The sequence below is a fragment of the Novosphingobium pokkalii genome, from assembly GCF_014652855.1.
GTDB lineage: Bacteria > Pseudomonadota > Alphaproteobacteria > Sphingomonadales > Sphingomonadaceae > Novosphingobium > Novosphingobium pokkalii.
Map to the genome: position 1 here is coordinate 1 of NZ_BMZP01000027.1, position 43943 is coordinate 43943.

The window sequence follows — 43943 nt, forward strand, 5'->3', positions numbered from 1 at the left end:
CGGAGACACCCCAAGAATCCTATTCAATCAGCAGCGCAAGCCCATATGCGATTCCCCTGCCCGCCTCGGGGAGGAAAGGGTTGCATCGCCATTTGTTCTTGTTATGTTCGCACGATGCAACCGATCAAGGGCCGAGGTGCGCAGTCAGGCGCGGTGCCCACGCGCTTTGGCCTGGCTGTGCGCGAGGCCGATGGCGATTGGCGCGATGCAGCCGAGGCCATCGACGGGGAGCCGCCCCGGCTGCGCACAACGGTAACGCGGGAATTTCCCAAGAGCGTCCTCACGTTCAACACCTCGCCCGACATTCCGTTCGACCGCTCGGTCAACGCCTATCGCGGCTGCGAGCATGGCTGCATCTATTGCTATGCGCGGCCGACCCACGCCTATCACGATCTCTCGCCCGGCCTGGATTTCGAGACGAAGCTTTTCGCCAAGCCGCAGGCGGCGAAGCTGCTGCGCGCCGCGTTTGCCAAGCGTGGGTACAGTCCCAGGCCTCTGGCCATGGGTACCAACACCGATCCCTATCAGCCGATCGAGCGGGATTTCCGCATCACCCGCCAGGTTCTGGAACTGTGCCTGGAGGTGGGCCATCCGGTCACGATCACCACCAAGTCCGCGCGCGTGCTCGATGATCTCGACCTGCTGCGGCAACTGGCCGCACGCCGCCTCGTGGCAGTGGGCCTGTCGATCACCAGCCTCGATCCGCGCCTCTCCACCCTGCTTGAGCCGCGCGCCAGCAGTCCGGCCAAGCGCATGGCTGCGCTGGGCAAGCTGGTGGATGCCGGCATTCCCGCGCACGTGGGCATTTCGCCGATCATCCCGGCTATCACCGATCACTTCCTGGAAGAAATCCTGATGCAGGCCGGGGCCATGGGCGTGCGCTCGGCCAGTTGGATCATGCTGCGCCTGCCCCATGAAGTCGCCGCGCTGTTTCGCGAATGGCTCGACGTGCATTTCCCCGATCGCGCCGCCAAAGTGATGCACACCGTGCAATCCATGCGCGGTGGCAAGGATTACGACGCCAGCTTTCACACCCGGATGAAGCCGCAAGGCGTCTGGGCAGACCTGATCCGCACCCGCTTCCGCCTCGCCCTGCGCCGCGCAGGCATCGCGCAGGAACGGCTGGACCTCGATTGCACCCAGTTCCGCGCCCCCTCGCGCGATGGGCAGATGGATCTGTTTTGAAAGGTTGGCTCAGGTTTCGCACCACCCCCAACCCCCTCCTCTAAAGAGGAGGGGGCTCAGGCCGAGATGCTCCCCCTCCTCTTTAGAGGAGGGGGTCGGGGGGTGGTGGACACCAAGCACAATCTACCCCATCAATCCGCCACGGGTTCATACTTGCGCGCACCGGTGACCGGATCGTACCACACTTCCACCACCGCGCCGGTCTCCACGTCCACTTCACATTCACCGGTGCGTTGCCAGGGGACGTGCCCTTCGGGCTGGCGTGCGCGGTAGCGGCGTTCGAACACCGTGGCGAGCGCGATGACCGCGCCCAGGCCGATCAGGCCCCAGCCGTTGCCGGTGACCAGATGGAGTACGATCCCGCCCACCGCAGCGAGGCCCGCAGTCACCAAGGCGGCGAGGCGCGCGCCGCCGGTCATGCCGCAGTCACGCCGGAGCGCGCCAGCTTCACCGCCGTGCCATAGGCAACCACTTCGTTCATGGTCTGGCCGATCGAGCCGGAATCGAAACGCATCATCACCACGGCATCGGCGCCCATCAGCCGCGCGTTCATCACCAAGCGGTCGATCGCGTGGCGGCGGGTGTCTTCCACCAGCGCGGAATATTCCTTGATCTCGCCGCCGATGATCGTGCGCAAGCCGGCCACGATATTGCCGGCAAGGCCCCGGCTGCGCACCACCACGCCAAACACCTGGCCCAGGCTTTCGACCACTTCCTGACCGGCAATGTTCTCGGTGGTCGTCACGATCATGGCATTCTCTCCCATGCGGCCTTGGCTGGCCGCGTCGGCGCCGAGATTATCCCTGATTCCAGGAAAATCCATGGAATTGTGCGCGCAGGTCCTTCTTGGAAATCTTGCCGGTGCCGGTGTGCGGCAGGCTTTCGACAAAGACCACCGCATCGGGCAGCCACCATTTGGCCACGCGCGTGGCCAGGTAATCCAGCATGTCCTGCGCGCTCGCCTGCATGCCGGGGCGCAGCACCACGGCCAGCAAGGGCCGCTCGTCCCAACGCGGATGGGCAATGCCAATCGCGGCGGCTTCGGCCACGGCGGGGTGGCCCACGGCGGCGTTTTCCAGCTCTACCGAGCTGATCCATTCCCCGCCCGACTTGATCACGTCCTTGGTGCGGTCGGTGATCTGCAAGGTGCCGTCGGGGTGGAGGATCGCCACGTCGCCCGTATCGAACCAGCCATCGCCGTCCACCGCATCGGCCTCGGCCTTGAAATAGCGCTGGATCACCCAGGGACCACGCACCTGCAAGGCCCCTGCGGTCTGGCCATCGCGCGGCAGCACCTGCGCCGGATCACCCAGATCGACGCAGCGCATCTCAACCCCGAACGGCGGGCGGCCCTGCTTGGCCTTGAGCGTCACCTGCGCCTGGAAATCGAGGCTGTCCCAGTTCCACGGTTCGCCCCCGGCCGTGCCGATGGGCGAGGTTTCGGTCATGCCCCAAGCGTGGCTGACGCGCAGCCCCTGCCCCATGAACCGCTCGATCAGCGCGCGCGGCAGGGCCGATCCGCCGCACAGCACGTCTTTCAGCGCGGGCGGAAAGGCGCCGCCGGCCACCGCGTCGGCATGCTGCGCCAGCCCCAGCCACACCGTCGGCACACCGGCCATGGCCGTCACCGCATGGCGCTGCATCAGGTCGAACAGCACCGCCGGCTCGGCCACGGCGGATAGCACCACTTTGGCGCCCACGCTGGCCGATGCCCAGGGCAGGCCCCAGCAGGCGGCATGAAACATCGGCACCACCGGCAGGGCCACGCTGCGGCTTTCCATGCCGAACACTTCGGGTTGCAACACGGCCAGCGCATGGAGCACGGTGGAGCGGTGCGAATAGAGCACGCCCTTGGGATTGCCCGTCGTGCCGCTGGTATAGCTGAGCATGCAGGCCTCGCGCTCGTCGCCCTCCACCCACTCGGCCGTGTCCGTGCCGATCCACCCGGCGAAACCGGGAGCCGGCTCCGCACTGTCGAAGCAGACATAGTGTTCGATCGTCGGCCACCGCGGCTTCATCTGCTCCACCAGCGGGGCAAACACCGCATCGAACAGCAGCACGCGATCTTCCGCGTGGTTGACGATGAATTCGAGCTGGTCGTGAAACAGGCGCGGGTTCAGCGTGTGGAGGATCGCGCCGGCGCCGGGAATGCCATACCACGCGGCCAGGTGATGCGCGTGGTTCATCGCCAGCGTGGCCACGCGATCTCCCGGCTGCACCCCGATCCGCCGCAGCGTTGCCGCCAGCCGCGCGGCGTCGTGGCGCACCCCGGCCCAGGTCGTTGCGGTTTCGCGTCCATCGGCCCAGCGGCTGACGATGGCGCGGTGGCCGTGCTCGCGCGCGGCGTGGTCGATCAGCCGGCCCACGCGCAGCGGCCAGTCCTGCATTCCGCTCAGCATCCTCCAGCCATCCTTTCTGCCGGGTCTTGATCGCCCGGCTGTGTCTTATTGCACCAGTCGCAGATCGGCCTTGGCGGTCAGCGCCATGTTGGCCAGCCCCTCGATCGGCATCAGCCGCTCGATCAGGTCGCTGTCCAGCTTGAAATTGCGGCCCAGCCGCACGCGCGGCTCGGCCCCGCTCGTGGTGCGCAGCCGGGCGATCACTTCGCCCTTGGCATCGGGCGCGCGCGGCAGCAGCAGCGCCAGTTCGCGAATGGCGTCTTCGCGCAGCACGTCGAGCGTCAGGTGCATGCGCGCCGCGCTGGTCACGCTGGCCAGCGGCCGCGCCCCGCGCACGGTCACGCGCGGGGGCTCGTCGGGGTTGGGCCGGTCGAGTTCGACGTTGAGCAAAACGCAGGTGCCCTCGCGCGCCCAGGTGACGAAATCGTCGACCAGGCTTTCCTCGAAGCACGAGGCCGAAAACAGCCCGCTGCTGTCGGAGAAATCGGCCATCACGAAGTCCTTGCCGCGCTTGGTCTTGCGCTTCTGGACGTTTTCCACCAGCGCCGCCATGACCGCGCCCGATCGTGCCGCCCCGCCCCCGTCGCCCGAGCCGGCCATCAGGCTGCCATAGGTGCGCGCACCATTGGCGCTGGCCACCGCGCGATATTCCTCCACCGGGTGGGCGGCGAAATAGAAGCCGAAGTTCTCGCGCTCAGCCGCCATCTGGTCGGCCCGACTCCATGGCTTGGTTTCGGCAAGGCGCGTGGCGGGCTGATCATGCCCGTCGCCGCCAAACAGGCCGCCCTGTCCCGAAGTGCGGCTGCGCACCGCCTCGTCGGCCACGGCCATCAGCAGTTCGGCATTGGCGATGATCTTGGCGCGGTTCGGCTCCAGGCCATCGAGTGCGCCGGCTGCGGCCAGCGCTTCCAACTGGCGCCGGTTCATCGAGCCAGCCGGAATGCGCTTGAACAGATCGTCGAGCGTGGCGAACGGCCCATTGGCCTCCCGCTCGGCCACGATCGCGTCCATCGCCTTTTCTCCCACGTTGCGCAGGCCCGCCAAGGCATAGCGCACGGCATGTCCTTCAGCGGTGCGCTCCACGGTGAATTCGGCTTCGGAATGGTTGATGTCCGGCCCGGCCAAGGCCACGCCGTTGCGGCGCATGTCATCCACGAAGATGTTGAGCTTTTCCGACTGGTGCATGTCGAAGCACATCGAGGCGGCATAGAATTCGTGGGGATAGTGCGCCTTGAACCAGGCGGTGTGATAGGCAAGCAGCGCATAGGCCGCCGCGTGGCTCTTGTTGAAGCCATAGCCGGCGAATTTGTCGATCAAGTCGAACAGTTCGTTGGCCTTGTTCGCCTCGATCTGCGAAACTTCCTTGCAGCCGGCCACGAAGCGCAGGCGCTGCTGATCCATTTCCGCCTGGATCTTCTTGCCCATGGCGCGGCGCAGCAGGTCGGCATCGCCCAGCGAATAGCCCGCCAGGATCTGCGCGGCCTGCATCACCTGTTCCTGATAGACGAAGATGCCATAGGTTTCGGCCAGAATCCCCGAAAGCTTTTCGTGCGGGTATTCAATGACTTCCAGCCCGTTCTTGCGACGCCCGAACAAGGGGATGTTGTCCATCGGGCCGGGTCGGTAGAGCGAGACGAGCGCGATGATGTCGCCGAAATTGGTGGGCTTCACCGCCGCCAGGGTGCGGCGCATGCCTTCCGATTCCAACTGGAACACCCCCACCGTGTCGCCAACCTGGAGCAGGCGATAGACGCCCTCATCATCGAGCGGCAGCAGCGATAGATCGATGGTGATCGAACGCTTGGCCAGCAGGTCCACTGCCTTGCGCAAGACCGACAGCGTCTTGAGGCCGAGGAAGTCGAACTTGACGAGCCCCGCATCCTCGACATGCTTCATGTCGAACTGGGTCACCGGCATGTCCGACCGGGGATCGCGATAGAGCGGCACCAATTGCGCCAGCGGCCGGTCGCCGATCACCACGCCCGCCGCGTGGGTGGACGAGTTGCGCGGCAGGCCTTCGAGCTGGCGCGCCAGGTCGATCAGGCGTTTGACCTCGGGATCGCGGTCATATTCGCGCTTGAGCTCGGCCACGCCGTTGAGCGCGCGCTCCAGCGTCCAGGGATCGGTGGGATGGTTGGGCACCATCTTGCACAGCCGGTCGGTCTGGCCATAGCTCATTTGCAGGATGCGCCCCGTATCGCGCAGCACGGCGCGGGCCTTGAGCTTGCCGAACGTGATGATCTGCGCCACGTGATCGGCACCATACTTGGCCTGGACATAGCGGATCACTTCGCCACGACGGGTTTCGCAGAAGTCGATGTCGAAGTCCGGCATCGACACGCGCTCGGGATTGAGGAAGCGTTCGAACAGCAGGCCCAGCTTGATCGGATCGAGATCGGTGATGGTCAGCGCCCAGGCGACGAGCGACCCGGCGCCCGAACCGCGCCCCGGCCCCACCGGAATATCGTGATCCTTGGCCCACTTGATGAAATCGGCCACGATCAGGAAGTAGCCGCCAAAGCCCATGCGATTGATGATCGCGATCTCGAATTCCAGGCGCTTGCGATAGTCGAGCACCTCGTCCCAGGCGCCGGCCGCGACCAGTTCGGGATAGTCCTCGGCCTGCGGCTGCGCCTCGGGCTCCAGGCACAGGACGTGGGCCAGCTCGCCATGGCAGGCTTCTGGGTAATAGGGCCGCATCCGCGCGACCAGGCCGGTGCGGCTGTCGCGCGCGCAGGCCAGGGCTTCGCCTTCCTTGTCGCCGGCCAGGCTGGGCAGGATCGGCTTGCGCTTGGGCGGAATGCAGGCGGTGCGCTGCGCCACAACGAGCGTGTTCGCCAGCGCTTCGGGCACGTCGGCAAACAGTTCCTGCATCGCCTCGATCGGCTTGATCCACCATTGCTGCGACGAGCGCGGACGATCCGGGCTGTCCACGTGGGTGGAGCTGGCAATGCACAGCATGGCATCGTGCGCATCATAGAACCCGGCATCGGCAAAGCAGGCCGGGTTGGTTGCCACCAGCGGCAGATCGCGGGCATAGGCCAGGGCGATCAGGGCCTCTTCGGCGGCTTCTTCTCCAGCATCGTTGCGGCGCGCCAGCTCGATATAGAGCCGGTCGGGAAACAGCTCCTCCAGCCTGGTGCAATAGGCCTCCGCCGCGCTTTGCTGCTCGCCGGCCAGCAGCCGCACCAACGCGCCCTCGCCCGCCGCAGTCAGGCAGATCAAGCTGTCGGTATGGCCTTCCAGATCGGCAAGCTGCACATGCGGCGCATGTTCGAGCGGGCGATCGAGATGCGCGCGGCTGACGAGGTGGCAGATATTGTCATAGCCGCGCGAATCCTGCGCATAGAGCGCGAGCCAGTCGATCGTCGGCGCCTGGGGGCCGAAGCCAGGGCTGGAAGCCCCTTCCCGCTCCGGCCGGGCGACGGCCAGCATCGTGCCGACGATCGGCTGCACCCCGGCGTCCTTGCAGGCCTTGGCAAAGGCAGCGCTGCCGTAAAGGCCATTGCGATCGGTGATGGCAATGGCCGGGAACCCGCGCTTTTCTGCGGTCTTGGCAATCGCCTTGGGGTCGATCGCCCCGTCCAGCATGGTGTACGACGAGAAGACGCGCAGCGGAACGAAGGGAGCAAAGGCCATGCCAACAAGATAGCATGGCCTTTGCCGCATTTTGAGAGGGTGCTCGCCCTCATCAACAGATTACGGATGCACCTTGGCGCGCTGTTCGGCGATCCAGGCGTCCACCCGCCCTTCCAGCACCGCCAGCGGCACCGAGCCGGCGCTGACCACCAGATCGTTGTAGCCCCGCAAGTCAAAGCCGGCGCCCAGCGCGGCCTGGGCCTTTTCGCGCAGGGCAACGATTCGCAGCATGCCGACCTTGTAGCCGGTCGCCTGCCCCGGCAGCGTGATATAGCGGCGCACTTCAGAACGGGCCTGCTGCGCGGGCAGGTGCGCGGTATCGATCAGGTATTGCACCGCCTGGTCTTCCGACCAGTTCTTGGCGTGCAATCCGGTGTCCACCACCAAGCGCGCGGCACGGAACAGTTCGGCATCGAGCCGTTCCAGATCGGCAGCGGCATCGGGGAACGCGCCCATTTCGCTGCACAGCCGCTCGGCATAGAGCGCCCACCCTTCGTTGAACGCGACATAGGTATAGGCCTTGCGGAACTGCGGGGTGCCGGTCTGGCGCACCTGGATATCGCCCTGCATCAGGTGGCCGGGAATGCCTTCGTGGCACATCAGCGTGTAGAGCGTGGCGTCCGGATCCTTTTCGCCCAGCATATGCAGCCAGACGCGGCCCGGCCGCTTGCCATCGGCGCTGGCATAGGCGGCGTGGGCCGCGCCCCCGGCCACTTCACTGAACGCCGGCTCGCGCACCACTTCGGTGCCATAGGCGGGCAGCACGGTGAACACCTTGGGCAACAGGGCGCGATTGGAGTTGACGATGGCGTTGGACTTGGCGAGGCGCGCCGCGCGCAATTCGTCGGTCCACGGACGCGGCGGATCCTTGGCGATCAGATCGGCGCGCAGCGCGGCGGCATCGGCAAAGCCGGCCTGACGCGCCAGTGCATCCTCGGCGGCGTTGATGCGCTTCACTTCGGCCAGGCCGGTCTGGTGAATCTGCTCGGGCGTCAGGTCGGTCGTGGTGTTGAGCCGCAGCGCCGCAGCATACCACGCAGCCCCGCCCGGCAGCGTGCCGACACCCACCACCCCGCTCTTGGCATGGGGCAGTTGCGCCTGCGCCCAGGCGATGACCCGCTGGTAGGCCGGCTTGAGCGCCAGGATCGCATCCTTGGCCTGCGCGGTCAGCGTGGCAGCCTCGCCATCGGTGATCGCCTTGGCTGCCAGCAACTTGGCGATCTTGCCCTGGGCATCGGCCCAGAGTGCCGACGGTGCACCGGCATCATAGGGCGCCCCGGTGATCAGCCCTTGGCTGCCGGCAATCACCCGCTCAAGCTGGAACCGTGGCGGCACGATGCCTTGGGCTGCCGACAGCGTGCTTTGCGCAATCGCGGTGTCGAGCGCGGCCGGCGTCGCCTTCACCCGCGCGATATACGCTGCCATGTCGCTGGCGTCCTGCACCTGGTGGGTGTTGATCAGGAAATTGGGCACTTCCGCATGGGCGGAATAGAGGAACGAATAGAATGGCGGCTGATAGCGGCGGAAGCGGTATTGCAGTTCGGCCCGCTCCAGCTCCAGCGCCCAGATGTCGTAGTTGATGCGGCCTTCGGGAGAGAGGCGATCGCGCGCGAAGGCCGCCTTCATCCGCGCCACGCTGCCCCGGCGCCATTCCAGCCGGCGCAGGATGCCCGCATCGCTGTTGTCGTCCAGCCGGTCCATGCCTTCCTTGCGCCCCAGCCGCGTGGCAAGCTGTGGGCGCAGGGCCAGTTCGGCCGTGAATTCGCCATCGAGAAAAGCAGCCAGCCGCGCATCTTCGGCGGCCGGATCGGCCTTTTTTGCCGCCGGGATCGCGGTGTCGCGCGCGAGTGCGGGCATGGCCGGCAGGCACAGCGCAAGCGCGCTGGCGGCCAACATGGCGTGGATCGGCTTGGTCATCAATGTCCCCTGCTTCGGATCGTATACCGGCAGGTTTTTACAAAACCGCCAACCGTTTACAACCGAAACCAGAGGGCGCGCCGATCACAGCAGGGCGACGATATCGGCTTCAAGCGATTCAGGCTTGTCGGTGGGCGCATAACGACGGACGACATGACCCTCGCGATCGATCAGGAACTTTGTGAAATTCCACTTGATCGCCTTGGTGCCCAGCACGCCCGGCGCTTCGGCCTTGAGCCAGTCAAACAGCGGCTCGGCGCTGTCTCCGTTCACATCGACTTTGCCCATCAACGGAAAGCTGAGGCCGAAGTTGACCTGGCAGAAACTGGCAATCTCGTGGGCGGTGCCGGGTTCCTGGCCACCAAACTGGTTGCAGGGGAAAGCCAGCACTTCAAATCCGGCATCGCGGTGCTTGCGCCACAGCGCTTCCAGGCCTTCATACTGCGGGGTGAAACCGCACTTCGACGCGGTGTTCACCACCAGCAGCACCTTACCCAGGCGATCGGCCAGGCTGATGCGCTCTCCATTCGGCAGGCACGCATCAAAATCGGCGATCGTCTTGGGGCTTGCTTCGGTCTCGGTCATCGCATCGCTCCGGGGCGGTCCGTCCAATTACGCATTTTCACGTAATGGCACCCGAAATCAATGCAATACGCAGGCAGGGATCAGAGCGGGAAATCGTCGCGCTTGAACAGAGCAACCGCTTCAGCCGGGCCGTAATTGCGATCGCCCGACTTCTCGATGATCAGTTCGGCGCGGTCTGCCTCGGGCATGCGGCCCATCAGACGCACCATCTCCGCGAAAGTCCCGGAATGGAGGACGGCAAAGCCATGGAGCACACTGCCAGCCGCGTCGCGCGGGACGATCGTGGCGTGATCGTTCCAGAAGTCATGGGCGCTGTCGCGAGATTCGGCACGAATTGTGGTATTCATCTTACAAAACCCTCCTTGGGTTCCCCCGAAACGCTTATGCGCCCTTCGGGTTTCCGCAGGAAAGCAAGTCGCGTCTGAACCGGAGCTTATTCAAGCACCCCGTCGCGCAGGCGCATGACGCGATCCATGCGCAGCGCCAGGCGCTCGTTGTGCGTGGCGACCAGCGCAGCGCTGCCTTCGCCGCGCACCAGCTTGAGAAATTCGTCGAGCACGCGGTCGGCGGTGACTTCGTCGAGATTGCCGGTCGGCTCGTCCGCCAAAACGAGCGCTGGCCGGTTCGCCAGGGCACGAGCCACGGCCACGCGCTGCTGCTCCCCGCCCGAAAGCTGGCTGGGCCGGTGATCGAGCCGATGGCCCAGGCCCAGCGCGGTGAGCAGTTCGGTCGCCCGCTGGCGCGCGGCTGCCTCGGTCCTGCCCGAAACGAGCTGGGGCAGAACCACGTTTTCGGTGGCGTTGAAATCGGGCAGCAAGTGGTGGAACTGATAGACGAACCCCAGGTGATCGCGACGCAGCACGGTGCGCGCGTCACCGTTCAATCGCGCGGCATCGGTTCCGGCAATCTCGATCATGCCTTCAAAGCCACCTTCGAGCAGGCCGACCGCCTGGAGCATCGTCGATTTGCCCGAGCCCGATGGCCCGAGCAGCGCGACGATCTCGCCGGGGCGAATATCGAGATTGACCCCGCGCAGCACGTCGATACGCACCCCGCCCTGTTCAAAGCTGCGGCGCAGGTTGCGCAGGCGGACGACTGGCTCACTCATAACGAAGCACCTGCACCGGGTCCGTACTGGCCGCCTTCAAGGCGGGATAAAGCGTGGCAAGGAAACTGAGCACCAGCGCCATCAGCGCGATCACGGTGATTTCCACCGGATCGCTGCGGCTGGGCAGTTCGGTGAGAAAGCGGATCGAAGGGTCCCACAGGTTCTGCCCGGTGACGATTTCCACCAGATGGACGATCGGCTGGCGGAAATAGAGGAACACGAAGCCCAGCAGCAGCCCCACCGCCGTGCCCAACGCGCCAATGACAAAGCCGATCGCCATGAAGATCTTCAGCAGGCTGCGCCGCGACGCGCCCATCGTGCGGAGGATCGCGATGTCGCGCGTCTTGGCGCGCACCAGCATGATCAGCGAGGAAAGGATGTTGAACACCGCAACCAGCACGATGATCGACAGCACCACGAACATCGCCACCCGCTCTACCGCCAGCGCTTCGAACAGGCTGGCGTTGATCGTCTTCCAGTCGGTCACCTGCGCGCGCCCTTCAAGCTGCTTCTTGAGCGGGCCAAGCGTGGTCATCACCGTGTCGGGATCGGTCGTGGTCACTTCGATCATGCCGATCGAGTCGCCAGTCAGCAGCAGGGTCTGGGCATCGGGAATGGGCATGACCACGAAAGCGTTGTCATAGTCGTAGACGCCGATCTCGAAGATGGCGGCCACCTTGTACCCCACCTGGCGCGGCACGGTGCCGAATGGGGTGGAGCGCCCGGCCGGGTTGATGATCGTGATCGTGTCGCCCACCTGCGCACCCAGGCTTTCCGCCAGGCGCGAGCCGATCGCCACGTTGTCGCTGCCGGCCAGCAAGGCGGCCAGGTTGCCGGCCTTGAGCTTGTCACCCAGGCGGTTGATATCCTTGGTCGTATTGCCGCGCACCAGGATCGCCTCGACCCGGCCGTTGAAGCTCGCGAGCAAGGGCTGCTCGATCAGTGGCGAAGCGCGGGTGACGCCGGGCGTCTTTTCCAGCTTGGCCAGGATATCCTGCCAATCCTCCAGCCGACCGCCATAGGCCTGGATCACGGCATGGCCGTTGAGGCCCACGATCTTGTCGAGCAGCTCCGCACGAAAGCCGTTCATCACGCTCATGACGATGACAAGCGCGGCCACGCCCAGCATCACGGCGACCAGGCTGATGCCGGCGACCATGGCGATGAAGGCTTCGCCGCGCCCGGGCAACATGTAACGCTTGGCGATGGTCCATTCGAATGGCGAGAGGATCAAAGGCGGCACACTTTCGCGCTGGAACGGAACGGAATGTCGGCGCTCGCTTTAGGCCCGCAGGCGCGGCAGGGCAAGACGCCCCTGCCCAATCGCGAAGGGCCCGCAAGGTTCCCGCAGAAAATGGACCTGGCTATCCTGGCGCGCGCGCCGATCCGGCAGTTCAGGCCGCCACGCGCAGCCTGGCGCGGCCTTCGGCCTTGGCACGATAGAGCGCGCTGTCCGCAGCGGCCAGGGCGGCATCGGGATGGTCGCCCAGCGCGGCGATGCCGGCGCTGATCGTGATCTTCACCTGGCCTTGCGGCGTATCAACCGCCAGCGCATTGACGGCGCGGGCCAGGCGCTGGCACACCTTTTCGGCGTGAACCAGTTCGGTATCGGGCAGGAGCACGGCAAATTCCTCTCCGCCGATCCGCGCGACGAAATCGGTGGCACGCACCGCTGCCACGGCCGCTTCGGCAAAGGCGCGCAAGACCCGGTCGCCCACGGCATGGCCATAGCGATCGTTGACCTGCTTGAAGTAATCAATGTCGATCACCGCCAGGGCCGAAGGCAGGCCAGTCGCGCCGACGCGCTCGGCCGTTTCGAAGAACGCGCGGCGATTGGGAATGCCGGTCAACGGATCGGTCAGGGCCGCGCGGGAGAGGTCTTCCTCGATCCGCTTGCGCTGGGAAATATCGCGCGTCACGCAGACCAGGCCATCCACTTCGCCCGCCTCATTGGTCACGGCGCGGAAATGCGTCTCGAACCAGCGGCTGGGCCCACCCAGCCGCAGGCCGAGGAATTCCACGCCGACGGGTTCGCCCGGGCTGGCCATCGCGGCATGCCATGCGGCTGAAACGGCGCTGCGATGCTCTTCCACCACGATATGGCGGAAATCGACGCCCAGCAGTTGCTCGGGCACGTGGCCGGTCAGTTGCGTGATGGCGGGCGAGGCATAACGGACCGTCCCGCCCCGGCTCATGTGAATGATCACGTCGCTGACATGGTCGGACAGCAGGCGATAGCGCGCCTCGCTATGCACCAGGTCGCGCATGCGGCGGCGGCGGCGCTCCTGTTCGGCCACGATCGGCAGGACGGCCAGCACGGTAATGCCCAGGTACACCTGGAAGAATTGCAGGCGGCCAGCCAGAACCTTGAGGTCGGTGGGGGCAAACTGCATGTCGGCAATCGGGCCGTAGCCGTGCAGCGTCAACAAGCCGCCGACGGTGGCCAGGATCACCGGCAGCGACAGCGCGACAAAGGCATTGGCCCAGATCGCACCGAACAACACCAGCAGCAGCGGAAATATCAGCAACGGCCGCGCGGTCTGCGAAAAGACCGCAAGAGTCAGCAATGCCATCGTGCCGCACAGCAGCAACCCACGCAGACCGGCCTTTTCCGGCAGCAGCGGCTCGCGCGTCTGCAAGGCCATGCACAGAAGGCTGCCACTGGGCAGGAAGATCATCATCCCCAACGAGTGCCCCACCATCCAGTCGACGAAATTGGCGCGCAGCGAATGGCCATGCGTAATCGCCAGGATCGCGGATGCCAGCGCCGCGCCAACCATCGGCACGATCAGCCCGATGCCCAGGCTGTAGCCTGCCATCCATTCGGCAGTCTCTTCCGGCCAGTGCGCCTTCATGATCCGCCGCAGGATCGCGGCCGAGGCTACGCCTTCGAACATGTTGATGGCCACCATGAACGGCGCCGCGATCCAGCCCAGACCGAAAAAGCCGGTCACCAGAAAACTCGCAAGGCCCGCCGCAGCGATTGTGGTGGGCCACACCCGCGTCGGCAGCGCATGGAGTCGCGCCGCCAGAATCGCGTTGGATACCCACACCATCGCCACCCCGCCGCTCAACCGGCTGTAGTGCACGGCAAGGAACGCACTGATGAAAAAGGCAAGTCCCGTAGCGATCGCGCTCCGCAGCGAGGCGGTGGGCGTAATGGCCAGGCGGGGCCGGAGAGGAACAGCGGTTTGCATGGCGCACAGATTGCCCGCCAAATGGTTAATTCGGGGCTAAGAGGGACCGCTTAGCGGGCAAAACGATGGTAAATATTTCCTGACCAACGCCACCGTGGTCGCCGCTCTTGAACAACTGTATGGCAGCAAGGGATAATTTATCCTGAATCGACAGCCATGACCCGGTCGCGACCCGCGCGCCCTTGCCTTTGGCGGCAAACCTCGCCACATGGGCGCCATTGCTCGGCCGGGGCATTTCGCACCGGTGCGAGTCTTTGGCGCGAGCGCTTGCGAGACAGATGATCACCACCAACCCCTTCGAGGACCGCGACGGCGACAAGCTGCGCGAGGAATGCGGCATTTTCGGCGTGCTGGGCGCGCGCGACGCGGCAGCGATGACGGCGCTGGGGCTTCATGCCCTTCAGCACCGTGGCCAGGAAGCGGTGGGCATCACCAGCTTCGACGGGCAGGAATTCTATTCCCGCCGTGGCATCGGCCATGTCGCGCAGAACTTTTCCAGCGGCCAGGCGATTGCCGAACTGCCCGGCATGATGGCAGCGGGGCATGTCCGCTATTCCACCACCGGCGGTTCGGGCCTGCGCAACGTGCAGCCGCTGTTTGCCGATCTGGCCTCGGGTGGCTTTGCCATCGCGCACAACGGCAACATCTCCAACGCGATGTTCCTCAAACGCGATCTGGTGCAGAAGGGCGCGATCTTCCAGTCGACCTCGGATACCGAGGTGATCATCCACCTCGTCGCCACCAGCCGCTATCCCACGTTGCTCGATCGCTTCGTCGATGCGCTGCGCCTGGTCGAAGGCGCCTATTCGCTGATCTGCATGACGCCCGAAGGCATGATCGCCTGCCGCGATCCGCTGGGCATCCGCCCACTGGTCATGGGCAAGCTGGGTGATGCGGTGGTCTTCGCCAGTGAAAGCGTCGCGCTCGATGTCGTCGGTGCCGACATGGTGCGCGAAGTCGAGGCCGGCGAGCTGATCCAGGTCGCGCTCGATGGCTCGATCCAGTCGCACCGCCCCTTTGGCGAAACGCCGCAGCGCCCCTGCATTTTCGAGCACGTCTATTTCAGCCGTCCGGATTCGGTGCTGGGTGGCCGCTCGGTCTATGAAGTGCGCAAGGCTATCGGCATGCAGCTCGCACTGGAAAACCCGGCCGATGCCGATCTCGTCATCCCGGTTCCCGACAGCGGCGTGCCGGCGGCGCTGGGCTATGCCCAGCAGTCGGGCATTCCGTTCGAGCTGGGCATCATCCGCTCGCACTATGTCGGCCGCACGTTCATCCAGCCGTCCGACGGCGCACGCAATGCCGACGTCAAGCGCAAGCACAACGCCAACCGCGCCCTGGTTGCGGGCAAGCGCATCGTGCTGATCGACGATTCGATCGTGCGCGGCACCACCAGCCTCAAGATCGTGCAGATGATGCGCGAAGCCGGCGCCCGCGAAGTCCACTTCCGCGTCGCCAGCCCGCCGACCGAGCATTCGTGCTTCTACGGCGTGGACACGCCGGAACGCTCCAAGCTGCTCGCCGCACGCATGGACATTGCCGCCATGGCCGAATTCATCCAGGCCGACAGCCTGGCGTTCGTCTCGATCGACGGCCTCTATCGCGCCGTGGGCGAAGCGCAGCGCAGCAGCGCCTGCCCGCAGTATTGCGACGCCTGCTTTACCGGTGACTATCCCACGCGCCTGACCGACTTCGGTGATCGCTCGCCGGGCTGCTCGCCGGTCAAGCTCAAGACCAAGCCGGCCAAGGTCGCCTGAGCGTGTCGGGCGCATACGTCGCCACGCCGCTGGCTGGCAAGGTTGCGCTGGTGACCGGCGCGAGCCGGGGCATCGGCGCCGCCACGGCCAAGGCGCTTGCCGCCGCTGGCGCGCATGTCGTGCTGGTGGCGCGCACGGCGGCCGAGCTGGAAAAGGTGGAAGACGAAATCTTCCAGGCTGGCGGCAATGCCACGATCGCCCCGGTCGATCTGGCCGAACCCGATGGCGTTGCCCGCCTGGCATCGGCCATTTCCGAACGCTGGGTCGCGCTCGACATTCTGGTGATCAATGCCGCCGTCCTGCCCGCGCTCACTCCGGTGTGGCAGATTGAGCCGCGCGATTTCAGCCGCGCGATCACGCTCAATGTATTGGCCACGCATTCGCTGATCACCGCGTTCCACCCGCTGCTGAAAGGCAGCCAGGATGCGCGCGTGATCGGACTTACCAGCAGCGTGGGCGCCACACCCCGCGCCTATTGGGGGGCCTATGGCGCCACCAAGGCCGCGTTCGACAACCTGCTTGCCAGCTATGCCCAGGAAGTCGCCGCGATTTCGGGCATTCGCGTGGCCATCGTCGATCCCGGCGCCACCCGCACCAAGATGCGCGCCAAGGCCTATCCGGGCGAAAACCCCGCCAGCGTGAAGGCGCCCGACGTGGTGGCAGCGCGAATCACGGCCCTCGCCGCCGAGGACTTCGCTAGCCCGCATCGCGAACGGGTGGATGAACCGCGCTGAGGTTTCGCCAGCGTTACAACCAGCTATCGCACGAAATCTTAGGATTGATGGCCGCGCGTTAACCTCGTGGTAACGCAATATCCTCATGCTTTCACAGGGGCAGCGTTTTCGCGGCCTGACACAAAGCCTTCAGCAGGTCACGGCCAATGCCTACGATCAATTGGCAACACGATTATGAAGCCGCCGCCAGCGATGACCGCTGCGCGCCCCGTTCGCGGCTGGTGATCCCATCAAGACTGCGGCGCAATGGCGCACGCGCGGCACAGACGCTGGTGCTGGACCTTTCCCTGGCCGGTTTTTCCGCCTTGGCATCGGCACGGCTCGCGCAAGGCAGCAAGGTGTTCCTCACTCTGCCCGGGCTAGAACCGCGCGAAGCCGAAGTGGTGTGGTGGCACGCGGGCCTGGTCGGCTGCGCGTTCTCCAACCTGCTGACCCAGCGCGACCATGACGCCCTGCTGCTGCGCTACGGCGGCGACAACGACAGCGACGCCCGCTAACAACGCCCAAAAAAGCCCTCAGGCCATTTGCTTCATTGCCGCATGGGCCGCCAGCGCCCGCGCGCGCGCTTCGGTGTGGGCGATGATCTTGGGCGGATAGCCCCGAGGCGGTCGCGCCGGATCGTGAATCGCTTCGTCATCCAGGTGGCGCAGTTCGGGCACCCATTCGCGGATATAGGCGGCGGCATCGAACTTGGCGGATTGCGAGAGCGGCGCCATGATCCGCACGAACATGTTGGCGTCCAGCCCGCTGCCCGCCACCCACTGCCAGTTGGTGGCATTGGCGCCATAGTCGGCATCGACCAGCGTGTCCCAGAACCACTGCTCACCGGCGCGCCAGTCGATCAGCAAGTGCTTGATCAGGAAACTGGCGGCGATCATCCGCACGCGGTTGTGCATCCACCCCGTATGCCAGAGCTGGCGCATGCCGGCATCGACGATGGGATAGCCGGTGCGGCCCTGCTGCCACGCGGCCAGTTCCTCGGGCGCATCGCGCCAGGGCAGCGCATCGAACGCCTCGCGGCCATTGCGCACGCCATAATCCGGGCATTGCAGGATGAGGTTCTGGGCATAGTCGCGCCAGCCCAGTTCGCTCAGGAACACGTCCACGCTGCCACCGGCCTCGGCCACGGCGTGCCACACCGTGGCGGGTGAGATTTCCCCGAAATGCAGGTGGGGTGACAACATCGAGGTGCCCGGGCAGGCCGGAAGGTTGCGCTGCGCATCATAGCGGGCAGCGCGCCCAGCGAAGGTTTCCAGGCGCGCTGCCGCGCCGGCTTCGCCCGGCGTCCAGGTCTCGCGAAAGCCACCTGCCCAATCGGGCGCGGTCGGCAGCAGGTTCCAATCGTCCAGCGTATCGCTCTGCGGCCAAAACTCCGGCGCGGCCAGCCTGGTTGGCGCCGGCTGCGGCGGGGGCGGCGGCAATTGTTGCAGGCTGGCCCGCCAGAACGGGGTGTAGATCTTGTAGGGCTGGCCGCTGCCGGTGGTCACGGTGCCGGGCGGCAACAGGAAATTGCCATGATGGCGCCGCAGGTCGAATGTCTTGGCCACGGCGCGCTCGGCGAGGCGCCACCACGGTTCGTAATGGTGCAGCGCGTGAACCACGCGCGCGCCCGTCTCGCGGCGGATCGCGGCGAGCACCGCATCGCTCTTGCCCCGCCGCAGGACCAGGCGCGAACCCAGGGCCCTGAGATCCGCATCCAGGCGCGCCAGGCTGTGATGCAGCCACCAGCGCGACGCGGCACCCATGCGGCGATGCTTGGGGGTTTCATCATCCAGCACATAGACCGGGATCACCGGATTGCCACTCTGGGCCGCAGCGCGGAAGGCGGCCTGGTCGTGCAAGCGCAAATCACGGCGCAGCCAGACAATTGTTGGGCTCGTCATGCCTTGCTATTTGGCGGCTAATCGCCAACTTGGCCATGGTCGGCGCCCTGCCCCTTGGTGCAGGGTCTTGCCCCAGCTGGCGCATGTCTGCGCACCACAACCGGAGACTTCGCCGTGGCGCAATCGCTGTTCGTCCGTCCCGATGTCCAGGCGTTTCTCGACTATCTGCGCCAGGCCGCCGCCGCCGGCGCGCCGGCGATGCACCAGATGGCCCCCGACCAGGCCCGCGCTGCCTACACGGCCATGCAGCAATTGGCCGACCTGCCGCCCCGCGATCTCGCCGTGATCCGCGATCTGGCCAGTCCCGGCCCGGCCGGCCCGATTCCCTTGCGCCTCTATGACGCCCGCGAAACCCGCGCGCCCGGTCCGGTCCTGGTGTTCTATCACGGAGGCGGCTTCGTGCTCGGCGGGCTCGACAGCCACCACAATGTCTGCACCGAAATCGCCGCGCGGATGGACCTGCCGCTGATCGCGGTCGATTACCGCCTGGCGCCCGAGCACCCCTTCCCCGCCGCGCCAGACGATGCCGAAGCAGCCGCGCGCTGGATCGCACAAGGCCCGGCCGACCTTGGTCGCGCCGTTACCGGGCTGATCCCGATCGGCGATTCGGCCGGCGGCAACCTGGCGATCGTGGTCACCCAGGCGCTGATGGCCGCGCCCGCTGCCGCGCCGGTGGTGGCGCAAGTGCCGATCTATCCCCTGACCGACGCGCCAGAATCCCATGCCTCTTTCCGCGATTTCGCGGAAGGGTTCCTGCTCGATGCGCAAGTCATGCACTGGTTTGCTCAGGCCTATGGCGCCCCGGCCGACAGCATGCGTGCGTTTCCGCTGCACGGCGGGCATGACCAGATGCCCCCCACGGTGCTAGTGACCGCAAGCCTCGATCCGATTCGCGACAGCGGACGGGTCTATGGCGCGGCCCTGGCCCGCGCCGGATCGCCCCTCGTGTTCACCGAACGCGCGGGAACGATCCATGGCTTTATCCAGGTGCGCAAGGCGATCCCCAGCGCGCAGGCCGATCTCGAAGCGATCCTGGCGGCCTTGCGCGGTGTACTCGACGCCTAGCGCCCACCAGTTTGAACGAGGACCACCTATCCATGAGTGCGGACCCCTTTGCCGCTCTTCCCTATCGCCCCTGCGTGGGGCTGATGATCGTCAATCCCCAAGGCCGCGTGTTCGTCGGCAAGCGTATCGACAACAAGGAAGGTGACGCCTGGCAGATGCCGCAGGGCGGCATCGATGACGGCGAAGACCTGATTCCCGCCGCCATGCGCGAACTGCACGAGGAAACCGGTCTGACGAGCGAGCACGTCACCGTGCTGGCGCAGAGCCGCGAGGAACATTTTTACGACCTGCCGCCCGAACTGCTCGGCACACTGTGGGGCGGCCGCTATCGCGGCCAGCGCCAGGCCTGGCTGCTGCTGCGCTTCAACGGTCAGGATGATGACGTGGTGCTCGATGCCCACGATCCGGCCGAATTCTGCGAATGGAAATGGGTGGAGCCCGACCAGCTCCCCGACCTTATCGTGCCGTTCAAGCGGCGCGTCTACCGCCAGGTGGTGGACGAATTCCGCGCGCTGATCTGAGGCTGCGCAAGGCTTAACACCACCCCCACCCCCCTCCTCTGAAGAGGATGGGGCTTTCCGGCCTAACTCCCCCTCCTCTTCAGAGGAGGGGGTCGGGGGGTGGTGCGAAGCCTGAAACTTAGCCCCGAAAACTCAATTCGCCTGCACATCGGGCTTGGGCGCAACCGTCTCGGCCGCCACCACTTGCGGCTTCGGCCCGGCGGCCAGCGCCTTGCTCACCTCGGCCGCTTCCGGGCAGGATTTGCCGCACAGGCCTTCCAGCCGGGTCAGCGTGGCCTTGGCCTTGTCCACCGCGCCCTTTTCAGCCAGCGCGGCACCTTCGCCGGCAATCGCGTCAAGGTTGTTCGGCTCGCGGTCCAGCACGTTGCGGTAATAGTGGATGGCCTTGCCCTGCAACCCGGCCTGGCGCGCGGCATTGCCCAGCGCCACCAGAATGCCGGCATTGGCCGGATCGATGGTCAGCGCGGCTTCCAGGCTGTCGGTCGCGGCCTCGACATCGCCCTTGGCCAGCAGCGCGCGGCCTTCCTGCAACAGCACTTGCGCGCGCGGATCGAGCGGATCGCTGGTGCGGGCCGAACCCATGCTGCCGGTAACGGCCACAAGCAGGGACAGCGCAAGGGCCGCTGGCGTATAACGCATCAAGAACTCCTTCAGCCGGGATTGTTCCCCACGGCGATAGACAACCCTCATGACCGATGGGTCTATCACAGACGCACCAACCGAGCGATGAAAAACCCGTCCGTATCGTCATGATACGGTGACAATCGCCAACCGCCGCGATGGGACCGCCCGATGGAAAGGGTCAGCGGCTCAACAGCGAATCCGGGGTGCCGCGCCGTGAACGCGGCCAGCCCATCAGCCCCTTCGGCATCGATCAACGAGCAGGTGATGAACAGCAGGCGCCCGCCCGGCCGCACCAGCGCCGCCGCCACGTCCAGCACATGGGCCTGCATCTGTTGGTAGCGGGCAATCGCGGCCGGAGAGAGCCGCCAGCGCGCCTCGGGATTGCGGCGCCAGGTGCCCGTGCCCGAACAAGGCGCGTCGACCAGCACGGCGTCGGCCTGGCCCTGCCAATCGGCCAGCATCGCGGCTTCCTGGCCGGGATTGAGCAACCGCGTCTCGACCAGCGCCCCTGCCCGCTCGGCGCGCGGCGCCAGGCGCGACAGGCGCGGGCGATCGATATCGCAGGCCAGCAGGCGGCCGGTGTTACGCATCGCCGCAGCCAGCGCCAGCGTCTTGCCCCCGGCCCCGGCGCAAAAGTCCACCACGCTTTCGCCCGGCCGGGCGCCGAGCGCTTCGCAGGCGATCTGGCTGCCTGCGTCCTGCACTTCAAACAGGCCTTCGGCAAATTCCGGCCAGCTTTCCGCCGCCGTGCCCACCGGCAGGCGCAAGCCATGCGCGCCGACCGGCATGGCCGGCACCGGCAGGCGTGCGGCCAGCGTCTCGCGATCGGTCTTGAGCGTGTTGGCGCGCAGATCGAGCGGCGCGCGGCCGAGTAGCGCAGCCTGTTCCGCCCCGTCTAGGCCAGAAGCCGCCATCGCGCTGGCCAGCCAGGCCGGCATCGCCCCGCCCTGCGCCACGGCTTCATCCGCGCGGATCGGTGCCGGACCGTAAGTGGAGCCATCGAAGCGCGCGGCCAGTTCCGCATCGTCCTGGGCCAAGCGCAGCATGGCGGCGCGGCCGCTCTGCGGCACTTCGCCACAGGCGCGGATCGCGGCCCAGACCAGGTCGCGGATGGCGCGGCGATCCTTCGATCCCACGAAGCGCCGCTGGCGGAACCACTCCGCCGCGAGCCGGTCGGCCGAAGCGCCCTGCCCGCGCGCGGCCGCGATCACGCCATCCAGAATGTCGATCGCGGCCTGGACCCGCGCGGCCGGTGTCACCGCGTGGGGTAGTTCGGCGCCTCGCGCGTGATCGTCACGTCGTGGACGTGGCTTTCCTTGAGGCCCGCGTTGGTGATGCGCACGAACTTGGCATTCTTGCGCAGGTGATCGATCGTGCTGCTGCCGGTATAGCCCATCGCCGCCTTGATGCCGCCCACCAACTGGTGGACGACGTCCTTGGCCGGGCCCTTGTAGGGCACCTGGCCCTCGATCCCTTCGGGCACCAGCTTCATCGAATCCTTGATGTCCTGCTGGAAATAGCGGTCGGCCGAGCCGCGCGCCATCGCACCCACCGAACCCATGCCGCGATAGGCCTTGTAGGCGCGGCCCTGGTAGATGAAGGTCTCGCCCGGCGCTTCTTCCGTGCCGGCCAGCATCGAGCCGACCATGATCGAGCTTGCGCCGGCGGCGAGCGCCTTGGCCGCATCGCCCGAGGTGCGCAACCCGCCATCGCCGATCACCGGCACGCCAGACTTCTCCGCCTCGGCCGCGCATTCCATGATCGCGGTCAGCTGCGGCACGCCCACGCCCGCCACGATGCGGGTGGTGCAGATCGAGCCCGGCCCGATGCCCACCTTGATGCCATCGGCCCCGGCATCGATCAGCGCACGAGTCGCTTCGGCCGTGGCGACGTTGCCGGCAATCACCTGCACGTCGTTGGACAGCTTCTTGATGGTTTCCACCGCGCGCGCCACGTCACGGTTGTGGCCATGGGCGGTGTCGATGATCACCACGTCGCATTCGGCTTCCACCAGCGCCATGGTGCGGGCCATGCCCTTTTCGCCCACGGTGGAGGCTGCGGCCACGCGCAGGCGGCCGGCGGCATCCTTGGTGGCGTTGGGGTAGGTCACCGACTTCTCGATATCCTTCACCGTGATCAGGCCGATGCAGCGATAGGCATCGTCCACCACCAGCAGCTTTTCGATGCGGCGGGCGTGCAGCAGGCGGCGCGCTTCATCGCCGCTGGTGCCGAGCTTGACCGTCGCCAGGTTCTCGTGCGTCATCAGCTCGCGCACCGGCTGCGCCAGGTTGGCGGCAAAGCGCACGTCGCGGTTAGTGAGGATGCCCACCAGCTTGCCGCCGGCTTCCACCACGGGGATGCCGCTGATGCGGTTGGCGCTCATCAGGGCCTGGGCATCGCCCAGCGTCGCGTCGGGCGCGATCGTGATCGGATTGACGACCATGCCGCTTTCATAGCGCTTGACGGCGCGCACGGCAGCAGCCTGTTCCTCGATCGTCAGGTTGCGGTGCAGCACGCCGATGCCGCCAAGCTGCGCCATCACGATGGCCATGTCCGCTTCGGTCACGGTATCCATGGCCGAGGACAGCACCGGAATGTTGAGCGCGATCGCCTTGGTCAGGCGCGTGCGGGTATCGGCCTGCGAAGGCACGATGTCGGACTCGGCCGGACGCAACAGAACGTCGTCAAAGGTAAGGCCGAGAGGGATATCCATGAGAGCTGCCACTTCCTGTCCGGGTAGAATCGTGGCGGCCCATGTAATCAAGCCGGGAACAATTGGCTAGGGGGTTCCGGGCCTATTTGTCGGGCCTGTAGGCACGGTCGCGGAAGGGCTAGCTGCATAGCGCCGGGGGTCGGCAAATTCGCGCACCAGTTCGGTATCGATCTGCACGTCGTCGGCCATTCCGGCATAGTTGACCTTGTCGGGCGTGTCGGCCGGGGTGTGATAGGCGCCGGCCATGAAGCGGCCCAGCCGCGCCTCGTCGGCATAGCTGGTGCTGACCATGATCGCGGGCACGTCATGCTGCATCAGCACCCAACTGTCCTGGCGCCGCACATAGGCATTGGCCGCCTCGCCCGGAACCAGCTTGCGCCGCATCCGCGCGAGCACGCGGGTCACCGTATCATCGAGCGGGGTCATGCCCCGGCCGACGATCGCCACCGGACCACCCGCCGGCACCAACCCGGTGCTGTCCACGTTGAACGCCGCCACGATCCGGCCCAGCGGCAGCGGCGGGTTCTCGGCAAAGGCCAGCGCGCCCAGCAGGCCCATTTCCTCCGCCGTGGTGGCCAGGACATAGATATCCCGATCTGGCGCGCGCAGCGGGCCGGCGGCCAGGATCTGCCGCGCCACTTCGGTGATCACCGCCACTCCGCTGGCATTGTCCACCGCACCGGGGCAGATCGCGCCGTCCTCGGCGCAGACGCCGAAATGGTCCCAATGCGCCACCAGCAGCACCGCCCCGGCGTCGGGATCGCGGCCGGGAATGCGGCCGATCAGGTTGTGGGTGCGCACGCGGGTTTCGGTGCTGGTCGCTTCCAGGCTGGCCGTCGTGCCGATCAGATGCGGGGTGAAATCGGGCTTGTCCGCTTCCGCCTGCGCCGCCGCCAACGCCTGCCCCGGTGCGGCAGAGGTGCCACCGAGCAGGCGATCGGCGAGGTCTGGGGATATGAACGCCTCGATCTCGTTGTCGACGCGCTCCCCGGCCAGTGCCATGCCGGCCTTGCGCCGCTTGGCCACGACGTCCTCCAGCGTGCGCGCGCCGTCGAGCACGGTGATCACCGCCATGGCGCCACCATCGAGCAGCCGCCCCGCCGCCTCCCGCCGCGCCTGTGCTTCGGACTGACGCTCATCCTTGTTCCCATGCGCGTTGGCGCCGCCGGCCTTGCCTTCCAGCAGCAGGGCCACCCGCCCGGCCAGTTCGGTGCGCGAAGGAACCACGCCATGCCCCACGAACAGCACCGGAGCGCCGTCCACCAGGTTGCGCGGGCCTGACGTCACCACGAACACGTCGTGCTCGTCGGCCATCACGCGGCGTCGCCCACGCAGGAACGTGGCGCGTGACAGCACCGGCTCGCGCGCAACCAGCTCGACTGGCGCAAACCACGGGCTGCCCGGCAGGTTGGTGCCGGATTCCAGGCCCATCTCGAACCACTGCCGCACCAGGTAGCGCAAGGTCTGGGTCTCGCCCTCGGTGCCGGGGCGGCGGCCGGCAAAGGCCGGGCTGGCCAGTGTCTCGACATGGCCGCGCAGGCGCTGTTCCAGCGTCATCGCGGCGACGGGCGCGGACGCATGCGCGACTTCGCCCGGCAGCACGGCTGCCAGCGCGACCAGGGCCAGCGCCCTCAACAGCCTTGCGCCACGACTCATCTATGTCCCCAAACGCTTCAGCGCAGGCATCTTGCTGACAAAAGCCGCCATGGCGCGCAAGTTCCCAAACTGTAAAGCACGGTGAACGGAGGCCCGGCGCTCTTTTACAGGGGGCCGGGGTGGAACAATGTGGCGCGCCATGGCTTGCCATTTCGGCTATGGACCCAGGCCAGGCGCAACAAACGGACACAGGCAGGCGATGCGGCTAGACGATTACGACAACAACATCGACGTGGAAGACCAGCGCGGCCAAGGCGGCGGCTTCTCCCTGGGCGGCGGCGGTGGCGGCGGCTTCCCGCTCGGCCTGATCCTCAGCCTGGTCGGTTCGCGCTTCGGCATCCTCGGCATCCTGCTGGTCGTCGGCGCCTCGTTCCTGTTCGGCGGCCTGCCGCGCCAGCTCGTCGGCCCGGTCGGGGAAACCCCGTCGCAACAGGTGGGCAAGCCCGGCGGGGAAACGCTCGCCCAGGCGTGCGACGTCAACGCTTTCAGCCACGAAAGCTGCAACGCGCTGTCTTCGCTCAACAAGACGTGGAAGCCGTTGCTCGCCCAGGAAAACATCCCCTTCCGCGCGCCCAAGCTGGTGTTCTATTCCAGCCAGGGCAGCTCCGGCTGTGGCGCGGCGCAAAGCGCGATGGGGCCGTTCTATTGCCCGACAGACCAGGGCATCTACATCGACACCGATTTCTATACCGAGCTGGACAAGAAGCTGGGCGCCGGCGGCGATTTCGCCCGCGTCTATGTCATGGCCCACGAATATGGCCACCATGTCCAGAACCTCGTCGGTACTTCGGCCAAGGTGACCCGCGCCCAGCGTTCCAATCCCGATGCGGCCAATGCCCTGTCGGTGCGGCTGGAACTCCAAGCCGATTGCTATGCCGGCGTATGGGCCGCGCAGAACCGCGCGCGGATTGAGCCGGGCGACGTTGAGGAAGGCCTGCGCGCCGCCCACCAGATCGGCGATGACACGCTGATGAAAGCCGCCGGCCGCACCCCGGTGGAATCCGCCTTCACCCATGGCAGCGCCGAGCAGCGCATGACCTGGCTGCGCAAGGGGCTGGACAGCGGCAATCCGGGTGCCTGCAACACCTTTGCCGACGGAGCGGTGTGATCGAACGATGAATGGAACCGACCCCGGTTTGCAGCGTAATGCCACAAACCGGGGAGTAATTCCGATTATGTTCGCACACCGCCTTGCCACCCGCGCCGCCCTGCTCGGCGCACTGGCCCCGCTCGCCTTTGCCGGCCTGGCCACCCATGCCCAGACCGCAGTGGCCCCAAAGGATGCCAATGTCGGCGACGTGGTCACCACGCCGCTGGAAACCGTCAACCTCAAGAAGGAAGACATTCCGCCGATCCTCAGCCGCGCCCGTCAGGCGCCCTACACGATGACCGGCCTGCGCACTTGCGCGGCGATTTCCGGCGAAATCCGCCGGCTCGATGCCGTGCTGGGCGATGACATCGATATTGCCGATTATACCAAGGGCGGCCTCAAGGTGGGCAACACCGCCAAGTCCATCGTCGGCTCGCTGATCCCGTTCGGCGGCATCATCCGCGAAATCTCCGGCGCGAACGAGGCGCAGCGGCAGTGGCAGGTGGCGCTGTTTGCCGGCACCGCGCGCCGCTCGTTCCTCAAGGGCGTGGGCCAGCAGCGCGGCTGCCCCTATCCCGCGCGCGCCGCCAGCTCGCGTGATGCCAGCGCGGTGGTCGCCAATCGCGAGCGCGAAGCAGCGGCTGCCGAAGCGGCCAAGCAGAAGGAAAAGCAGGAAAAGCGCAACCGCTGAGCCGTTTCGCTTGGTACCACGAAAAAGGCCGGGGGTTCGCGCCCCCGGCCTTTTTCATGTGCCGTACCGCCGGATGGCGACGGTGATCAGTACACGCGCGCCTTGGGCTTGATGTACTGCACGTCGTCCGTCAGCGTATATTCGTGCACCGGGCGGTAATCGAGCTTGATGTCGCCGCCCTGGCCGCCCCAGCCGTTGAACCAGCCAACGGTGTGCTTCATCCAGTTGGCATCGTCGCGGTTGGGGAAATCCTCGTGCGCGTGGGCGCCGCGGCTTTCCTTGCGGTTGTACGCGGAATGCATCGTCACCGAAGCCTGGCTGATCAGGTTGTCGAGCTCCAGCGTTTCCACCAGATCCGAGTTCCAGATCAGCGAGCGGTCAGACACGCCGATGTCCTGCATCTGCTGATAGATTTCGCCAAGCTTCTGCTTGCCTTCGGCCATCAGTTCGTCGGTGCGGAACACGGCGGCGTGCTGGCTCATCGCGCGCTGCATCTCGGTGCGGATCTTCGCCGTGGGCGAGCTGCCCTTGGCGTGGCGGAAGTGATCCAGGCGCGACAGCGCCAGGTCCGCGCTGTCCTTGGGCAGCGACTGGTGCGCCGTGCCGGGCTTGATCAGTTCCTTGAGGCGCAGGCCGGTTGCACGGCCGAACACGACAAGGTCGATCAGCGAGTTGGAACCGAGGCGGTTGGCGCCATGGACCGAAACGCAGGCCGCTTCGCCCACCGCGAACAGGCCGGGGACCACGGTTTCGGGATTGCCATCGGCGCCGATGGTCATCACTTCGCCGTGATAGTTCGTCGGGATGCCGCCCATGTTGTAGTGCACCGTCGGCACCACCGGCAGCGGCTGGCGCGTCAGGTCCACGCCGGCAAAGATCTTGCCGCTTTCGGTGATCCCGGGCAGGCGCTCGGCCAGAACCTTGGCATCGATGTGGTCAAGGTGCAGGTAGATATGGTCCTTGTGCGGACCAACGCCCCGCCCTTCGCGGATTTCCAGCGCCATCGAGCGCGACACCACGTCGCGGCTGGCCAGATCCTTGGCCGACGGCGCGTAGCGCTCCATGAAACGCTCGCCTTCGGAGTTGGTGAGATAGCCACCTTCCCCGCGCGCGCCTTCGGTGATCAGCACGCCCGCGCCATAGATGCCGGTCGGGTGGAACTGCACGAATTCCATGTCCTGGAGCGGCAGGCCCGCGCGCAGCACCATGCCGCCACCATCGCCGGTGCAGGTGTGGGCCGACGTGGCGGTGAAATAGCACCGGCCATAGCCGCCGGTCGCCAGCACCACGGCATGGCCACGGAAGCGGTGGATCGAACCATCGTCCATGCACAGCGCGATCACGCCACGGCATTCGCCGTTTTCCATGATCAGGTCGATGGCGAAATATTCGATGAAGAAGTCCGCGTCGTACTTCAGGCTCTGCTGATAGAGCGCGTGAAGCATGGCGTGGCCGGTGCGGTCGGCCGCGGCGCAGGTGCGCTGCACCGGCGGGCCTTCGCCCATGTTCTGCATGTGGCCGCCGAACGGACGCTGGTAGATCGTGCCATCGGGGTTGCGGCTGAACGGCACGCCGGCGTGCTCCAGTTCATAGACCGCCGCCGGGGCTTCGCGCACCATGTATTCGATGGCGTCCTGGTCGCCCAGCCAGTCCGACCCCTTGACGGTGTCGTACATGTGCCAGGTCCAGTGGTCGGGCGTGTTGTTCTGGAGCGAGGCGGCAATGCCCCCCTGCGCCGCGACGGTGTGCGAGCGAGTGGGAAACACCTTGGTGATGCAGGCGGTGCGCAGGCCGGCCTGGGCCGAACCCATCGTGGCGCGCAGGCCCGAACCGCCCGCGCCGACAACGACGGTGTCATACGTGTGGTCGATGATCTTGTAGGCAGCAGACATGGCTTACGCGGCCCCCAGTGCGATGCGGATGATCGAGACGATGCCGAACACGGCAGCGGCGGCGGGCACGAAGTTGATCAGCAGCCAGGATGCCACCTTGCCGCCTTCTTCGTGGATGTAGTCTTCGAGCATGACCTGCACGCCCAGGCGCGCATGGTACAGCGTGTTGACCACCAGCAGCACCAGCATGGTGGCCGACAGCGGCTTGGCCGCCCAGCCATGCACGGTGGCAAAATCGTGCGCGGGCAGCAGCGCCAGGCTGATGCCCAGGAAGGGGATGACGATCAAGTTGCCCACCGCCGTCAGGCGCTGGGCCAGCCAGTGGTGCGTGCCGGCATGGCTGGAGCCCAGCCCGCGCACGCGGCCGATCGAAGTTCCGTTACCCATGGTACCTCCGAAAATTCAGGTAAGGGCGTGCCGGCGCTCAGCGCAGCAGCACGAAGCCCCAGAACAGAGCCGTAAGACCGACAGACGCGATCAGCGTGAAGACCGACCAACGGGCATTGACCGAAAGTTCGTAGCCAACGCCGATGTCGAGCACGAGGTGGCGGATGCCCGTGGCGGCATGCTGGAAGAACGCCCACGACAGGCCCACCAGCACGATCTTGCCAAGGATCGCGGTCAGCGTGGAAAGGCCGCCAGCGGCGCCGGTCCACACATAGGTCATGAAGGTTTCGTAGGCTTCCGGACCGCTGGCGATCGAACCCAGCCACCACAACAGCAGCGACAGGCCCACGAAGGCCAGGCCATTGCCGGTAACGCGGTGGAGGATCGAGACCAGCATGGCCGGACCCCAGCGCCAGATCTGGAGGTGCGGCGAAAGTGGCCGGTTGCTGCGCGCCAGCGCCATGGAATTTCCCCTTCTTCTCGCAAAGGCGACCGGGATGAGGTTTCCGGTCAGGACGAGTCGCTATTAGTCGAAAAGCCCCGGGGTGCAAGCCGCCGAAAGGGCCAAGCCGAATTCGTATGTTGTCATGCGGCAACAAGGCGCGCAAACCGTGGGCATGCGCGCCAAACTTCTCTTCGCAATCGCACTGGCCGGGCTGCTCGCCGCGCCCTTGCCAGCCGTTTCTCGCCCTGTCACCGCATCCCAAACGCTCCAGCGCGCCTGCGCCGGGCGCGATGGCTGGTCCGATCCTGCCCCGCCACAACGCATTTTCGCCAATACCTGGTATGTCGGCACCTGCGGGATCAGCGCGGTTCTGGTCACGTCTCCGCAGGGGCACGTGCTGATCGACGCCGGCCCGGCCGAAGCGGCGGACACCGTCGCTCACAATATCGTCGCGGCCGGGTTTCGGCTGGCGGACGTGCGCTGGATCGTGATGAGCCACGAACATATCGACCACGCCGGGGGCCTTGCCGCGCTCAAGCGAATGACCGGCGCGCGGCTTGCGGCGCTGCCGGCCGCCGCGCGGGTGCTGGAAAGCGGGCAAGTGCCGGCCGACGATCCGCAGTCGGCCTGGCTCAAGCCCTTTCCCGCCGTTGCGGTTGATCAACGGTTGCGCGATGGAGAAACGCTGGCAGTCGGGCCGCTGCGCCTCACGGTTCATGCCACGCCAGGCCATGCCCCCGGCTCAACAAGCTGGACCTGGACGAGTTGCGGGCAGCGCGCGGATTGCCGCGCCATGGCCTATGTCGACAGCGTCACCGCGCTGGCCGCGCCGGGCTGGCGCTTTGCCGATCATCCCGCCTATGTCGCGGCGTTTCGCGCATCGCTCACGCGCATCGCCGGCCTTCCCTGCACGCTGCTGATGACACCGCACCCCGGCTCCAGCGATCTGTTCGAGCGTCTGGCGAAGGGGCCACCGCCGCCCGCGCCGGGTGCCTGCCGCGCCTATGCCGCCCAGGGCCGGGCCAAGCTGGACGAGGCTCTTGCCAAGGAAGCCAAGGCGCAGCAAAGACCCGCGCCATGAGCTGGAAAATCACCATCCTTGCCCCCCGCCCCGTGGTCCATGCCGCGCTGATCGCCCACGAAGACGTGTTCGACTGGGATCCCGGCATCGTCATTGCCGGCAGCGAGATCGCCGAAGACAAGCCGGAGGACTGGCAACTGGAGGCCTGGCTGGCCGACGAGCCGGGCGAAACCGAACAGGCCGCGATCGCCGCCCTGTTCGCCGATGGCGCCCCGCCGATGACGGTGGAAAAGCTGCCGGAAGAGGATTGGGTCACGCTCAGCCAGCAAGGCGTCGAGCCGATCCATGAAGGGCCGTTCCACGTCCACACCCCGGAATATCCGGCCGTGGACGAACCGGGCATCCGCAATTTCCTGATTCCCACCAGCCAGGCTTTCGGCACCGGCCAGCATGCCACCACGGCCGGATGCCTCGCCATGCTGGCGCACATGAAGGCCCAGGGCGCCGTGGTGCGCAGCCTGGCCGACATCGGCACCGGCACCGGGCTGCTGGCCTTTGCCGGCCTGCACCTGTGGCCCGGCGCGCGCGCCATCGCCAGCGACATAGACGGGGTCTGCGGCCCGGTCGTGGCCACCAATGCCGATGCGAATGGCGTGGCGCTGGGCGACGGCCCGGGCAAGCTCGCCATGGTCATCGCGGCGGGCATGGATCACCCACTGCTGCGTCTCTCGGCGCCCTATGACCTGCTGATCGCCAATATCCTGGCAGGGCCGCTGATCGAGCTCGCCCCGGAATTCGCCGCAGCGGTCAAGCCGGGCGGCCATATCCTGCTCGCCGGCCTTCTCGCCACCCAGGAACGCGCCGTGCGCGCCGCCTATGCCCGCGCCGGCCTGCGCCTCGCCGCCCGCCAGGTGCGCGGCGACTGGTCGATCCTCTGGCTGCGCCGCCGCGCCACCGCCCGCATCCGCGCCAGCAAGCCCGAAGCGCTGCCGGCCTGGTCCCAGAAGTGGTAAGGTAGCACCAGATTTCCACCACCCCCAACCCCCTCCTCTAAAGAAGAGGGGGCTTTCCGATACTCCCCCTCCTCTTCAGAGGAGGGGGTCGGGGGGTGGTGCGAACCCTAACGCAACCCGCCAGAAATCAAACCCTGCTCCCCACCATCGCCACGCCGAACGCCACGAAAATCGCGCCGGTCACCCGGTTGAACAGCTTGCGCGGCGAAGGCTTTTCCAGCCAGCGCGCCACCGACCGCCCACCCAGCGCATAGAGCAGGTAGGATGCCACCTCGATCACCCCGAACGTGGCGACCATCACCGCGAATTGCACCGGCTTGGGCCGCGTCGCGTCGATGAATTGCGGCAGGAACGCCCCGGCAAACAGCAGCGCCTTGGGATTGCTGATGCCGATCAGGAACCCGGTGCGAAACAGCGCCAGGGCCGATGGCGGCGCAACCGGCGCGGCATCCACGCCCGCCATGTCGATCGGCGCTTCCTGCGCGGTCCAGGCCTTGTAGCCCAGATAGAGCAGATAGCCCGCCCCCACGATCTTGAGCGCGGTGAACACTTGCGGCATCGCCACCAGCACAGCCGAAAGCCCCGCCGCCGACAGGCTGAGCAGAGTGAGCACGGCGAGGAAACACCCGCTCATGGCCAGCATGGCCCGGCCGAACCCCAGCGTGACGCTGCGCGTCATCACGTGGAGCATGTTCGGCCCCGGCGAGATCGAGATGAAAAAGACGGTGACGACGAACAGCCACCAGTTGTGCAAAGCCATCGCGCCTACCCCGCTGCCTTGAAGATTTCGGCCCAGGCCACCTCGTCGATCACTTCGATGCCCAGTTCGGCCGCCTTCTTGAGCTTGCTGCCCGCGCCCGGTCCGGCCACGACCAGGTCGGTCTTGGGCGAAACGCTGCCGGCCGCGCGCGCGCCAAGCGCTTCGGCCTGCGCCTTGGCCTCGTCGCGGCTCATGGTTTCCAGCTTGCCGGTGAATACCACGGTCTTGCCCGCCACGGCGCTGGCGCGGGTTGCGACAATGAAATCGGGCGGGCTGACTTCGCTGAGCAAATCGTCCCACACGGCGGTATTGTGCGCCTCGTGGAAGAAGCCGCCCAGCGCCTCGACCACCACCGGGCCGACACCGTCGATGCCGAGCAATTCGGCCTTGGCCTCTTCGTCCCCACCATGGGCGCGTTCGGCCACGGCGCGCAGCGCGGGCAGCGTGACAAAGCGCTTGAGCAGGTCGCGCGCCGTCACCGCGCCGACATGGCGGATGCCCAGGCCGAACAGCAGGCGCGCGGCATCGGGCTGGCGCTTGGCCTCGATCGCGGCAAGCAGGTTGTCGACCGACTTGTCCTTCCACCCCTCACGGCCAACGATATCGTCGCGGCGCTTGCGCAGGCGGAAGATATCGGCCGGGCTTTCCAGCCAGCCGAGCGCAAAGAATTCGGCAATGGTCTTCTCGCCCAGCCCTTCGATATCGAGCGCGGCGCGGCTGACGAAATGCTTGAGCCGTTCGGTCCGCTGCGCCGGGCAGACCAGGCCGCCGGTGCAGCGCACGTCCACTTCGCCTTCCTCGGCCACGGCCTCGCTGCCGCATTCCGGGCAGTGATCGGGGAAGACATAGGCCGGGCGCTCGTCCTCGCGAGTCAGGTTTTCAACCACTTGCGGGATGACATCGCCGGCGCGTTGCAGGACCACGCGGTCGCCCACGCGCACGCCCAGCCGGCCGATCTCATCACGGTTGTGAAGCGTGACATTGGTGACCGTCACCCCGCCCACCAGCACCGGGGCAAGCCGCCCCACCGGGGTCAGCTTGCCGGTGCGACCCACCTGGATATCGATCGCTTCCAGCGTGGTTTCGGCGCGCTCGGCGGGAAACTTGTGGGCCATGCCCCAGCGCGGCGCCTTGGCCACGAAGCCCAGCCGGCGCTGCCATTCGAGGCTATCCACCTTGTAGACCACGCCATCGATATCATAGGGCAATACAGCACGTTGCGCCTGGATACTGCGATAATGCGCGAGCATCTGCGCCACGACTTCACAGCGCGTCAACAGCGGCGAGACCGGCACGCCCCAGGCGGCGATCTGCTGCATCATGTCCCATTGCGTGGCGGCAGGCACCTCGCTCGCCGCGCCCCAGCCATGCGCCCAGAACCGCAAGGGCCGGCTCGCCGTCACACTGGCATCCTTCTGGCGCAGTGACCCGGCGGCAGCATTGCGCGGGTTGGCAAAGACCTTGTCCCCCTTTTCCTCCTGCGCCGCGTTGAGCGCGAGGAAATCGGCCTTGGCCATGAACACTTCGCCGCGAATCTCGAACACGGCGGGCGGGGAATCCGTGTCAAGTTCCTGCGGTATGTCGCTGATATGGGCGACGTTCGCCGTCACATCCTCGCCAACCTGGCCATCGCCGCGGGTAGCCGCGCGCACCAGCTTGCCGTTCTCGTAGCGCAGTGAGCAGGACAGCCCGTCGATCTTGTCCTCGGCCGTCATCGCCACCGGCGCGTCGGCCGGCAGGGCCAGGAAGCGGCGCACGCGGGCGACGAACTCTTCCACTTCCTCGTCGGTGAACGCATTGTCGAGGCTCATCATCCGAACCTCGTGCGCCACCTTGCGCAAGGGCGAGGCCGAAACCTCGTGCCCCACCGCGCGCGAGGGACTGTCGGCCCGCACAAGGTGGGGAAACGCCGCTTCGAGCTCGGCATTGCGCCGCACCAGGGCATCATATTCCGCGTCGGAAATTTCCGGCGCGTCTTCGGCGTGATAGCGCCGGTTGTGATAGGCGATCTGGCGGGCCAGCCGCATCAGTTCGTTGGCCGCATCGGCCTCGCTCATCCCCGCCGGATCACTCATTGCACGCCACTTTCACATCTGGTTACGCCAATCGGCCCTGCCGATATCGGGTGCCGATAGCCGGTGCCGGCCTTGCCGAAAACCGCAAGGCCTGCCCCGGCATGGCATAGCTGTGGAGGAACCGGAACCCCCGTGGCCCCAACGAGTCACGCCTGTTCGAGCAAACGGCTCGCCTGCGCGCGCGCTTCCTTGGTCACTTCCGCGCCGGAGAGCATCCGCGCGATTTCTTCCTTGCGCCCGGCCGCATCCAGCTTGCTCACCGAGGTGCGCGTCACCGTGCCTTCGCTGGACTTGGCGATCAGGTAATGCGCATCGCCCCGTGCCGCCACTTGCGGGCTGTGCGTCACCGCCAGCAATTGCCCGCCGCGCGCCAGCCGGGCCAGGCGCTCGCCGATCGCGCTCGCCACCGCGCCGCCCACGCCCCGGTCGATCTCGTCAAAGATCACCGTCGCCGCGCCGCCTTCCTCGGCCAGCGCGACTTTCAGCGCCAGGATGAAGCGCGAGAGTTCCCCGCCCGAGGCAATCTTGCCCAATGGCGCGAAATCGCTGCCGGGATTGGTGGAAATCAGGAATTCCACCGCGTCCATGCCCTGCGCGCTCCAGCGCTCTTCGGGCAGGCGCACCACGGCAGTGTGGAACCGCGCCGCATCCAGGCGCAGCGGCGCCAGTTCTGCGGCCACCGCCCTGTCCAGCTTGCGCGCCGCCTCGGCCCGCTGCACCGAAAGCGCCTCGGCCTTGGCGCGGTAATCGAGGCCCGCATCCATCGCCACGCGCGCCAGCCCGGCAATCTGCGCCTCCCCGCCTTCGATCGCCTGCAACGCCGCATGCAGCGCGTCGCGCCGTGCCGGCAGGTCGTCCACGGTGCAGCCATGCTTGCGGGCCGCCGCGCGCAAATCGAACAGGCGCGTCTCGATCCGGTCGAGCAGCGCAGGATCATGGGCCAGCGCTTCGGCGGCGGCGGCCAGCTTGTCCTCGGCCTCGCCCGCCTCGATCACCGCGCGGTCCAGCGCTTCGAGCGCTTCGGCCAGGAGGGGGTGTTCGCCCGCGATCCGGTCGAGCCGCCGCGCCGCGCTGCGCAATTGCACCAGCGGCGCGTCCGATCCGCTCCACAAATGCTGCAATTCGTTGAGATCGCCCGAAAGCTTCTCGCCCTTCTGCATCGCGGCGCGTTGCAGGGCGAGGTCTTCCTCTTCGCCCGCCACGGGCTTCAGCGCATCGAGTTCGGCCAGATGCGCTTCGATCAGGTCCTGCTCGGCCGCGGCGCGCGCCACCTGGGCGCGGGCCTGGGCCAGGGCATCCTCGGCCGCGCGCCAGGCGTCCCAGGCCTTGGCCACCTGGGCCGCGTCGGCGCGGGCATAGCGATCGAGCAAGGCGCGATGGCCGCGCGCATTGACCAGGCCGCGATCATCATGCTGGCCGTGCAGTTCCACCAGGAACCGCGCCAGTTCGCGCAGCAGCGCCACGCCCACCGGCTGATCGTTGACATAGGCGCGGCTGCCGCCATCGGCGCGCAACCGGCGGCGCACCAGCAGCGGCTCGCCCGGCTCCCAGTCGATCGCCGCCTCGGCCAGCACGGCTTCCACGCCCTCCGGCCGCCGCGCGAATTCGAACGAGGCGGTTACGCTCGCCACATCCTCTCCGGCGCGGACCAAGCCGCTATCGGCCCGATCGCCCAGCACCAGCCCCAGCGAATCCAGCAGGATCGATTTACCCGCGCCGGTCTCGCCGGTCAAAACGCCCAAACCGCCCGGAAACGCGAGGTCGAGCGCTTCGATCAGGACGACATTGCGGATGGAAAGCCCGGTCAGCATCGCTTCCCTTCCTAGCGCGTTGCGGCGGCGCCGTCACCCTCCATTTGTTCCCCTCTTGTTTCACATCGGTGACACGCTGTCGCCGCGCCGCAATGTGACGGTGCCATGAGAGTCGCACGACAACGGCAGCACATGAAGGGAATGGGTCATGGACCGCCCACTCGACCGCAGCTTTGCACCGGTAAGCGAATGGATCAAGGGCGCGCCCGATTGGCTGGACATGCCCGAACCGCGCGGCTTCCGCCCCAAGCGGCGGGTTCGCACGGTGTGGATTTCCGATCTTCACCTCGGCACGCGCGGCTGCAATGCCGACATGCTGCTCGATTTCCTCGCCGCGATCGAATGCGAAACGCTCTACCTGGTAGGCGATATCGTCGATGGCTGGCGCCTGTCGCGCGGGTGGTACTGGCCAGACGCGCACAACGAAGTGGTGCGCCGCGTGCTCAAGATGGCCCATCGCGGCACCCGCGTGGTGCTGATCGCGGGCAACCATGACGAGATGCTGCGCCCCTATGCCGGCATGACCTTCGGCGGCGTGGAACTGGCGCTCGACACGATCCACGAAACCGCCGACGGCCGCCGCCTGCTCGTCACCCATGGCGACGGGTTCGATGGCGTGGTGCTCTATGCCCGCTGGCTCGCCTTCCTGGGAGACACGGCCTATTCCGTACTGCTGCGCGCCAATCGCTGGGTCAACCTGGTGCGGCGGCAGTTCAAGCTGCCCTACTGGTCGCTGTCGGCCTACATGAAAAAGCGCGTGAAGAACGCCGTGCAATTCATTTGCGACTTTGAAGAAGCCGTCGCCCACGCCGCGCGCGACATGGGCGTGGACGGCGTGGTCTGCGGCCACATCCACTGCGCCGAAATCCGCCAGATCGGCGATGTCACCTATTACAACGATGGCGACTGGGTGGAAAGCTGCACCGCCCTGGTGGAGGATTTCACCGGCGCGATGAGCATCGTCGATTGGGTAGAAGAACAGAAGAAGCAGGCGCCGTTCGCCGCTGCCCCTGCCGAATTGCCCAGCCCCGGATTGCCCGGTGCGGTGGAAACGGAAACCGTTTGATGCGCATTGCCCTGGCCACCGACGCCTGGACGCCCCAAGTCAACGGCGTGGTCCGCACCCTGACCACGACGGTCACGCACCTGCGCGCGCGGGGCCACGTGGTAGAACTGCTCACCCCCCAGCAGTTCCGCACGTGCGCCTTGCCCGGTTATGGCGAGATCCGCCTGGCCATGGCGCCGCGCTTTGGCACGCGCCGCACCTTGCGCGATTTCGCGCCCGATATCGTGCATATCGCCACCGAAGGGCCGATCGGCTGGGCCGCGCGAAGCTGGTGCAAGGCCAGCGGCGTGCCGTTCACCAGCGCGTTCCACACCCGCTTTCCCGATTATGCCGCGATGCGCACCGGGCTCAGCCCCGATGCCTTCTGGCCGCTGATGCGCCGGTTCCACGCCCGCAGCGCTGCCGTGCTGGTGTCCACGCCCAGCCTGGCGCGCGAACTGGCGGGCCACGGCATTGCCCAGACGCGGCTGTGGTCGCGCGGGATCGATGCCGCGCTGTTCCACCCCGGCCACGATCCCCTGCCGCAGATTGCCGCGCTGCCCGGCCCGGTGCTGCTCTATGTCGGCCGCGTTGCGGTGGAAAAGAACCTTGGCGCGTTCCTCGATTGCGCGGTGCCCGGCAGCAAGGTGGTGGTGGGCGACGGGCCGGACCTCGCCATGCTCAAGGCGCGCCATCCCCAGGCCCATTTCACCGGCGCGCTTTCGGGCGTGGCACTGGCGCAGGCCTATCGCGCCGCCGATTGCTTCGTGTTCCCCAGCCGGACGGACACGTTCGGCCTGGTGATGATCGAGGCGATGGCATGCGGCGTGCCGGTGGCCGCCTATCCCGTGGCCGGCCCGCTCGACGTGGTGGGCGCGCAGGGCCGGGGCGCCGATGGCACCCTGCCCCGCCCGGTCGGCGCCTGCCACGACGATCTCGCCACCGCCATTTCCCAGGCGCTGACCTGCGACCGCGCGGATGCCGCCGCCTATGGCGCCAGCTATTCGTGGGAAGCGGCCACCACCCAGTTCGAAACCGCGCTGGCCAGCGCCGCCCGGCAGATCGCCCGCGCCGCCTGATCAAAAGGGGCCCTGCGCCCTGCCCCATGATGCACTGCAACCAAACGCGCGCTGGCGCATTGGCCCGGAAAGCCCTCTGTCCGGAGCCTTTGCATGGCGCAGCGCACCCTGATCCAGTTCTTCCATTGGTATTTTCCCGAAGGCACGCTGTGGGATGATGCCGCCCGCGCGGCGGAGGGACTGGCCCGGATGGGCGTGACCGACGTGTGGCTGCCCCCGGCCTACAAGGGCGCGAGCGGCACGCAATCGGTCGGCTATGACACTTATGACCTGTTCGATCTGGGCGAGTTCGACCAGAAAGGCACCGTGCCCACCAAGTATGGCACCCGCGCCGCGCTGGAAGCGGCCTGCGCCGCGCTGCGCGAGCACGGGCTGCGCGTGATCCACGACGTGGTGTTCGATCACAAGATGGGCGCCGACGAGACCGAGCGCGTCCAGGTGCGCCGCACCAATCCCGACAACCGCACCGAGATCGAGGACGAGGCCTTCGACGCCACGACCTACACCCGCTTCACGTTCCCCGGCCGCGCCGGCGCGCATTCCCGCTTCGTGTGGGACCACAAGTGCTTTTCCGGCGTGGACCGCATCGAAGACCCCGGCGAAGATGGCGTGTTCCGCCTGGTCAACCAATATGGCGACGGCGAATGGAACGAGGAGGTGGACGAGGAACTCGGCAATTTCGATTTCCTGATGGGCGCCGATGTCGAATTCCGCAACCGCGCGGTCTATGAAGAGCTGAAGTTCTGGGGCCGCTGGCTGGCAGAGCAAGTGCCGGTCGACGGCTTCCGCCTCGACGCCGCCAAGCACATTCCCGCTTGGTTCTTCCGCGATTGGGTGGGCCATTGCCGCGAGAGCATCAGCCCCGATCTGTTCGTGGTGGCCGAATACTGGCAGCCGGACCTTGCCGCGCTGCAAACCTATCTCGATCGCGTGGACCACCAGCTCACGCTGTTCGATGCCGCGCTGGTCCATCGTTTCTGCGATGCCGCCCGTGCCGGCGCCGACTATGACCTGCGCACGATCTTTGACGGCACGCTGGTGCAGAGCCTGCCCGATCATGCCGTCACCCTGGTCGCCAATCACGATACCCAGCCGCTCCAGGCGCTGGAAGCCCCGGTGGAAGACTGGTTCAAGCCGCTGGCCTATGCGCTGATCCTGCTGCGCGAAGGCGGCGTGCCCTGCCTGTTCCACCCCGATCTCTACGGCGCGACTTATGCCGACACTGGCGGCGATGGCGAGACTCACGAAGTTACGCTGGCCCCGGTCGCCTGCCTCGATCGGCTGACCCAGGCGCGCCAGCGCTTTGCCCATGGCGCGCAGACCGACCTGTTCGACAGCCCCACCTGCATCGGCTTCATCCGCCATGGCACAGCCGAGGCGCCGGGCTGCGTCGTGATCCTGAGCAACGCGGGCGAAGCCACCCTCACCGCCGAGCTCGGCCCCGATCATGCCGGTGCCACGTTCGTGGACTGGCTTGGCCATGCGCAAGGCGAATGCGTGGCCGATGACGAAGGCCGCCTGCCCGTCCGCTGCGCCGGGGGCAGTGTCAGCGTGTGGGTGCGGCAGGACGCTGCCTGATAAAAAGACCGAGCCCGATCAGGGGTTTCCGATCATTACGGCAATTTCATGTACCCGCGCGTGAACCAACTCGTGGCTGGTTCGTTGCGCAGGCATTGTTGCTGAATTGTATCAACAAGAAGGATATCACCATGCGCCCATTCGCCCGCCGGCTCGCTTTTGCCCCGGCCCTTGTCGCCGCCCTTGGCCTCAGCGCGATCGACGCAACCCCGGCATTTGCCCGCCATCACTATCGTGGCCACGCGCATTATCGCTGGTGCCGCCATTCCAGCGGCACGACCGGCCTGATCGCCGGTGGCGCCGGTGGCGCGCTGCTGGGCCACGCGCTGATCGGCGGCCCGATCGGCATTGCCGCCGGTGCCGTGGGCGGCGCCCTGGGTGGCCGCGCGATCGACCGCACGCTCACCGCCAAGAAGCGCTGCCGCTAAGGCTGGAGCGAGGCGCGTCGGGCGGTTGCCAGTGCCTGTCATGCTGGAAGAAAGCGTGCAGGGCCAAGGCCAGCCCACCCGGCGCCCCCACCGTTTGTTTGCCGCCAGCCTTGCCGCCGCCATCGAGGTGGCCGTGGCCCTGGCGCTCTGGCTCGGCCTGGCGCCGCTACGCGGCGTGCGCCAGGCCCTTCCCGAAACCCTTGCCGCGATCGACCTGACCCGGCCCCCGCCGCCGCCTCCGGTCACGCCGCCGCTGCCACGCCCGCATCACCACACCCCGGCAGGCCGCGCCGCCCCGGCGAACACCCGCGCCAAGGCCGCCCCGGTCTATGCCCCGCTGGTCCCCGTGGCCAAGCCCCCGCCGATCCCGGTCGCCCCGCTCGTCGCCCTCGGCGCAGACACCCACAGCGGCGCCGCGCCCACGCCAGGGCCAGGAACCGGCGCCGGCGGCCAGGGCAACGGCACCGGATCGGGCAGCAGCGGCAACGGCGATGGAGACGGCGGGCAAGACCCGGAATGGACCGGCGGCCGCATCAAACCCTCCGACTACCCCCTCGCCGCCCGCGAAGCCCACGCCCAGGGCACCACCTCGGTCACCCTCACCATCACCCCCCAAGGCCGCGCCAGCGCCTGCCGCGTGACTCACTCCAGCGGCAACCCCGCCCTCGACACCACCACCTGCACCCTCGCCCTGCAACGCTTCCGCTTCCGCCCGGCGCGCGATGCGGCGGGGCATGCGGTGGCGGGGGAAGTGGATTATGATCAGGAGTGGACGATGGGGGCCATTGCGGATGGGGGGTGAGTTCAAAGAAGGAATGGGACCAGTGCAAGGCCCATGACACGGAAGGGGGCCGATTACGACCAGATCACGCCGTTCGAGGCGCCGACGTGAATGACTGCTCCCGCCGGAATCCGCTATTCTCATGCCCTTGAGTGGTCAGGCGGGAGTCCGCCAGAGCCGGTCGCATTATACCGCCGAGCATGGCCAATTCAGTGAAAAGGAGAGCTTATAGCCGCTGACGCGTGCTGGGCCGAAGCAAGCGATGATCCCCCCCCTCGGCGGACACGTGCGCCACAACGGAAGGGCTTTTTTTTGCACGTGTAAATCGATAGAACCGCGTAAAAATCATTTTCAACGGCTAAGGGTCTGATCAAAAATGTACCGTTTAGAACGGATCGTTATTCAAGGATTTCGAGGCCAATCTAGGCCGATAGAACTTGACCTGCAGCCAGACGCAAACTTCTTAATCGGACGGAATGGGACCGGTAAAACCACCCTTATTAACATGATTCACGCTGGACTGGCGATGGACTTGCCGGCCTTGAGGGAATCGAATTTCGGTCGCATTGAATACACATTCAAAAAAGATCGGTTGAGAGCGAAGCCTAAGCTCACAATCATTAAAGAAGCAACTGAAGAGGGGCATCCAAAGATCACATTCAGGATCGCTCAAAATTCGACCGACGCCCCCGAAGAATACGTTTTCTTGCGGCCCAGAGCGCGCAAACAGATCATAGTAAAGTCTGACACGTCCGGTGCCTCTATGGAGAAGCCAAGAACCAGCCTTCGAGAAACGCTCTCGTTAATTTTTCAGACCACATGGCTATCACTACAACGAGGTGCGGAAAAAATTCAGCGTGATGATGAATGGGATGATAATATTCGTCCAGATGTCGATCGCAAACTGGATGATCTCTCTAATTCTCTTACCCGTTATTTCTCTCGTCTCGACAGACAAGTTAGTGAAAAAACGCAGGAGTTCCAGAAGAAATGGTTTCTTTCGTTTTTGGCTACAGACCGTACAATTCGAGAACGAGATATATCGAGAATAGATGAAGTTAGAGAAAAAGATTCCCTTCGCTCGATATTTTCCGATTTCAATATGGAGCCGAATGAGTACTATTCCCAGCTGGATAGGCATTTTAATCTCCTGAGCAGGGCGAAGTCCTCCTTCAAATCAACAGAGAGCGGCATTCCAGTAAAGGACTATCTAGTTGCCATTGATGTTCTGAGGCTACATGCCTTGGTCGAGCAGTGGCAAACATTGGAGCATTCGAAAGAGGTCATATACGGGCCTAAATATAATTTTGAAAAAGTTGCCTCCGAAATGTTGTTCAGAAAAAAACTTATAACAAACAACAGCAACCAAATTGTGGTCAATGGGGCAAACGCCACCCCTATTGATCTAAGTAAGTTGTCTAGCGGCGAGAAGCAGCTTTTAATATTCCTTTCGGAAACTCTCCTTCAAGAGCAAAAGCATTACATCTTCATGGCAGACGAACCAGAACTATCTATGCACGTCGAGTGGCAGGAGGACCTAGTTCCAGCGCTACTAAAGATAAATCCTAATGCGCAAGTCATTTTTGCAACTCATTCACCTGATATAGTTAATGCATATCAGAAAAATGTGTTTCGTATGGAAGACTTGGTCGATTAAGGTGTTTGAGCGGACGTCATCTGGGCAGCAGAATCGTGCGCTATTCTATGGCGCTGACTATATTTGTTATGTGGAGGGTGGCGATCATGATCATGACAGATCAGTTGACTCTATCTTCTGGCACAACATCATGAAAAAATATAGGCCAGACCTAAAAGTTGTTTTTCTTCCAAGAGGGGGAAAGCCAGTTGTTGAGGCATTGGCTCAGAAGATTATTGATGAAGACATTTCCAATACGATCGCAGCGATGGATCGTGATTATGACGGGCTGCTAGGTCATGAAATTGCTGACAGCAGAGTACTTTATTCGCACGGTTACAGCTGGGAAAATGATGCTTTCACCCCAGAGTTCCTTAATTCCATGGTTAAGTCACTAGCTCGCTTGACGACGCTTCCTGCTGCTGCGGAAGCTGCTCTGGCCGCAGGCTGTGAAAAGCTCTGTGATGATGTCCAGCGCGCCATCAAGTTGGATTTTTTGGCCCTGAGCGCTGGATCATCCGTACTGCCGCGAAATGCGCCGGGGCGTGTGATTAAAGCAGATCCGGTGACAGCACTTCCAAAAATCGATCAAGCCGAGCTCATAAAATTGGCGGCTGTTGCGAACGTAAGAACCAGATTACGCAAGCCAAGGATTCTACCTCAAGCAGTATTTGAGTTGCATCACTTTGTGGGGCACTGTTTTCAGCATGCGATTCTGATATTGGTAAAAGCAGTGCTACGGAATGTGGGCGTTAAAAGAGCCGTGAGCCTCGACCACTTTGAAGATTTGGCGCTTTCATCCCTCAGCCGGCATTTGCAGGATAATCACGCAGGCGCGATAGCGGTCCATCACGAGGCGCAATGCTCTGCTATACCGTGAGCTTTTGCCTGACCACTGCATTCTTCCGCAACATTATCCAGACAGACTCAATTTCTGATGGCCTGGCACCTCCTCAATAAACGGTATTCCTTGCTTCCTGCCACTGCACGCCATCTTTCCGCACGTCCGGTGTCGGGTGGTAAGCAGCCGTATTGAGGAAAGACTCGAACGACCGCTTTGTCGAAGGGTTTCGGGCGCCGGCAGGCGTACGAAAGTCTTACAAGTACGACCCGCGGTGAGGCTCGCACAGGTCTATGGGTAAAAGGGCTTTGGTGTGGATTGGGGTTGACGTGACCCCCTGATTTTCCTCCAAGCTTGATTAGAGTCTGGTCCATTGGAAGGACGGAC

Annotated in this window: 38 protein-coding genes; 17 read left to right on the top strand and 21 right to left on the bottom strand. The window is 65.7% G+C overall.

What is annotated here, in order from left to right; all coding sequences use genetic code 11:
• Positions 1-114 precede the first annotated feature (114 nt).
• On the top strand, positions 115-1185 hold the full coding sequence (locus IE191_RS19285; RefSeq protein ID WP_191326016.1) for a PA0069 family radical SAM protein: 1071 nt from the start codon (positions 115-117) through the stop codon (positions 1183-1185).
• 131 nt (positions 1186-1316) lie between these two features.
• Here IE191_RS19285 and IE191_RS19290 read toward each other — a convergent pair whose 3' ends face one another.
• From IE191_RS19290 to IE191_RS19335, 10 genes are all read right to left on the bottom strand, one after another.
• Positions 1317-1604 carry a hypothetical protein gene (locus IE191_RS19290; RefSeq protein WP_191326017.1) on the bottom strand — a complete coding sequence of 96 codons (288 nt, stop codon included), beginning with the start codon at positions 1602-1604 and terminating at the stop codon, positions 1317-1319.
• Complete coding sequence (locus IE191_RS19295; protein WP_191326018.1) at positions 1601-1936, bottom strand: YbjQ family protein; 336 nt, start codon at positions 1934-1936, stop codon at positions 1601-1603. Before IE191_RS19295 ends, IE191_RS19290 begins: the two co-directional genes overlap by 4 nt.
• A 46-nt stretch (positions 1937-1982) precedes the next feature.
• Positions 1983-3584 carry a long-chain fatty acid--CoA ligase gene (locus IE191_RS19300; protein WP_191326019.1) on the bottom strand — a complete coding sequence of 534 codons (1602 nt, stop codon included), beginning with the start codon at positions 3582-3584 and terminating at the stop codon, positions 1983-1985.
• Positions 3585-3629: 45 nt separating this feature from the next.
• Complete coding sequence (gene dnaE / locus IE191_RS19305; protein ID WP_191326020.1) at positions 3630-7223, bottom strand: DNA polymerase III subunit alpha; 3594 nt, start codon at positions 7221-7223, stop codon at positions 3630-3632.
• 60 nt (positions 7224-7283) lie between these two features.
• Positions 7284-9140, bottom strand: coding sequence for a DUF885 domain-containing protein (locus IE191_RS19310; RefSeq protein WP_229815671.1), 1857 nt, complete (start codon positions 9138-9140; stop codon positions 7284-7286).
• 84 nt (positions 9141-9224) lie between these two features.
• On the bottom strand, positions 9225-9725 hold the full coding sequence (locus IE191_RS19315) for a glutathione peroxidase (RefSeq protein ID WP_191326021.1): 501 nt from the start codon (positions 9723-9725) through the stop codon (positions 9225-9227).
• A gap of 80 nt (positions 9726-9805) precedes the next feature.
• Entirely contained in the window at positions 9806-10072 is a 267-nt protein-coding gene (locus IE191_RS19320; RefSeq protein WP_191326022.1) for a hypothetical protein, read from the bottom strand.
• 86 nt (positions 10073-10158) lie between these two features.
• The gene (locus IE191_RS19325; protein WP_191326023.1) at positions 10159-10833 is read right to left on the bottom strand and encodes an ABC transporter ATP-binding protein; all 675 of its coding nucleotides are present in this window, start codon (positions 10831-10833) and stop codon (positions 10159-10161) included.
• Complete coding sequence (locus IE191_RS19330) at positions 10826-12067, bottom strand: lipoprotein-releasing ABC transporter permease subunit (RefSeq protein ID WP_191326024.1); 1242 nt, start codon at positions 12065-12067, stop codon at positions 10826-10828. Before IE191_RS19330 ends, IE191_RS19325 begins: the two co-directional genes overlap by 8 nt.
• 160 nt (positions 12068-12227) lie before the next feature.
• Entirely contained in the window at positions 12228-14030 is a 1803-nt protein-coding gene (locus tag IE191_RS19335; RefSeq protein WP_229815673.1) for a sensor domain-containing diguanylate cyclase, read from the bottom strand.
• A gap of 278 nt (positions 14031-14308) precedes the next feature.
• On the opposite strand from IE191_RS19335, the gene purF reads away from it, so the two are divergent.
• The 3 genes from purF (at position 14309) to IE191_RS19350 (ending at position 17018) form a co-directional block, all read left to right on the top strand.
• Entirely contained in the window at positions 14309-15787 is a 1479-nt protein-coding gene (purF, locus tag IE191_RS19340; RefSeq protein ID WP_191326026.1) for an amidophosphoribosyltransferase, read from the top strand.
• A gap of 2 nt (positions 15788-15789) precedes the next feature.
• Positions 15790-16521 (top strand): SDR family NAD(P)-dependent oxidoreductase, encoded by a 732-nt coding sequence (locus IE191_RS19345; protein ID WP_191326027.1) that lies wholly within the window; start codon positions 15790-15792, stop codon positions 16519-16521.
• 146 nt (positions 16522-16667) lie between these two features.
• Positions 16668-17018, top strand: coding sequence for a PilZ domain-containing protein (locus IE191_RS19350; protein ID WP_191326028.1), 351 nt, complete (start codon positions 16668-16670; stop codon positions 17016-17018).
• A gap of 18 nt (positions 17019-17036) precedes the next feature.
• Here the strand turns inward: IE191_RS19350 and IE191_RS19355 are convergent, their stop codons facing one another.
• Positions 17037-18404, bottom strand: coding sequence for a cryptochrome/photolyase family protein (locus IE191_RS19355; protein ID WP_191326029.1), 1368 nt, complete (start codon positions 18402-18404; stop codon positions 17037-17039).
• A 114-nt stretch (positions 18405-18518) separates the two neighbouring features.
• Here IE191_RS19355 and IE191_RS19360 point away from each other — a divergent pair, with 114 nt between their 5' ends.
• Entirely contained in the window at positions 18519-19469 is a 951-nt protein-coding gene (locus IE191_RS19360; protein ID WP_229815675.1) for an alpha/beta hydrolase, read from the top strand.
• A gap of 32 nt (positions 19470-19501) precedes the next feature.
• Complete coding sequence (locus IE191_RS19365) at positions 19502-19990, top strand: RNA pyrophosphohydrolase (protein ID WP_191326030.1); 489 nt, start codon at positions 19502-19504, stop codon at positions 19988-19990.
• A 132-nt stretch (positions 19991-20122) separates the two neighbouring features.
• Here IE191_RS19365 and IE191_RS19370 read toward each other — a convergent pair whose 3' ends face one another.
• The 4 genes from IE191_RS19370 to IE191_RS19385 all read right to left on the bottom strand — a co-directional run bounded on the left by IE191_RS19370 (position 20123) and on the right by IE191_RS19385 (position 24962).
• Complete coding sequence (locus tag IE191_RS19370) at positions 20123-20629, bottom strand: tetratricopeptide repeat protein (protein WP_191326031.1); 507 nt, start codon at positions 20627-20629, stop codon at positions 20123-20125.
• Positions 20630-20694: 65 nt separating this feature from the next.
• Positions 20695-21873, bottom strand: coding sequence for an RsmB/NOP family class I SAM-dependent RNA methyltransferase (locus tag IE191_RS19375; RefSeq protein WP_191326032.1), 1179 nt, complete (start codon positions 21871-21873; stop codon positions 20695-20697).
• A complete protein-coding gene (gene guaB, locus IE191_RS19380) occupies positions 21870-23327 on the bottom strand; it encodes an IMP dehydrogenase (RefSeq protein WP_191326033.1) in 1458 nt (485 codons plus the stop codon). Before guaB ends, IE191_RS19375 begins: the two co-directional genes overlap by 4 nt.
• Positions 23328-23393: 66 nt before the next feature.
• Positions 23394-24962, bottom strand: a complete 1569-nt coding sequence (locus IE191_RS19385; RefSeq protein ID WP_229815677.1) for a M28 family metallopeptidase — start codon at positions 24960-24962, stop codon at positions 23394-23396.
• A 220-nt stretch (positions 24963-25182) separates the two neighbouring features.
• Here IE191_RS19385 and ypfJ point away from each other — a divergent pair, with 220 nt between their 5' ends.
• Together ypfJ and IE191_RS19395 are read left to right on the top strand one after the other, a co-directional pair.
• Positions 25183-26091, top strand: coding sequence for a KPN_02809 family neutral zinc metallopeptidase (gene ypfJ / locus IE191_RS19390; protein ID WP_191326035.1), 909 nt, complete (start codon positions 25183-25185; stop codon positions 26089-26091).
• 67 nt (positions 26092-26158) lie between these two features.
• Positions 26159-26764, top strand: coding sequence for a hypothetical protein (locus tag IE191_RS19395; protein ID WP_191326036.1), 606 nt, complete (start codon positions 26159-26161; stop codon positions 26762-26764).
• An 86-nt stretch (positions 26765-26850) separates the two neighbouring features.
• On the opposite strand, the gene sdhA is transcribed toward IE191_RS19395, so the two are convergent.
• Genes sdhA through sdhC form a run of 3 tightly spaced genes read right to left on the bottom strand, consistent with a single transcriptional unit; the run spans position 26851 to position 29506 of the window.
• Positions 26851-28656 (bottom strand): succinate dehydrogenase flavoprotein subunit, encoded by a 1806-nt coding sequence (sdhA, locus tag IE191_RS19400; protein WP_191326037.1) that lies wholly within the window; start codon positions 28654-28656, stop codon positions 26851-26853.
• Between the two features lie 3 nt (positions 28657-28659).
• Positions 28660-29043, bottom strand: coding sequence for a succinate dehydrogenase, hydrophobic membrane anchor protein (gene sdhD, locus IE191_RS19405; RefSeq protein ID WP_191326038.1), 384 nt, complete (start codon positions 29041-29043; stop codon positions 28660-28662).
• A 37-nt stretch (positions 29044-29080) separates the two neighbouring features.
• Positions 29081-29506, bottom strand: coding sequence for a succinate dehydrogenase, cytochrome b556 subunit (sdhC, locus tag IE191_RS19410; RefSeq protein ID WP_191326039.1), 426 nt, complete (start codon positions 29504-29506; stop codon positions 29081-29083).
• 154 nt (positions 29507-29660) lie between these two features.
• Here sdhC and bla point away from each other — a divergent pair, with 154 nt between their 5' ends.
• The gene (bla, locus tag IE191_RS19415; RefSeq protein ID WP_191326040.1) at positions 29661-30569 is read left to right on the top strand and encodes a subclass B3 metallo-beta-lactamase; all 909 of its coding nucleotides are present in this window, start codon (positions 29661-29663) and stop codon (positions 30567-30569) included.
• Positions 30566-31522, top strand: coding sequence for a 50S ribosomal protein L11 methyltransferase (locus IE191_RS19420; protein WP_191326041.1), 957 nt, complete (start codon positions 30566-30568; stop codon positions 31520-31522). Before bla ends, IE191_RS19420 begins: the two co-directional genes overlap by 4 nt.
• Positions 31523-31649: 127 nt before the next feature.
• Here the strand turns inward: IE191_RS19420 and IE191_RS19425 are convergent, their stop codons facing one another.
• The 3 genes from IE191_RS19425 to recN all read right to left on the bottom strand — a co-directional run bounded on the left by IE191_RS19425 (position 31650) and on the right by recN (position 36168).
• Positions 31650-32282 carry a LysE family translocator gene (locus IE191_RS19425; RefSeq protein ID WP_191326042.1) on the bottom strand — a complete coding sequence of 211 codons (633 nt, stop codon included), beginning with the start codon at positions 32280-32282 and terminating at the stop codon, positions 31650-31652.
• 5 nt (positions 32283-32287) lie between these two features.
• The gene (gene ligA / locus IE191_RS19430) at positions 32288-34357 is read right to left on the bottom strand and encodes an NAD-dependent DNA ligase LigA (protein ID WP_191326043.1); all 2070 of its coding nucleotides are present in this window, start codon (positions 34355-34357) and stop codon (positions 32288-32290) included.
• Positions 34358-34503: 146 nt separating this feature from the next.
• Complete coding sequence (gene recN, locus IE191_RS19435; protein ID WP_191326044.1) at positions 34504-36168, bottom strand: DNA repair protein RecN; 1665 nt, start codon at positions 36166-36168, stop codon at positions 34504-34506.
• A gap of 148 nt (positions 36169-36316) precedes the next feature.
• Here recN and IE191_RS19440 point away from each other — a divergent pair, with 148 nt between their 5' ends.
• The 7 genes from IE191_RS19440 to IE191_RS19470 all read left to right on the top strand — a co-directional run bounded on the left by IE191_RS19440 (position 36317) and on the right by IE191_RS19470 (position 43595).
• Complete coding sequence (locus tag IE191_RS19440; protein ID WP_373299341.1) at positions 36317-37234, top strand: UDP-2,3-diacylglucosamine diphosphatase; 918 nt, start codon at positions 36317-36319, stop codon at positions 37232-37234.
• Entirely contained in the window at positions 37234-38292 is a 1059-nt protein-coding gene (locus IE191_RS19445) for a glycosyltransferase family 4 protein (RefSeq protein WP_191326045.1), read from the top strand. The genes IE191_RS19440 and IE191_RS19445 overlap by 1 nt, the downstream gene beginning before the upstream one ends.
• 93 nt (positions 38293-38385) lie before the next feature.
• Entirely contained in the window at positions 38386-39870 is a 1485-nt protein-coding gene (amyA, locus tag IE191_RS19450; RefSeq protein WP_191326046.1) for an alpha-amylase, read from the top strand.
• 131 nt (positions 39871-40001) lie between these two features.
• Positions 40002-40298: a hypothetical protein gene (locus IE191_RS19455; RefSeq protein WP_191326047.1), complete on the top strand. Its 297-nt coding sequence runs from the start codon at positions 40002-40004 to the stop codon at positions 40296-40298.
• 40 nt (positions 40299-40338) lie between these two features.
• Positions 40339-41100 (top strand): energy transducer TonB, encoded by a 762-nt coding sequence (locus IE191_RS19460; RefSeq protein ID WP_191326048.1) that lies wholly within the window; start codon positions 40339-40341, stop codon positions 41098-41100.
• A gap of 355 nt (positions 41101-41455) precedes the next feature.
• Complete coding sequence (locus IE191_RS19465) at positions 41456-42736, top strand: AAA family ATPase (protein ID WP_191326049.1); 1281 nt, start codon at positions 41456-41458, stop codon at positions 42734-42736.
• A 1-nt stretch (position 42737) separates the two neighbouring features.
• Complete coding sequence (locus IE191_RS19470) at positions 42738-43595, top strand: DUF4435 domain-containing protein (RefSeq protein WP_191326050.1); 858 nt, start codon at positions 42738-42740, stop codon at positions 43593-43595.
• The last annotated feature ends 348 nt before the right edge of the window (positions 43596-43943 follow it).

Excerpts from the sequence above, each read along its gene's own strand:
- IE191_RS19285 (WP_191326016.1), top strand. The coding sequence starts at position 115 with ATGCAACCGATCAAGGGCCGAGGTGCGCAGTCAGGCGCGGTGCCCACG.
- IE191_RS19290 (WP_191326017.1), bottom strand. The coding sequence starts at position 1,604 with ATGACCGGCGGCGCGCGCCTCGCCGCCTTGGTGACTGCGGGCCTCGCT.
- IE191_RS19295 (WP_191326018.1), bottom strand. The coding sequence starts at position 1,936 with ATGATCGTGACGACCACCGAGAACATTGCCGGTCAGGAAGTGGTCGAA.
- IE191_RS19300 (WP_191326019.1), bottom strand. The coding sequence starts at position 3,584 with ATGCTGAGCGGAATGCAGGACTGGCCGCTGCGCGTGGGCCGGCTGATC.
- dnaE (WP_191326020.1), bottom strand. The coding sequence starts at position 7,223 with ATGGCCTTTGCTCCCTTCGTTCCGCTGCGCGTCTTCTCGTCGTACACC.
- IE191_RS19310 (WP_229815671.1), bottom strand. The coding sequence starts at position 9,140 with ATGACCAAGCCGATCCACGCCATGTTGGCCGCCAGCGCGCTTGCGCTG.
- IE191_RS19315 (WP_191326021.1), bottom strand. The coding sequence starts at position 9,725 with ATGACCGAGACCGAAGCAAGCCCCAAGACGATCGCCGATTTTGATGCG.
- IE191_RS19320 (WP_191326022.1), bottom strand. The coding sequence starts at position 10,072 with ATGAATACCACAATTCGTGCCGAATCTCGCGACAGCGCCCATGACTTC.
- IE191_RS19325 (WP_191326023.1), bottom strand. The coding sequence starts at position 10,833 with ATGAGTGAGCCAGTCGTCCGCCTGCGCAACCTGCGCCGCAGCTTTGAA.
- IE191_RS19335 (WP_229815673.1), bottom strand. The coding sequence starts at position 14,030 with ATGCAAACCGCTGTTCCTCTCCGGCCCCGCCTGGCCATTACGCCCACC.
- purF (WP_191326026.1), top strand. The coding sequence starts at position 14,309 with ATGATCACCACCAACCCCTTCGAGGACCGCGACGGCGACAAGCTGCGC.
- IE191_RS19350 (WP_191326028.1), top strand. The coding sequence starts at position 16,668 with ATGCCTACGATCAATTGGCAACACGATTATGAAGCCGCCGCCAGCGAT.
- IE191_RS19355 (WP_191326029.1), bottom strand. The coding sequence starts at position 18,404 with ATGACGAGCCCAACAATTGTCTGGCTGCGCCGTGATTTGCGCTTGCAC.
- IE191_RS19365 (WP_191326030.1), top strand. The coding sequence starts at position 19,502 with ATGAGTGCGGACCCCTTTGCCGCTCTTCCCTATCGCCCCTGCGTGGGG.
- IE191_RS19370 (WP_191326031.1), bottom strand. The coding sequence starts at position 20,629 with ATGCGTTATACGCCAGCGGCCCTTGCGCTGTCCCTGCTTGTGGCCGTT.
- guaB (WP_191326033.1), bottom strand. The coding sequence starts at position 23,327 with ATGGATATCCCTCTCGGCCTTACCTTTGACGACGTTCTGTTGCGTCCG.
- ypfJ (WP_191326035.1), top strand. The coding sequence starts at position 25,183 with ATGCGGCTAGACGATTACGACAACAACATCGACGTGGAAGACCAGCGC.
- IE191_RS19395 (WP_191326036.1), top strand. The coding sequence starts at position 26,159 with ATGTTCGCACACCGCCTTGCCACCCGCGCCGCCCTGCTCGGCGCACTG.
- sdhA (WP_191326037.1), bottom strand. The coding sequence starts at position 28,656 with ATGTCTGCTGCCTACAAGATCATCGACCACACGTATGACACCGTCGTT.
- sdhD (WP_191326038.1), bottom strand. The coding sequence starts at position 29,043 with ATGGGTAACGGAACTTCGATCGGCCGCGTGCGCGGGCTGGGCTCCAGC.
- sdhC (WP_191326039.1), bottom strand. The coding sequence starts at position 29,506 with ATGGCGCTGGCGCGCAGCAACCGGCCACTTTCGCCGCACCTCCAGATC.
- bla (WP_191326040.1), top strand. The coding sequence starts at position 29,661 with ATGCGCGCCAAACTTCTCTTCGCAATCGCACTGGCCGGGCTGCTCGCC.
- IE191_RS19420 (WP_191326041.1), top strand. The coding sequence starts at position 30,566 with ATGAGCTGGAAAATCACCATCCTTGCCCCCCGCCCCGTGGTCCATGCC.
- IE191_RS19425 (WP_191326042.1), bottom strand. The coding sequence starts at position 32,282 with ATGGCTTTGCACAACTGGTGGCTGTTCGTCGTCACCGTCTTTTTCATC.
- ligA (WP_191326043.1), bottom strand. The coding sequence starts at position 34,357 with ATGAGTGATCCGGCGGGGATGAGCGAGGCCGATGCGGCCAACGAACTG.
- recN (WP_191326044.1), bottom strand. The coding sequence starts at position 36,168 with ATGCTGACCGGGCTTTCCATCCGCAATGTCGTCCTGATCGAAGCGCTC.
- IE191_RS19440 (WP_373299341.1), top strand. The coding sequence starts at position 36,317 with ATGGACCGCCCACTCGACCGCAGCTTTGCACCGGTAAGCGAATGGATC.
- IE191_RS19445 (WP_191326045.1), top strand. The coding sequence starts at position 37,234 with ATGCGCATTGCCCTGGCCACCGACGCCTGGACGCCCCAAGTCAACGGC.
- amyA (WP_191326046.1), top strand. The coding sequence starts at position 38,386 with ATGGCGCAGCGCACCCTGATCCAGTTCTTCCATTGGTATTTTCCCGAA.
- IE191_RS19455 (WP_191326047.1), top strand. The coding sequence starts at position 40,002 with ATGCGCCCATTCGCCCGCCGGCTCGCTTTTGCCCCGGCCCTTGTCGCC.
- IE191_RS19460 (WP_191326048.1), top strand. The coding sequence starts at position 40,339 with ATGCTGGAAGAAAGCGTGCAGGGCCAAGGCCAGCCCACCCGGCGCCCC.
- IE191_RS19465 (WP_191326049.1), top strand. The coding sequence starts at position 41,456 with ATGTACCGTTTAGAACGGATCGTTATTCAAGGATTTCGAGGCCAATCT.